The 41,690-nt window shown below is 54.9% G+C and carries 33 protein-coding genes; 11 read left to right on the plus strand and 22 right to left on the minus strand.

Translation table 11 applies throughout. The features are described from left to right. Positions 1 to 135 precede the first annotated feature (135 nt). From ACX1DY_RS30510 to ACX1DY_RS30530, 5 genes are all read right to left on the minus strand, one after another. On the minus strand, positions 136 to 867 hold the full coding sequence (locus ACX1DY_RS30510; protein WP_458967873.1) for a sugar phosphate nucleotidyltransferase: 732 nt from the start codon (positions 865 to 867) through the stop codon (positions 136 to 138). A 47-nt stretch (positions 868 to 914) separates the two neighbouring features. Then, entirely contained in the window at positions 915 to 1,652 is a 738-nt protein-coding gene (locus ACX1DY_RS30515; protein WP_458967874.1) for a glycosyltransferase family 2 protein, read from the minus strand. Further along, a complete protein-coding gene (locus ACX1DY_RS30520; protein WP_458967875.1) occupies positions 1,649 to 2,782 on the minus strand; it encodes a glycosyltransferase family 2 protein in 1,134 nt (377 codons plus the stop codon). The genes ACX1DY_RS30515 and ACX1DY_RS30520 overlap by 4 nt, the downstream gene beginning before the upstream one ends. Further along, the gene (locus tag ACX1DY_RS30525; protein WP_458967876.1) at positions 2,779 to 3,627 is read right to left on the minus strand and encodes a glycosyltransferase family 2 protein; all 849 of its coding nucleotides are present in this window, start codon (positions 3,625 to 3,627) and stop codon (positions 2,779 to 2,781) included. Before ACX1DY_RS30525 ends, ACX1DY_RS30520 begins: the two co-directional genes overlap by 4 nt. A 412-nt stretch (positions 3,628 to 4,039) precedes the next feature. Then, a complete protein-coding gene (locus ACX1DY_RS30530; protein WP_458967877.1) occupies positions 4,040 to 11,599 on the minus strand; it encodes a WIAG-tail domain in 7,560 nt (2,519 codons plus the stop codon). A gap of 246 nt (positions 11,600 to 11,845) precedes the next feature. Between ACX1DY_RS30530 and ACX1DY_RS30535 the strand changes: the two genes are divergently transcribed. Together ACX1DY_RS30535 and asd are read left to right on the plus strand one after the other, a co-directional pair. Next, complete coding sequence (locus ACX1DY_RS30535) at positions 11,846 to 12,940, plus strand: YheC/YheD family endospore coat-associated protein (protein ID WP_458967878.1); 1,095 nt, start codon at positions 11,846 to 11,848, stop codon at positions 12,938 to 12,940. Positions 12,941 to 13,030: 90 nt separating this feature from the next. Then, the gene (gene asd, locus ACX1DY_RS30540; RefSeq protein ID WP_458967879.1) at positions 13,031 to 13,822 is read left to right on the plus strand and encodes an archaetidylserine decarboxylase; all 792 of its coding nucleotides are present in this window, start codon (positions 13,031 to 13,033) and stop codon (positions 13,820 to 13,822) included. 171 nt (positions 13,823 to 13,993) lie between these two features. Here the strand turns inward: asd and gpmA are convergent, their stop codons facing one another. From gpmA to pdxR, 3 genes are all read right to left on the minus strand, one after another. Next, positions 13,994 to 14,743 (minus strand): 2,3-diphosphoglycerate-dependent phosphoglycerate mutase, encoded by a 750-nt coding sequence (gene gpmA, locus ACX1DY_RS30545; protein WP_458967880.1) that lies wholly within the window; start codon positions 14,741 to 14,743, stop codon positions 13,994 to 13,996. Between the two features lie 67 nt (positions 14,744 to 14,810). Further along, positions 14,811 to 15,596 (minus strand): helix-turn-helix domain-containing protein, encoded by a 786-nt coding sequence (locus ACX1DY_RS30550; protein WP_458967881.1) that lies wholly within the window; start codon positions 15,594 to 15,596, stop codon positions 14,811 to 14,813. A 452-nt stretch (positions 15,597 to 16,048) separates the two neighbouring features. Next, positions 16,049 to 17,605: a MocR-like pyridoxine biosynthesis transcription factor PdxR gene (gene pdxR, locus ACX1DY_RS30555; protein WP_458967882.1), complete on the minus strand. Its 1,557-nt coding sequence runs from the start codon at positions 17,603 to 17,605 to the stop codon at positions 16,049 to 16,051. 146 nt (positions 17,606 to 17,751) lie between these two features. Here pdxR and ACX1DY_RS30560 point away from each other — a divergent pair, with 146 nt between their 5' ends. The 4 genes from ACX1DY_RS30560 to ACX1DY_RS30575 all read left to right on the plus strand — a co-directional run bounded on the left by ACX1DY_RS30560 (position 17,752) and on the right by ACX1DY_RS30575 (position 20,654). Further along, positions 17,752 to 18,378 carry a pyridoxamine 5'-phosphate oxidase family protein gene (locus ACX1DY_RS30560; protein ID WP_458967883.1) on the plus strand — a complete coding sequence of 209 codons (627 nt, stop codon included), beginning with the start codon at positions 17,752 to 17,754 and terminating at the stop codon, positions 18,376 to 18,378. A 74-nt stretch (positions 18,379 to 18,452) separates the two neighbouring features. After that, positions 18,453 to 18,977 (plus strand): hypothetical protein, encoded by a 525-nt coding sequence (locus ACX1DY_RS30565; protein WP_458967884.1) that lies wholly within the window; start codon positions 18,453 to 18,455, stop codon positions 18,975 to 18,977. A 108-nt stretch (positions 18,978 to 19,085) separates the two neighbouring features. Further along, on the plus strand, positions 19,086 to 20,387 hold the full coding sequence (locus ACX1DY_RS30570; RefSeq protein ID WP_458967885.1) for an aminotransferase class I/II-fold pyridoxal phosphate-dependent enzyme: 1,302 nt from the start codon (positions 19,086 to 19,088) through the stop codon (positions 20,385 to 20,387). Positions 20,388 to 20,543: 156 nt separating this feature from the next. Continuing rightward, complete coding sequence (locus ACX1DY_RS30575; RefSeq protein ID WP_019908744.1) at positions 20,544 to 20,654, plus strand: hypothetical protein; 111 nt, start codon at positions 20,544 to 20,546, stop codon at positions 20,652 to 20,654. A gap of 187 nt (positions 20,655 to 20,841) precedes the next feature. On the opposite strand, the gene ACX1DY_RS30580 is transcribed toward ACX1DY_RS30575, so the two are convergent. The 5 genes from ACX1DY_RS30580 to ACX1DY_RS30600 form a co-directional block, all read right to left on the minus strand. Then, a complete protein-coding gene (locus ACX1DY_RS30580) occupies positions 20,842 to 22,059 on the minus strand; it encodes an ABC transporter permease (protein WP_458967886.1) in 1,218 nt (405 codons plus the stop codon). Between the two features lies 1 nt (position 22,060). Further along, positions 22,061 to 22,807 carry an ABC transporter ATP-binding protein gene (locus ACX1DY_RS30585; RefSeq protein WP_458967887.1) on the minus strand — a complete coding sequence of 249 codons (747 nt, stop codon included), beginning with the start codon at positions 22,805 to 22,807 and terminating at the stop codon, positions 22,061 to 22,063. Further along, positions 22,804 to 24,282, minus strand: a complete 1,479-nt coding sequence (locus ACX1DY_RS30590; RefSeq protein WP_458967888.1) for a DEAD/DEAH box helicase — start codon at positions 24,280 to 24,282, stop codon at positions 22,804 to 22,806. Before ACX1DY_RS30590 ends, ACX1DY_RS30585 begins: the two co-directional genes overlap by 4 nt. Before the next feature lie 98 nt (positions 24,283 to 24,380). Continuing rightward, on the minus strand, positions 24,381 to 25,157 hold the full coding sequence (locus ACX1DY_RS30595; RefSeq protein ID WP_458967889.1) for an SDR family NAD(P)-dependent oxidoreductase: 777 nt from the start codon (positions 25,155 to 25,157) through the stop codon (positions 24,381 to 24,383). A gap of 28 nt (positions 25,158 to 25,185) precedes the next feature. Further along, entirely contained in the window at positions 25,186 to 25,641 is a 456-nt protein-coding gene (locus tag ACX1DY_RS30600) for a chemotaxis protein CheX (protein WP_019908737.1), read from the minus strand. Between the two features lie 404 nt (positions 25,642 to 26,045). Here ACX1DY_RS30600 and ACX1DY_RS30605 point away from each other — a divergent pair, with 404 nt between their 5' ends. The 3 genes from ACX1DY_RS30605 to ACX1DY_RS30615 all read left to right on the plus strand — a co-directional run bounded on the left by ACX1DY_RS30605 (position 26,046) and on the right by ACX1DY_RS30615 (position 27,989). Continuing rightward, positions 26,046 to 26,948: a LysR family transcriptional regulator gene (locus ACX1DY_RS30605; protein ID WP_458967890.1), complete on the plus strand. Its 903-nt coding sequence runs from the start codon at positions 26,046 to 26,048 to the stop codon at positions 26,946 to 26,948. A gap of 64 nt (positions 26,949 to 27,012) precedes the next feature. Beyond that, positions 27,013 to 27,822: a histidinol-phosphatase gene (locus ACX1DY_RS30610; protein WP_458967891.1), complete on the plus strand. Its 810-nt coding sequence runs from the start codon at positions 27,013 to 27,015 to the stop codon at positions 27,820 to 27,822. Between the two features lie 71 nt (positions 27,823 to 27,893). After that, positions 27,894 to 27,989 carry a DUF2651 family protein gene (locus tag ACX1DY_RS30615; RefSeq protein WP_458967903.1) on the plus strand — a complete coding sequence of 32 codons (96 nt, stop codon included), beginning with the start codon at positions 27,894 to 27,896 and terminating at the stop codon, positions 27,987 to 27,989. Here the strand turns inward: ACX1DY_RS30615 and ACX1DY_RS30620 are convergent. From ACX1DY_RS30620 to ACX1DY_RS30650, 7 genes are all read right to left on the minus strand, one after another. Next, complete coding sequence (locus ACX1DY_RS30620; protein ID WP_458967892.1) at positions 27,983 to 28,735, minus strand: NADPH-dependent oxidoreductase; 753 nt, start codon at positions 28,733 to 28,735, stop codon at positions 27,983 to 27,985. The two genes, ACX1DY_RS30615 and ACX1DY_RS30620, sit on opposite strands and share 7 nt — an antisense overlap. A 267-nt stretch (positions 28,736 to 29,002) precedes the next feature. Next, positions 29,003 to 29,545, minus strand: a complete 543-nt coding sequence (locus ACX1DY_RS30625) for a GNAT family N-acetyltransferase (RefSeq protein ID WP_458967893.1) — start codon at positions 29,543 to 29,545, stop codon at positions 29,003 to 29,005. Between the two features lie 90 nt (positions 29,546 to 29,635). Then, positions 29,636 to 30,571, minus strand: coding sequence for a metallophosphoesterase (locus ACX1DY_RS30630; RefSeq protein WP_458967894.1), 936 nt, complete (start codon positions 30,569 to 30,571; stop codon positions 29,636 to 29,638). Positions 30,572 to 30,651: 80 nt separating this feature from the next. Further along, positions 30,652 to 31,437 (minus strand): DUF3891 family protein, encoded by a 786-nt coding sequence (locus ACX1DY_RS30635; protein ID WP_458967895.1) that lies wholly within the window; start codon positions 31,435 to 31,437, stop codon positions 30,652 to 30,654. Between the two features lie 507 nt (positions 31,438 to 31,944). After that, positions 31,945 to 32,709, minus strand: coding sequence for a succinate dehydrogenase iron-sulfur subunit (gene sdhB, locus ACX1DY_RS30640; RefSeq protein ID WP_458967896.1), 765 nt, complete (start codon positions 32,707 to 32,709; stop codon positions 31,945 to 31,947). Between the two features lie 655 nt (positions 32,710 to 33,364). Further along, positions 33,365 to 35,107 carry a succinate dehydrogenase flavoprotein subunit gene (gene sdhA / locus ACX1DY_RS30645; protein WP_458967897.1) on the minus strand — a complete coding sequence of 581 codons (1,743 nt, stop codon included), beginning with the start codon at positions 35,105 to 35,107 and terminating at the stop codon, positions 33,365 to 33,367. Between the two features lie 65 nt (positions 35,108 to 35,172). Beyond that, entirely contained in the window at positions 35,173 to 35,838 is a 666-nt protein-coding gene (locus tag ACX1DY_RS30650) for a succinate dehydrogenase cytochrome b558 subunit (RefSeq protein WP_458967898.1), read from the minus strand. Positions 35,839 to 36,270: 432 nt separating this feature from the next. Here ACX1DY_RS30650 and ACX1DY_RS30655 point away from each other — a divergent pair, with 432 nt between their 5' ends. Further along, positions 36,271 to 37,170: a LysR family transcriptional regulator gene (locus ACX1DY_RS30655; RefSeq protein WP_458967899.1), complete on the plus strand. Its 900-nt coding sequence runs from the start codon at positions 36,271 to 36,273 to the stop codon at positions 37,168 to 37,170. Between the two features lie 329 nt (positions 37,171 to 37,499). On the opposite strand, the gene ACX1DY_RS30660 is transcribed toward ACX1DY_RS30655, so the two are convergent. Both ACX1DY_RS30660 and ACX1DY_RS30665 read right to left on the minus strand, forming a co-directional pair. Beyond that, the gene (locus tag ACX1DY_RS30660) at positions 37,500 to 38,168 is read right to left on the minus strand and encodes a potassium channel family protein (protein WP_458967900.1); all 669 of its coding nucleotides are present in this window, start codon (positions 38,166 to 38,168) and stop codon (positions 37,500 to 37,502) included. Positions 38,169 to 38,183: 15 nt separating this feature from the next. Further along, positions 38,184 to 39,542 (minus strand): TrkH family potassium uptake protein, encoded by a 1,359-nt coding sequence (locus tag ACX1DY_RS30665; protein WP_458967901.1) that lies wholly within the window; start codon positions 39,540 to 39,542, stop codon positions 38,184 to 38,186. A gap of 186 nt (positions 39,543 to 39,728) precedes the next feature. On the opposite strand from ACX1DY_RS30665, the gene ACX1DY_RS30670 reads away from it, so the two are divergent. After that, positions 39,729 to 41,420 carry a CPBP family intramembrane glutamic endopeptidase gene (locus tag ACX1DY_RS30670; protein ID WP_458967902.1) on the plus strand — a complete coding sequence of 564 codons (1,692 nt, stop codon included), beginning with the start codon at positions 39,729 to 39,731 and terminating at the stop codon, positions 41,418 to 41,420. Positions 41,421 to 41,690: the final 270 nt, after the last annotated feature.

Genomic DNA, 41,690 nt, shown 5'->3' on the forward strand with positions numbered 1-41,690 from the left:
CCTGAACATCTCAATTTTATCGGAATGGTCTTGTTGGTCAAACCCTTGATCCCTCCACCCGCATAGCGGGTGGTTTTTTGTTTCGCGCGTTTCACGCACTCAACTGGCTAAAGCCTAAACAAAAAAACACGCGCCTTAAGGCAACGTGTCTTTCAGCTTTTCCCCCGCTTCGTACAGCGACTGGAACGTTCCGGCATCACTCCACCATTCCTGAAGCACATCGTAGCTGAGCTTGCGGTCGGCGGCGTAAAGGTTGTTCACATCGGTGATTTCCAGCTCTCCCCTCTTGGAAGGGGATACCCGCTGGATAATATCGAACACGGCTTCGTCATACATATAAATTCCGGTCACGCAATATCCCGTCTTCGGATGCTCCGGCTTCTCCTCAATATACGAGATCCATGCGGAATCCTGAGTGTCGAATACTGGAACTCCGTATCTCCGCGGATCATCCACCGGCTTCAGCAGCACCTTTGCCGTTCCTTGGGGCTGACGCAGATACTTCTCCACATAAGGCGTCAGATCATCCATAAAAAGATTGTCACCAAGCAGCACAACAAACCGTTCACCTGGAAGAATGAAGCCCTTCGCCAGATCCAGCGCTTCCGCAATGCCTCCGGCGGCTTCCTGGATTTTGTAAGTCAGCGAGACGCCGAACTCCACGCCGCTGCCCAAAAAATCCGTATACTGCCCTGCAGACTGCTTGCTGATGACCAGGAGAATATCGGTTATTCCTCCGCGGCGCAGTCGCTCTATACCGTAGCACACCATAGGATATTTGCCGACCGGAAGCAAATGTTTGTTCATAAGCCGGGTCAGCGGATAAAGTCTTGATCCTGTTCCGCCCGCCAGTATGACTCCTTTCACTTACTTTCCTCCTTCTTATCTGTGTCTTTGGCCTTCAGGTCAACATTTCAGATGAACTGTGCCGGGTCCACATGCCATTTATCCATAAAAATCTTGCGGTTGCGCAGCACCAGCTCCTGAATCTCGGAGGAGTATACCTCCTTGAAGCTGGCGCTTCCTTCATGATGCACCAGGCAATTCCCGGCAATCAGCAGCCTGTAGCCCCGCATCCGGGCGCGATAGCAGTAATCATCGTCCTCAAAATGACCGGGAGAATACCGCTCATCCAGGAGGCCGATGGCATCCATCAGCTCTCTTTTGAACAAAAAACACAGGCCCACCAGACGCCGGCTCTCCATCCATCCTGCAGAACCCTGTGCATGTACCGCCATCGCTTCGGCATGATAGCCCGAAATATCTGTATAGGCAGTCTCCACCCGCTGCCGGCCGCTGGCATAGTTCGTCACGGGACCCACGATGCCGATATCCGGAGCACTGTACAAGGCATTCTTCAGGTTATCGAGCCAGTTTTGCGAGACAATGACATCATTGTTCAGCAGCAGCAGCTCATCGCCCGAGGCGAGCTGGAGCCCCAGATTGCAGGCAACCGGGAACCCCCGGTTCTCGGGAAGCGAAATAAAAGTCAGCTTATTGTCGCGGCAGTACTCGTCCGTGCCGTCCTGTGAACCGTTGTCGACCACAATAATTTCATACGGCGTCCCGGTGTACGCCCTGATTGATTCGATGCAGGGCCGCAGCAGTCTGAGCCCATTGAAGGTCGGGATAATAATACTGGTCAGCGTCATATTCTGTTCCTCCACGCAGCCATTTGCCTCCGCTGCTCCAGCAGACTCTCTTCGGTCACAACCCCGCCTGCCTCCCGCTGCATAAGAACCTTGCGCAGCGCTTCCGCATGATCGCCGGCAATCAGTTGTTCCATGGCATTGCCGGCGCCTGTGTTCCCTTGACGAATCCGGTTATTTCGGATGACATTTACCGTTCCCGCCTTTTCCACCCGCAGCTTCTCCATAATCGAGATGGCCTGCGCTTTGGGCGGAACCATCAATTCACGATATCCGATCCTCTCCAGCGCATGGCGGGACAGCGCATGGGGAACAGCAGTCATAGAGCTGACGCCAAGATCACTCCGGCCCAGCACGGCATTGAGGTACATTTTGCAGCGGGTGACATCATCGCTTAATTCGAACGAAGGCAGCAATTCATCCAAATCATTTAACGCCACATCGACACCACCATCTACTGCGGCGGCAAAAGCGGCCAACTGCGATGCGGGAATGGTCATATCTCCGTCCAGAAACAGCAGGATATCCCCCCGGCTAAGCTTGGCTCCAAGCGCCCGCCCCACATCATGCCCGGCGGATTCCGGGCAATGTATGACCGTGGCCGTCTTGCACAGCCTGGAGTGCTGAAAGCTGTTGTCGGTGCAGCCGTTCAGCACTACAATGATCTCGGCCGGATTCAGGCGCATCACCTGCTTCAGCAGGGGCGGCAGCGTTTGTTCCTCGTTGCGCGCCGAGATAATCACCGACAGTGTCCCGCGCAGACTCGGCAGGCTCTTCTCCTCCCGGCGGCGAACGTGGGCATTGCCGGCGGCTGTTGCTCCGGCGGCTGCCCTGCGCCGCACGGCAGATTTGAGGGCGGCGGCTCCCGCGTTGGCCCGGCTGGCAGGACGGACAGCCGCAGCTTGCGCCGCCTTCCGCCAGCCGGCAGCCTTGCCGCCGGTACGGCTCCGTCGGGAGGGTGCCGCTCCCGCGGCCTTGTGCAGGACGGCCGATCCGCCTCCGCTGCTTCGGCGGGCGGACAGCACATCTGCGGTTCTCAGCGGATTGGCTCCGGCACGGCGGACAGGAGATTTGGCCGTCACAGCTGCCTTCGGCTGTGGGCCGGATGTTGCCTTGAGCGCAGCTGCCATCATCTCACCATCTCCCTCCGCCGGCTTCCGTCACTGAAGCCAGCTCTGTCTCCTTTGCGCTCAAGCAGCAGGCCGACAGCATCCGCATGGTCCCTGAGAATCACCTCCCGCAAGGGGTCGGTGCCTCCCCGCTTGCGGCGAACAGCGTTCAGTTTCCCGACAGGAACGTTGTGCACTGCCTTTACAAGCAGCCCGTCAAGCACGGCCTGGGCATAGGCCAGCGGTGGACGGGATAACAGAGAAGTTCCTAGTGTGTTAAGCGCCCTGCGGCTAAGCGCATGGGGGACCGCCGTCAGCGAGTAACCTTTTAAGTCCGGACGGCCAAGCATGATGTTCAGCGCATATTTGGAGAGTACGACCGGATGGGGGAACTTGCTGCGCACCGGTCCGGAATAATCATTTAGTGCCACGTCTACTCCCCGTTTGACTGCAGCCACGAACGGGCGCAACTGTGAAGCGGAAATGGGAAGATCTCCGTCCGTGAAGAGCAGGACTTCACCCTTTGCTTCCTCCGCCCCGAGACTGCGGCCGACATCGTGTCCAAGCGGCTGCTCGAAGCTGATGACGCGTGCTCCCAGGGACAATGCAATCTCTGCCGTATTATCAGCAGAGCCGTTAACAATCACAATAACCTCACAGCGGGGATGGACTCCCCTCGCCCCGGCAATCACCTTGGCAATCGTTCCCGCTTCATTCATTGCCGGAATAATTACCGACACATAAGGCTCGGGATGATTCCCCGCAGGGAGCGGCGCGGCTGGCCGCATCGGCCGGGAAGTCCGCCGTGTTGTTTGCGAAACCCGCCGCCCCATGCGGCGGGCAGATGTTCGTTTGTTCTTCAAGCTCATCCACCTTCCTTGCAGGGCATAGCCTCCGGGCTGAGGGTTACATCACAGTCTATGTAATCGGCTGGTCCGGGTAACGGCCAATGTCTCACTCCGTACAGAAATTTGGACAATTGCCTGTTCTTTGGAGAAGCACAGAAGGCTGGCCTTTAGCAGAAACATTTGTCCCCAACAATTAGTGTTGTACCGAAGGAGGAAAAAGAAGTAAATATCAAAATAGCGGGAAAATCACCCTCTATTCTGCGCAGAGACTGGCGTATCAGGCAGCTAGAGGGAAAGCCTCCTCTTATTCATATCAGCGCTTTATGCGCGCGGCATTTAATGTCTTTTGTGACAGCAAAAAAGAGCGCAGCCAATGGCTGCGCCGATGTTCTCAAAATAAGGCTTCTTCCAGCTCGATCTCTGCTCCATGCGCTTAGTCGAACGCCCGGTGATTCACGGCCGGCTTCACTAATGGGGAACCAAGAGCAATCCAAGATAATACGCCGTAGAAATGCACGGTCTCACGCAGCCGAACTACCTGAATTACCGCTTCTCCGGCCGATCTGCTCTTCAGTGAAGCATGGAAGAACGGCTGATTGGTCATGGCGACGAGCACATAGCCGGTATGGCCATAGCTCTCGTCAAAAGTAACCGCCACCTCTACACTCTCCTCGTCGCCGTTGAACATGAACGCCGTCATGCCGAACTGCTGCAGCACCTCCCGGTTTCCTGCACTCTGCACCGGGCTAAAGGAGAGATGCTCCGCATTCACCGAACCTTGGGCCAGATGATCCCCGGTCACCGCACCGGGAGCAATATGGTAGCTTTGCACGCTCTCTTCTTCCAGATGACGGGATTGAACGGCGAATGAAGCTATTTTGGAGGCTTCCACCGCTTCATCCTGAAGTTCTGCGCTTCCGACCGCTCCTTCCGCAAGCTTGCCGGTTCCGATACTGCCAATGGCCAGCTTATCACCGGTAATGCTGCCATCCGGCAGCTCAGAGGTCAACGTACCCTCGGCCAGATGCTCCAGCTTGATTATGCCGGGGCTTAAATGACGTTCCTCCAGCACTCCGTCCGTGAGATGTTCTCCATAGATACTCTGCTGCTGCAAATGCACCGAGTTTACCGAACCTATCGCCAGCTTATCGCTGTCAATGCTGCCGTCCGGCAGCTCGGAGTTCAGCACACCCTCGGCCAGATGCTCCAGCTTGATTATGCCGGGGCTTAAATGACGTTCCTCCAGCACTCCGTCCGTGAGATGTTCTCCATATATACTCTGCTGCTGCAAATGCACCGAGTTTACCGAGCCTATCGCCAGCTTATCGCTGTCAATGCTGCCGTCCGGCAGCTCGGAGTTCAGCACACCCTCGGCCAGATGCTCCAGCTTGATTATGCCGGGGCTTAAATGACGTTCCTCCAGCACTCCGTCCGTGAGATGTTCTCCGTAGATGCTCATCTGCTGCAAATGCACCGAGTTCACCGAGCCTATCGCCAGCTTATCGCTGTCGATGCTGCCGTCCGGCAGTTCGGAGTCCAGCACACCCTCGGCCAGATGCTCCAGCTTGATTATGCCGAGGCTTAAATGACGTTCCTCCAGCACTCCGTCCGTGAGATGTTCTCCGTAGATGCTCATCTGCTGCAAATGCACCGAGTTCACCGACCCTATCGCCAGCTTATCGCTGTCGATGCTGCCGTCCGGCAGCTCGGAGTCCAGCACACCCTCGGCCAGATGCTCCAGCTGAATGCTGCCGGGGCGAATATGGCGGCTGTCCACCGCTGCCGGGGTCAAATGGCCTCCATATATGCTGCCCGGGGCCAGATGGAAAGAGCTCACCGAACCAGGCGCAAGTTTGCTTCCGGCAATACTGCCATCCAGCAGCAGGTCCGCACTGCGAACCTCATCCGCCAGATGCTCAAGCTTAATCATGCCGGGATTCAAATGACGTTCCGTAAGCGCGCCATCCACGAGATGCTCGCCTTGGATGCTCTGTTGCTGCAAGTGCACCGAACTTACTGAGCCTTCCGCCAGCTTCTCGCTGCCGATGCTGCCGTCCGGCAGCTCGGAGGTCAACGCACCCTCGGCCAGATGCTCCAGATGAATGCTGCCGGGGCGAATATGGCGGCTGTCCACTGCTGCTGAAGTTAAATGGCCTCCATATATGCTGCCCGGGGCCAGATGGAATGAGCTCACTGAACCAGGCGCAAGTTTGCTTCCGGCAATACTGCCATCCAGCAGCAGGTCCGCACTGCGAACCTCATCCGCCAGATGCTCAAGCTTAATCATGCCGGGATTCAAATGACGTTCCGTAAGCGCGCCATCCACGAGATGCTCGCCTTGGATGCTCTGTTGCTGCAAGTGCACCGAACTTACTGAGCCTTCCGCCAGCTTTTCGCTGCCGATACTACCATCCGGTAGCAAATCCGCAGTGCAGGTCTCATCCGCCAGATGCTCCAGCTTGATTATGCCAGGGCTCAAATGACGTTCTTCCAGCACTCCGTCCGTGAGATGTTCGCCGTAGATGCTCATCTGCTGCAAATGTACCGAACTTACCGAGCCTTCCGCCAGCTTTTCGCTGCCGATGCTGCCATCCGGCAGCAAATCCGCAGTGCAGGTCTCATCTGCCAGATGCTCCAGCTTGATTATGCCAGGGCTCAAATGACGTTCTTCCAGCACTCCGTCCGTGAGATGTTCGCCGTAGATGCTCATCTGCTGCAAATGTACCGAACTTACCGAGTCTTCCGCCAGCTTTTCGCTGCCGATACTACCATCCGGTAGCAAATCCGCACTGCAGGTCTCATCCGCCAAATGTTCCAGCTTGATTATTCCGGGGCTTAAATGACGCTCTTCCAGCACTCCGTCCGCGAGATGTTCGCCTTGGATGCTCTGTTGCTGCAAGTGCACCGAACTTACTGAGCCTTCCGCCAGCTTCTCGCTTCCGATACTGCCATCCGGCAGCAGTTCGGAGGTCAACGTATCCTCAGCCAAATGTTCCAGCTTGATTATTCCAGGGCTCAAATGACGCTCCTTAAGCACTCCGTCCGCGAGATGCTCGCCTTGGATGCTCTGTTGCTGCAAGTGCACCGAACTTACTGAGCCTTCCGCCAGCTTCTCGCTTCCGATACTGCCATCCGGCAGCAGTTCGGAGGTCAACGTATCCTCAGCCAGATGCTCCAGCTTGATTATACCAGGGCTCAAATGACGCTCCTTAAGCACTCCGTCCGCGAGATGCTCGCCTTGGATGCTCTGTTGCTGCAAGTGCACCGAACTTACTGAGCCTTCCGCCAGCTTCTCGCTTCCGATACTGCCATCCGGCAGCAGTTCGGAGGTCAACGTATCCTCAGCCAGATGCTCAAGCTTGATTATGCCAGGGCTCAAATGACGCTCCGTAAGCACTCCGTCTGCGAGATGTTCGCCGTAGATGCTCTGTTGCCGCAAGTGCACCGAACTTACTGAGCCTTCCGCCAGCTTCTCGCTTCCGATACTGCCATCCGGCAGCAGTTCGGAGGTCAACGTATCCTCAGCCAGATGCTCCAGATGGATGCTGCCCGGGCGAATATGGCGGCTGTCCACCGCTGCCGGAGTCAAATGACCTCCATATATGCTGCCCATAGCCAGATGATAGGAGCCCACTGAGCCCGATGCCAGCTTAATGCCGCCAATACTGCCGTTCGGCAGCAGCTCCGCGCTGCGGACCTCATCCGAGAGATGCTCAAGCTTGATCATACTGGAGCTCAGATGCCGCTCTTTAAGCGCTCCATCCGCCAGATGCTCGCCTTGAATGCTCATCTGCTGCAAGTGCGCCGAACTTACCGAGCCTTCCGCCAGCTTATCACTGCCAATGCTGCCGTCCGGCAGTAGCTCCCCGCTGCGGACCTCATCCGCCAGATGTGCGAGCTTGATCACACCGGGGTTCAAATGCCGCTCCTCTAGCACACTATCCGCAAGATGCTCGCCTTGGATGCTCATCTGCTGCAAGTGCACCGAACTTACTGAGCCTTCCGCCAGCTTCTCACTGCCAATACTGCCGTCCGGCAGTAGCTCCCCGCTGCGGACCTCATCCGCCAGATGTGCGAGCTTGATCACACCGGGGTTCAAATGCCGCTCCTCTAGCACACTATCCGCAAGGTGCTCGCCTTGGATGCTCATCTGCTGCAAGTGCACCGAACTTACTGAGCCTTCCGCCAGCTTCTCGCTGCCAATGCTGCCGTTCGGCAGCAGCTCCGCGCTATGAACCTCATCCGCCAGATGTTCAAGCTTGATCACACCAGGGTTCAAATGCCGCTCCTCAAGCGCTCCATCCGCAAGATGTTCACCGTATATGCTCTGCCATTGCAAATGTACCGAGTTCACCGAGCCTACACCAAGTTTGCCGCTGCCAATACTGCCGTCCGGCAACAGCTCCGCGCTGCGGACCTCATTCGCCAGATGTTCAAGCTTGATCATGCCGGGGTTCAAATGCCGCTCCTCAAGCGCTCCATCCTCAAGATGCTCTCCTTGGATGCTATGCTGCTGCAGATGGGCCGAGCTTACTGAGCCTTCCGCCAGCTTATCGCTGCCAATACTACCGTCCGGCAACAGCTCCGCGCTGCGGACCTCATTCGCCAGATGTTCAAGCTTGATCATGCCGGGGTTCAAATGCCGCTCCTCTAGCGCTCCATCCTCAAGATGCTCTCCTTGGATGCTATGCTGCTGCAGATGGGCCGAGCTTACTGAGCCTTCCGCCAGCTTATCGCTGCCAATACTACCGTCCGGCAACAGCTCCGCGCTGCGGACCTCATTCGCCAGATGCTCAAGCTTGATCATGCCGGGGTTCAAATGCCGCTCCTCTAGCGCTCCATCCTCAAGATGCTCTCCTTGTATACTCTGCCACTGCAAGTGTGGCGAGCTCACCGAGCCGACCGCCAGCTTATCGCTGCCAATGCTGCCATCCGGCAGCAGCTCCGCGCTACGGACCTCATCCGCCAGATGTGCAAGCTTGATCACGCCGGATTTCAAATGCCGCTCTTCAAGTACACCGTCTGCAAGATGCTCGCCTTGGATGCTTTGCTGCTGCAGATGGGTCGAGCTTACAGAACCTTCCGCAAGTTTGCCGCTGCCAATGCTGCCATCCGGCAGCAGCTCCGCGCTGCGGACCTCATCCGCCAGATGTGCAAGCTTGATCACGCCTGGCCGCAAGTGCCGCTCCTGCAGTATTCCGTCTATAAGATGCTCCCCGTAAATGCTCTCCTGCTGCACATGCAGCGAATTTATCGCCCCCGCTGCCAGCTTCCCGCCGTCGATGCTGCCCTCCGGCAGCAGATCAGAGGTCAGCGTCTCCTTAGCCAGATGTGCAAGCTTGATGCTGCCGGAACGGATATGGCGGCTCTCTACTGCATCCTCAGCCAAGTGGTTTCCATTTACGCTGCCCGGGACCAGGTGCGATGTGCCCACCGCTCCTTCCGCCAGCTTGCTTCCACCGATGCTGCCATCCGGCAGCAGCTCCGCACTGCGGACCTCATCCGCCAGATGCTCAAGCTTGATTTCGCCTGTACGGATATGATGGCCCTCGACCGCTTCCTCCGCCAAGTGTTCTGTGTGTATACTTCCTTGAGCGATATGGAAGGATTGAATCGATCCATCCAGCAGCTTTTCCCCACCGATACTGCTGTCCGGCAATATGTCACTACTGCGGACCTCTCCGGCCAGATGGGCCAGCGTCACTTCGCCTTGCCCGATATGCCGTCCTTCAACCGAAGCCTCCGCTAAATGCTTGCTTTCAACGCTTCCGGGCGAGAGATGGCGGGAAGCGACAGCCCCCTCTGTCAGCTTCGAGCCAGTGATGCTGGCATCCTGTATTTGTATCGACGAGATAGAGCTCGGATTAATGTGTCCATTTCCGATAGACATTGGCCGAATATGCGTCCCGCTGACACTTCCCGGGGCAAGATGTCTGCCTTGCACCGCTGAGTCGCTGATCGAGCCCGGGCCGACCGCACCTGCTGACAAGTGCTCTGCCTGAACTGCCGCTCCCGCGAGCTTAGCGGCTTCTACGCTGTTGTCAGCCAGCTTGACAGCGGTAACCGATAAATCCCCCAGCTTATCGGTCGAAACACTTTCCGGCGATAGCTTCAGCGCAGTAACCGCATAATCAGCCAGATGATGCGGCTGCACCACACCGGCGGAGAGATGGATTTCCTTAACAGCACCGGTGGCCAGCTTCTCTCCAGATACCGCCCCATGCTGGAGCGCAGAAGAAGTTACACTGTTCTCGCTAAGATGTCTGCGCTCTACCGCCCCCGGTGCCAAATGCTCGGCATCCACCACTGCGCCCTGCAGCACCCGCCCGCTGACACTGGCATCGGCCAGATGCTTCTCCTCGACCGCACAATAAGCAACATGCTCTCCGCTAACCGCTTCCCTGGCCAGAGCAGCTCCATTAACTGAGCCCTGAGCCAGCTTGGCGGCAGTGATACTGCCATCTGCCAGCTTGGCGGAGGTCACGCTTTGCGGACGGAGATGCTCTGCCGCCACGGACTCAGACGCCAGTTGTTCTCCCGTAACCGCTCCACTCGCCAAATGGCTGGTAAGCACAGCCTCCTCCTGAAGCTGCACGGACCCAACCGATTCCGCCGCCAGATGGGAATGCTCTACAGACTCACGCTGCAAGTGGGCTGAGGCAATCGCCTGCATGGCGATCTGCGGGCCGCGCACAGCCGACTTGGCGATATGCCGTGTTGCCACCGATTCATCCGCCAGCTTATGTCCCAGAATACTCTGATCAGCGATTTTGGAGGAGGTGACCGCTTGCTCCACAAGCTGCGCCGTACCTACAGCGCCTTCCGCCAGCTTCACAAAAGAAATGCTCCGGTCCGCCAAATGACGGCTGCTGATTTCACCGTCGCCAATATGACTGCCGTTCACGCTTTCCGGACTCAGATGCTGTCCTCGAATGGCTTCCTTGCCGATCTGGCGCGAACCCACAGCTCCTTCAGCGATATGGCCGCTTTCAATGACGCCGCTCTGAAGCTGTTCCTTGCCAATGAGCCGGCTGGCTAACTGCTCCGGACCTATCGCCCCCTGGGCCAGATGCTTCGCTGTGATTGCGCCGTCACTTACATGGCGGCTCTCGATAACGGCATCGCCCAGCTTGGCGCCGCTGATTTCACTGTCGGCAATTTTGTCACCGGACACTGCACCATCAGCCAGCTTGGAATGGTCAATGCTTCCGTTCGCGAGATGGCGGCTGACTATGCTGCTGCTCATGATTTTCTCGCCGGTTACCGCCCCGTCCTCCAGCAGCTCCGAGGTGATGATACAATCGCTAAGATGGCGGCTGGTAATCGCCTGGTCAGCTATTTGCCCCCCTCCAATGATCCGGTCAGCCAGCTTTTCAGGGCCAATGCTGCCATTCTTCAGCTTCTCTCCGCCAATCGAATGATCCAGCAGCTTGCCTCCACTGACGCTTCCCTCCGCCAAATGCTCACCCGAAACCGACTCAGGGGCCAGCTTAGAAGACGTTATTGCCTTGTCCGCGATATTGATGCTCTGTACCGCATAATCCTGCAGCCAAGGAGTGCCGATAATGCCAAATTTCAGCTTGGAGCCGTCAATAGTCCGTGGAGCAATCTTCCGGCCGGTAACCGCAGCGTCGGATAAATCATCGGTATACACCGGATGCAGGCGTTCTTTTTCCGGTAAGGCTGGAGCCTCCTCCATGAGTAAAGGTGCTGCAGCCACCTCATGTTGGCCCGATATTTCTACTGCCGGTTCCTGAGGCACCTCCTGATCAGGCAAATCTGGCTGAGCTAAGTCCTCGGCTTCGAGCATATTTACCCCGCTTACCTGCAATAAATCAATTTCTGAATCCAGTACTTCAGTGTCGGCGGTGTACGAAAACTCCTGCACCCTGGGACTGCTATTCAGCATACTAAGTTCTCTTTTATTGGGATCATCCACAAAATATAGCCGTTTCTTCGAATTGCGGTGCTGATTCCTTCTGGAGCCCTTCACAAGCAGTCTCCTCCTTCCATCTGTCTTTTCTCCTAGGCATAATATGCAGCATGATGGGCGAATGACACCCATTGCCTGCAAGTCTGACAAATGTGCCTTAGCTTTGCTGGACCCCCGGACAACAGATTCTTGAAAAAAGGGCTTCCGCCGCCGCGCATTCGTCCATCCTAAAGGGCGGGTAACCACATACAATGACAGGAGGAAAGGGGATAGCCGAAAACACAGAAGATAACGGGAGGAACAAACATGGGGCAAAAGCTCGTTGGAATACTGCTAAATGCCGCTATGCACCGGGGCGTTCCCCGGTTAAAAACGGGACAGGAGTCGCTGGAGAGCTACGAGGAAGCCGCCGCCGCATACGGATTGATCCCTTGCTTTCTGAAGTTGTCGGACATTGATACGGAATCCGGCTATAGCATCGCCTATATTAAGGGTCCTCAGGGCTACCGGAGAACTGTCATTCCAACGCCGGGCGTGATTCACAACCGGGCCATCTACGACCCGGGCTACCGGGGAGTTGACAGGCTGCTTCGCAGCGGTGTCCTGGTGTACAATACATGCAACCGCTACGGCAAAGATCAAATTCATGGACTGCTTGAGCAAAATTCCGGGCTGCGCGGGCTGCTGCCGGATACTTCAGCCGGATTTTCCGGACTGAAGGAGATGATGGGCAGCTATCCGGATCTCATCCTCAAGCCATGCCGCGGGAGTATCGGCAAAGGCATCATGCGCCTATCCCGGAGCAACGCAAGCCGCTGGATCTTGAGTTATCTTCCGAACGGCGCAAGCCGCTGGGCCAGCGCAGAGGTGAATCCGGAGGCTCTGCCAAGAGCGCTGCAGGCGCGTTTTGCCGCGATACCGTATCTTGTGCAGGAGCGCATCCCGCTGGTCGAGATTGACCGGCGGCCGTTTGATCTGCGGGTTACCGTCCAGCGCGGCTGGGGCGGAGATTGGCAGGTAACCGGACTGTTCGCCAAACGGGCCGGCCCCGGCGGCTTCGTGTCCAACATCGCCCGGGGAGGCGAAGCGCTGAATGCTTCGTATGCGCTGGAGCAGGTATTCTCTAGCGAGATGGCGGCAGGAATCCGCATGTCCGTCGTGACGATCAGTCTCAGCATCGCCCGTGAGCTGGAGCGAAGCCTGCCTGGACTTGCCGACATCGGCCTGGATATCGGCATTACCGCAAATGGCCGGATCTATTTCATTGAATGCAACGGTCGCGACCAGCGCTACGGCTTCCGCAGAGCCGGGCTGACTGAAACCTGGAAGGACAGCTACCGGAAGCCAATGGAGTATGCGCGTTTCCTGCTTGACAATCCTTCGCGATATAACAGTTATTGATTTGTCTCCTATTCTATGTCAATATAATGCAGAGCGGAAACGGTCCCGGTCCCCGGGTCCGTACCGCTGCATGATGGAAGGGAGATGGGCATGGTAAAACAATTGCTGCGGCTGATGACCGAGCTGTCCTCACACAGATGGCTTTCCCGGTTAATGGGGACTTTTTCCCATAGCAGACTCAGCCGTTTTTTGATCCCGGCATTTATTCGGACTTATCATATTCCCGCAGCCGAAGCGGAGAAGCATTCCGGCGAGTACCGGACGCTGAATGAATTTTTCAGCCGCCGCCTGAAATCCGGCATGCGGCCTGTCACCGGCAGTGAGAACGCTGTAGCCAGCCCGGTGGATGCCCTGATTACAGCCATGGGCGAGATTCATTCCGGAACGATTATGAATGTTAAAGGACAGGATTATGAGCTGGAAGAGCTGCTGAACCACTCTCCGCATCTGGAGCTGTACAAAAAAGGATTTTTCTTCGTATTGTATCTGAGCCCTACCGATTACCACCGGATTCACTCGCCGATTACCGGACGCAAGGTGGAGAGCGAGCATATCCGCGGACGGGCCTACCCTGTCAATGAGTTTGGCATGAGACATATGAAGGGTGTGCTGAGCCGCAATGAAAGGCTCATTACTTATATCGCCGGAGCAAGCGGTGAAGCCGCTGTGGTGAAGGTTGGTGCGATGAACGTCAGCAGCATCCGTTATTCCAATGAAGAGGCTGACCATTGGCAGATTGGCGACGATCTGGCCTATTTCGAATTCGGCTCAACTGTGGTGCTGCTCCTGGAGAACGGCAGCTTTACGCCGCGCCCCGGACTCGTAAGCGAAACCAAGGTGAAGATGGGCGAGCTGCTGGGCACATTGCACCGTCCTACTTAAAGGCTTGACCCTGATAGACAAAGAAGAGATGCCTCAACAATCAAAGCCCCGTCCAAAGGCACGCAAGCGATGCCTTGACGGGGCTTTGATTTTTTTACGTTTACCGCACAAATGTATTGCTTACCCGCTCCGATTTTAGAAAATAAGTGACCCAAGTTACTGCGAGCCGGACTATTCCGTCACCTTGCTCTGATTTGCCACCTCACGGGCTTTGGCCTGAACCTCTTCCGGCTCTCCGAGATAGAAGCGGTTAATCGGCTTCACATCATCGTCCAGCTTGTAGACAAGAGGAACCCCGGTCGGGATATTCAGATCCAGCAGCGTCGGCTCATCGAGATCCTCCATGAATTTGATCAGCGCCCGCAGCGTGTTGCCATGCGCCGAGATCAGCACCCGCTCCTTCTTGCGGATCAGCGGCACAATGCGGTTGCCCCAGAAATCGCCGACACGGTGCACCGTATCCTCCAGGCTCTCGCCGCGCGGAATATCGCCGGGTCGGACCTCCTTGTAGCGGATGTCGTTTCGCGCATAACGCGGATCATCCGGGTCCAGCAAAGGCGGACGGACAGATAAGCTGCGCCGCCAGATATGGAGCTGCTCTTCGCCGTATTTTATCGCAGTTTCACTCTTGCTCAGCCCCTGCAGCGCACCGTAATGCCGCTCGTTCAGCTTCCAGGATTTCTGTACGGGAATCCACAGCAGGTCCAGCTCATCCAGCACATAGTTCAGTGTTTTGATCGAACGCTTCAGCACGGAAGCAAAGGCAAGATCGAACGTATAGCCCGCCTCCTTCAGCAGCTTGCCCGCCGCTTTGGCCTCCTCCACACCTTTTTCGGTCAAATCGGGGTCGCTCCAGCCTGTGAACAGATTCTGGCGGTTATACTCGCTTTCTCCATGACGTATCAATACGACTTCGTACATAACTTCTCCTCCTGCCTATAGTTGGATCGTGACTGCCGCTTGCGGCTTATATGATTTCTATCTAAAATCAGCGGATTTCCGACGGGCTTTTTCCGGTGTGCTGCTTGAATTGGCGGCTGAAAAAGAAAATATCGCGGTAGCCCAGCGCATCCGCCACCTCAGTTACATTCATTCCGGCATACAGCAGCAAATGCTGAGCCCGCTCGATTCGGGCGCGGATGACGTAGGACTGGACGGAAGAGCCGGTAATCTCCTTGAACTTGATCGAAAAATAACGCGGCGACAGCCCCGCCCGGGCCGCCAGATCCTCTACCCGGTGTGAGGCCCCGGGATGCTGGCTTACATAGTTGGCTACCTCGTGGATGACCTCTGCCAGTTGGTTGCTGATATGCCGCTCCACCGGCATCACCTGATCTTCCCGCAGCAGATGGATCATCAGCTGCTTCAAGATAAGCTGCCCCTCCTCTTCGGCGGCGAACGTCTTCACCAGGAACAAGCGAACATACCGGGCAAGCAGATGCTCAAATTCCACCGTTTCCGTCATCTCGCGATAAGAGTCTGGAACCTCCCGCACCACTTCGGTGATATCAAAGTGAATATATGTAAGCACAAGCGGTTTTTGCGGATTATGGGTAGCGCTCGTATGATCTCCCGGGCGGAATAGAAAGCAGCTTCCTTTGCCCACCTGAAACGGCACACCATTCTGCACAACTGTGCCTTCTCCGCTCCAGACATAAAATAAATCGTAATTTTGCAGCGGCTTCTCTCTTTTTTGCCACTTCCAGCCCGGCTCGCAGACGATTTTCGCCAAGGCCGGCAGGATGACAAAAGAGGTCGGCGATGCATGCAGCATAATGTTCCCTCCTAAAAGTTTTGTTAGCGTTACTTCCTGCGCATACTTCGTACAAAACTCGCTTCGGAAGCATCCGCTTAAGTTTTGTTAGCGTTACTACAATGAATTATCTTCGTACAAAACTCACTTCGGAAGCATAACCTTGAGTTTTGCGGAAATTTTGCTTCTTCGATATTACTTTGTAGCAAAACTCTTTGCTCATCTATTTGCGGACTATCCTTGCGCAAGCTTCTACTGCACTTTGTACAATAGAATAGCGGAATGAGCGCAGAGTTTTCAATTCTGCTGCACTTTGTACAATCAAAAAGCTCAAATCCGCCGATTCTCTGCAGACAAGCGCAAATCTGTTGCACAGAATGCAGCAGAACTCATTTTCGGAGCACGATCAGGCAATTTGGCTGTATCAAATACAACAGAATTGGTTTCAACATTCATTCAGCTTACGTTCCTAATCATCCCTTACTTCTCATAATACCTTGTCCCGCTCCATTTTGCACATCGCTCCAGGCCAGCAGCAGGCGGTTGACCCCTTCCTCCAGCCCGGCAGCATCTAAATGAGAAAAAGAAAAGCAGGCCGCCGGCTCGCCCGGCGCGACCCTGTACAGCGCCGCGTCCCGGAAGTCCGTGCCGCGCCGGACCGCCGCCGCACGGAAGGCGGCGAATTCCGCTGCGCCGCGCAGCCAGCGCGCATAAATATGCAAGCCCGCATCGCCGGGCAGCGGCTCAAACAGCAGCCCAAGCCGCTCCGCCAGCAGCGAGCGGAACAGGCGGGCACGCTCGCCGTAGATGCGCGTCATCCGCCGCAGATGGCGGCTGTAGGCGCCGGTCTGCATGAAGCGGGCTAACGCCCGCTGCTCCAGCCGGCCTCCCGGAAGCGGCTCATACAGCGCTTTGGCGGCGGTCACAGGCTGTACCAGCGAGGGAGGAAGCACCGCATAGCCCAGCCGCAGCCCGGAGAACATGCTGTTCGTGAAGGAGCCGACATACACGACCCGCTCCTCACGGTCGAGCGCTTTCAGCGGCTCTATGGGCCGGCCGGCCCAGCGGAACTCGCTGTCGTAATCATCCTCCACAATCACCGCAGCCTGCCGCCGCGCCCATTCCAGCAAATGCCGCCTCCGGTCAAGCGGCAGTACCGCACCGGTCGGAAATTGGCGGCTTGGCGTAACGAACAGCAGCCGGGCCGACCACTCCTGCGGCACAAGTCCGCTTCCATCCACCTTGCCAGGCAGCAGCCTCCCGCCGCAAATTTCCACGGCCCTGCGGACACCGTGAAATCCGGGGTCCTCCACAACGGCGGGGCTGCCGGGCGTAAGCAGCAGTTGTGTCAGAATGACAATGCCCTGCATGGAGCCGCTGAACAGCACAATATGCTCCGCTTCCGCACGGATTCCACGGGTCACCCGCAGATGAGAAGCGATGGCCCGGCGCAGGCTTTCTTCCCCTTGGGGCGGGCAGTAGCCTTCCAGCCGTCCGCCGCTTTTGCCTCCGGCATAATTCAGCGCACTCCGCCATTCGGCGTAAGGAAAATGCTCCATCAGCATTCCCTGGCTGCGGAAGCTAACAACTCCTTCCCTCACCTGCTCGTAGATGGATACGTGATGCTCCATAAGCCGCTCCCCCCAACTGGAGAGCGGGATCGCAGCGGACGCGCCGGATATGGCTTCGGCTGATGCAGCCCCCGCCTGCACATCAGCAGCAGCGGCTGCATCACCTTCGGCATCGCCTTCACCCCTCCCCGCAGGAAGGCCGGCGAAGCTCCCATCCGCGACAAAAGTGCCCCGGCCCGTCTCTGCCTTAATGTAGCCGTCGGCCAGCAGCATGTCATAGACCTGCGCCGCCGAACCACGTGACACCTGGTACAGCTCCGCCAGCTTCCGGGTTGACGGCAGTCTTGTCCCTCCCGGCAGCGTACCGTCGAGAATGGCCGCGCGGAGCGCGTGGTACAGGGCCAAATATTTATAGCGATGAATAGCCAAATACTGGTCATAAGGCAGTGTGAAATTCATTTTCCCATCCTCCCCGCTCCAAAGTGGACTATTAAAATTAATGTAAATCGGTCCTTTTTTATTGTCAATTCTTCCGCTATGCTAATTAAACCGCTTGACCCTGGAGCATGAGGCTCCGCCACTAATTCAGAAGAGGAAGTGCAGCAATGCGCAGAAAAGAATTTCAAGTAGAGCAGGAAGAGGAACTAACCGAATTTCTGAACGGGATGAGCTTTGGTTTTCTCGGCACCAGCGATGGAGAGGGGCAACCGAGAGTTACGCCGGTGAATTTTGTGTATAGCGAAGGCAACATCTATTTCCACGGCAGCCATGCCGGAGGCAAAATGAAAAGCATCCTCCAGAATCCGCAGGTCTGCTTCACCGTTGCCGACGAATATGCGCTGATTCCCTCGTATTTCAGTGATCCCGAGCTTGCTTGCCCCGCCACCGCTTTTTTTAAAAGCGTAACCGCCTATGGACAGGCTGAGCCGGTAGAGGACCTTGCCGAAAAAGCAGCCGTACTCACCCTTTTTATGCAAAAGCTCCAGCCGGAGGGCGGCTATGCTCCAATTGATGCCGAAGACCCCAAATACCGTCCACGGCTCAAAGGTGTCGCAGTCGTGCGAATCGTTCCCCGGGAGCTGACCGCCAAATTCAAATTCGGCCAAAATCTGAAGGAGGAGGCGCGGGCTTCAGTCACCGGGGGCCTTACGGACAGAAACGGGCCGCGCGATGCCGAAACCATAGCGATGATGGAAAAATACTGCCCTTATCACAACAACAACAACAATTGAAGCTGAACAGGACACAATTCTCATAGAAGTGCTACAATATAGCCTATAAAAGCTATAGATCGGCGGGACGTGCGATGGAATATTTATACCACTACTATGATGAATCCACCGGGCCTTTTCAGAATTTATCCGATTTGTCGCCAGAGGAAGCGGAGAGTGTTCTTGAGGGCATACGCCAGATCAGCAAGGGATTTGCGAGCAAGCGTCCAGCGGATTATCTTGGCATTCGCCGCGGACTGGAGCAGAAAGCCCGGAATGCTTTTATCTCCAAAGGAGGCCGTCCGGTCCGCCAGCACCCCCATTATATGACCTTCGGAAGCTGTCCTTGGCTGCTGGAATGGTATCCGCGCGGCGCTGAACTGCGGATTCCGGTTGCAAGCTTTTCCCCCACATGCATCAGCTTTACGTATGGCGATTTGTTCCCGACGATGAGGGTTATGGACGGCAAGATTTACCGGGGGCAGGTGTATACACTGGAGGAGATTCGGGAGGTCATTTCGCAATTCGGCTGGCCGCAGGAATGGAACCCAAGGGGCGATCAAGGCCCGGAACGCTACATTGAAGTGCAGGTCTGGGAGAACCCTCCGCTAATAATCTAAAAGTATTTTAAAAATACGTCTTTCGCCAGTGACGGCTGGGAATCACGGTGATATAATGTTAGGCAATGTTAACGTATATCCCAGATGAATACCGGAAGGATGAAACTGATGAATCCACTGGCTGGACAATTGAATGACAGCATCAAATCAGGCAATGAACATGTGTACGAGATGCTCTCCGATCTTGGCAAGGCGATCTATTTTCCCAAAGAGGGTATTCTGAGCCAATCCGCTGAAGCAACCGCTCACGCTAAAAAATACAATGCGACCATCGGGATTGCCACCGAAAAAGGCATGCCTATGCACCTTGGCGTTATTCAGGATAAGCTCTCCGCCTACAGTCCCAAGGATTTGTACGGCTATGCTCCGCCAGCAGGCAAACCGGAGCTGCGCACCGTATGGCGGGAAAAGATGCTGCGCGAGAATCCGTCGCTTGAAGGCAAGTCCTTCGGCAACCCTATCGCTACAAATGCCCTGACTCATGGGATCAGCATCGTTGCCGACCTGTTCGCAGACCCAGGCGACGCCGTCATCTATCCGGACAAAAACTGGGAGAATTACGAGCTGACCTTCGGCATCCGCCGTCTCAGCAACATCGTTAACTTTCCGCTGTTTACTGAAGACATGGGCTTTAACAGCGAAGGACTGCTGGCCGCTCTGCTAGCCCAGAAAGAACGCGGCAAAGCGATTGTGCTGCTCAACTTCCCAAACAACCCTACGGGCTACACGCCGGGTCTTAAGGAAGGTGAAGCCATCGTAGCCGCTATTCTGCGTGCCGCCGAGGAAGGCATCAATGTCGTGGTGGTCAGCGACGACGCTTATTTCGGGCTCTTTTTCGAGGACTCACTTAAGGAATCACTGTTCGGCCGTCTGGCCAATCTGCATCCGCGCGTACTCGCCGTGAAGGTGGACGGAGCGACCAAAGAGGAGTTCGTCTGGGGCTTCCGTGTCGGCTTCATCACCTACGCTTCCGAGAGCAAGGAGCTGCTGAATGCTCTGGAGCAAAAGACAATGGGCATTATCCGGGCCACCATCTCCAGCGGATCGCATCCGTCGCAGACCTTTGTGCTGGACGCGCTCAAGTCGCCGGAATTCCCCGCCCAGAAGGAAGAGAAGTTCCAGATCATGAAAGGCCGTGCCAACAAAGTGAAGGCACTACTGGACAGCGGTAAATACGGCAATGACGTATGGACCTATTACCCGTTCAATTCCGGTTACTTCATGTGCCTGAAGCTGCACACCGTTTCTGCTGAAGAGCTGCGGGTTCATCTGATCCATAACTACGGCCTGGGCACGATTGCCCTGGGCGAGACCGATCTGCGCATTGCTTTCTCATGTATTGAGGAAGAGCAGCTTGAGGATCTGTTCGACCTGGTCTACGCGGGTATCCGCGATTTGGAAAAAGCCTGATTCTTTCGGCTAGTTCAATAGATGTGTCAGCCTCGGCCCAGCCGGGGTTGTTTTTTTTGCCGTATATTATGGCATTGGCCTATACAAGTTCTTCCCACCGCACATACAATACGATGTACTCAAGTACAACAATTCAAACGCGAAAGGGGAATGAACATGAGCGAAGAAGTTAGAGGCGGATATGGACACCAAATGTTTACAAGTACTGGTGCAATTCTGGTTCTCTTTATCCTGCTGGTTATCATCAGCCGTTCACTCTTTGTCTAACCGGGAATGATCATCCCGGGAGGGGGCCCTGGCTCTCTCCCACCTTGCCTGCGTTTTTTATCATTCCCCGTTCCAAGCTGAAGCTATGACGAACCTAACATAACCAGCATCAGTACAAACAAAGCTTATTCCAAGTGGTAAAAAAAACGCCTTGATCGGAGATCCGCTCCATCAAGGCGTTTATTTTTTAGATATCCTCTTCCTGACGAGCTTCCTTGCGGATGGAGGAGCGCTGGAACAGATAGGCCAGCAAACCTCCGGCCAGGAAGGTGCCGATTACAGGCAGGGGCCGGTCAGTGACCGTCGCCAGGAAAGGCAGGCCGGTCAGCACAGCCAGCAGCAAATGCGCGCGGAAGATGAACTGGATGGTGCTGCTTCCCTTGCTGCCCTCAGGCAGCGGGTAGACTGTCAGCCAGAATGACTCGCTGTGCAGCTTCCGCAGCGCAGACAACTGCACGCCCATAATCAGAAGGAAGAACAGATAAATACCGCTGCCGATGTAGCTGCCCCGGTTCCACCAGACCAGGAACAGCGCCAGAATCGCTATCCTGCTAACAATACCGAAGACATCTCCCCGGGCGAAGCTTTTGGTCAGCAGAAAGCGGTAAGCGGTATTCCGCCGCCAGGCGAGGCCGCTGCCCCACTTGGACAGGTAGCGCCGGACATAGACCCGCTGTTCCCGTCCCGGCACATCCACGAACCAGCCTAGAATCATCAGCGCTATCGCTCCCTGATTCTTCTCGATGGCTATAAGCCTTTCCCAGGGAACAGAATGACGTCCGGGAACGGTCAGCGCTGCCAGATAGGCTGCCGCCAGAATCGCCATGAAGAGAAGTGCCCGGAGAGAAGGCTGCCAGAGCCATGCGGCAATCATCAAGCCGCCAACTGACCAGCGCAGCAGAGCGTAGCTAAACGCAGCCGGACGCGACAGCATGGCGATCTCCCGCCACAGGCCAAAGCTTGCCAGCAGCTTCACCAGAATCAGCACGATAAGTGTTGCAAACAGCATTTTATGAGAATCATCCGTCCGTATGTACAGAGGCCAGAGAGTTATCAATACGAAAGCCAGACGGACAATCTTCCACACATTCCCGGACACCCAGGCCGGGGCAAAATATTCCTTCATCCGGTGGCCCTGTGGCAGCAGAAAGATCGTATCCGGGCTCTGCAGGTACGTCCGGAAGCTGCTGTGCACCGCTGCTGGAAGCAGCACTGCAAGCATAATCCAGCGGATCGGAACGCCTTCCGGGATATTGCGGAGCAGCGAAGTGTACCAGGCCGAGAAGAGGATCAGCACCAGCAGTAACAGCATAGCTACGCCGCTCTGAATGATATAACCCACATATGGAATCATGCTTCGCGCGAACCGGCTGCGCCGCTGCCGGCGCAGCTCCTTCAAATCCATATCATTTCCCTCCCTGAACCAGCTCGTAGAACAGCTGCTCCAAATTCAGACCCTGCAGTCCGGCGGCTGCGGTCATTTCAGCAAGCGTGCCTTCCGCAATGACCTTGCCGCGATGCAGCACAATGAACCGGTCGCAGTAATTCTCAATAGTCGAGAGAATGTGGGAGCTTAACAGAATCGAAGCTCCGGTTTTCTTCAAATCGAGCATAAAATCGAGCAAAGAGCGAATACCCAGCGGGTCAAGCCCCAAAAAAGGCTCGTCGATAACATACAGAGCCGGACGCGCCACAAAAGCGCACATAATCATGACCTTCTGCTTCATGCCCTTGGATAAATGCGAGGACAGAGTATCCATCTTGTCCTCCATATTAAAAAGTGCGGCCAGCTCGCGGCTGCGGGCTTCATAATCACTGCGCTCCACACCGTAAGCTCTGGCGGTAAATTCCACATGCTCGCGAACCGTCATTTCCTCATAGAGCAGCGGGGATTCCGGCACAAATGACAATGCGCTGTGATATGCTTCCGGGTCGGTGCTCCGCGTCTTGCCCTGGACGGCAATCTCGCCTTTATGCGGTGACATCAGGCCCAGAATATGCTTCATTGTCGTGCTTTTGCCTGCTCCGTTTAGTCCGATCAGACCAACCATTTCTCCGGGCTTCACCTGAAGGCCGATATCATGAAGCACCGGCTTGTTCAGGCTGTAACCTCCGCTTAAGCCCGTAATTTGCAATACGGGGGCAGTATTCATTGACCGTCACCTCTCGTGGTTTTGTCTTTCAACCATCTTGGCGCTCCCTTGTTCTTGCGGTTCTTCTCGCGTTCCGCACTGCTGCGCCCCTTGCCCGCGGGAGCCGCTCCGCCGCTTGTCCCTGCGGCGGGACCCGGACTGCGGCGCTGCTGCCCGCGCCGCTCTTCTGCAGCCGCTCCCGGCGGGTGCGGCGCTAGAGTGCCGGCGGCGTCTGAGCCTGCCGCCGCCGAAGTCCGCACCTGCGGCTTGCCGCTGTGTGGCGCAGAGCCGCCCGCGCGTGGGCCGCTGCCTTCGCGGCGGCCGGAACCGGAACTGCTGCGTTGCTGGCCCCGGGCTTCACCCTCAGCCAGCACCTTTCCGCCCACCATTTCCCGCTCTGTCAGCTGGATATCCAGCTCCTTGGCAAATTTGCGCATGATAAACGTCTGCTGCTCCGTGACGATGGTCACGGACAAGCCGCGCCGTCCCATGCGGCCCGTGCGTCCGGCCCGGTGGACGTAGTGCTCGGAATCGAATGCGGGATCGTAGCTTACGACCAGCGGCAGATTCTCAATGTCGAGGCCCCGGGCGGCCACATCGCTGGCTACCAGCACACGGAACTTGCCGTCGCGGAAGCGGGCAAGCACATTGCTGCGCGTGACCTTGTCGGCGTCGCCGTACAGTGCCGCTGCCGTGAGCCCCAGGTAGTTCAGCTTGGCCGTGACTTCGGCGATATCCTCAGTCGCATTAACAAATACGATGGCCCGCTCCGGGTTGTAATGGCGGATGACCCGGCGGAGCATATCCATCTTGTTCCGCTCCTCTGACACCACATAATAGTGCTCCAAGGTCTGGGCCGTCATTACACCCGGCTCGATGCCAACTTCAGCCGGGTTCTTCATCTCCCGTGCGGCAAGCGCCTTCGTCTCCGGTCCGATGGTCGCCGACAGCATGACCAATTGCCGTGTACGCAGGGCGCTGCTGACGACCTTGGCTACCTCGCCTGCGCCGCTGAGCTGGAACATCTGGTCAGCCTCGTCAATGACTATCGTACTGACCTCATGCATCTTCAGCTTGCGCAGCCCGATCAGCTCCCGGATGCGTCCGGGAGTACCAACAACAAGCTGCGGATGCTCGCGCAGCTTATCAATCTGGCGCTTAATGGCCGCGCCGCCGATCAGTCCCATCACCTTGATGCCGCGGTGAGCTCCGTAACGCTCTGCCTCGCGGAGAATCTGCATCGCCAGCTCCTGGGTAGGTGCCAGCACGAGCTTCTGCACCACCCGCTGCTCCGGGTTGATTCCTTGAAGCAGCGGCAGCAGGTATGCCAGCGTTTTGCCGGTGCCTGTCTGGGATGCGGCAAGCACGTCCCTTCCCGCAAGCAGCAGCGGAATCGTCTGCTCCTGTACGGGAGACGGGGCCTGAATGCCGAATTCCGACAATCGGGTAACGAGGTCCTCCTGGATGCCGATGGCCGCAAAAGAAGCTTTATTCATAGTAGGTATTCATCCTTTTCGCTTGAGATAATATGTTCATTATATGCCAAAAAGGCCTCTCCACCAAATGGGAGGCCGCTTAATCCATTCGAAAAAGTCTATTTCCGGTTCAGCATGTTATAGGTGATCCTGTCTGCAAGCCGGGGGAACAGACCATAGAACCGCATGCCAACCGCCGCGAAGCCGGGAAGATCAATTTCCTCCTTGCCCTTCTCTATCAGCTTAACGATCTTCATGGACACATGCTCCGGCGTCATCATAATCCTTGCGACGCTTTTCTCATAGTTGCCGGAAGGATCGGCTGTCTGGAAGAACTCAGTGGCAATCGGCCCCGGATTCACCGCCGAGACGGTAATCCCGCTCTTGCGCAGCTCCTGGCGGAGCGCATTCGTGAAGCCCAGAACAGCATGTTTGGTTGCCGTATAGGCAACGGACCGTGCCGTGCCGATTTTGCCAGCGATGGAGGCCACATTGACAATCTGCCCGCCGCCCCGTTCCAGCATATGCGGAACTACTATCTTCGTGCACCGGACAATCCCCATATAGTTTACATTCATCATATCATCAAATTCCTGGGGCTCCATCTCGGTAAAAGCAGCAAATTTGCCGTATCCTGCGTTATTAAGCAATACATCAATTTTTCCATATGTAGCGAGTATTTCCGCAAAGGTCCGCTCGACTTCCGCCTCATTTGTAACGTCACAGGTGTACAATCCAAAAACGCCCGGTATACCGGCCGCCGTTTCCTTGAGCTTGCTTTCCGAACGGGCCAGCAGAATGGGAATCGCCCCACGCTTGCTGAGCATCTGCGCCGTAATTTTTCCGATCCCGCTCGAAGCTCCGGTTATTACAACCACTTTATCCTGTAGTCTCATGGAATAAATATCAGCTCCCGATTATCGACTAAGAGATCATTACCTGTATATCAAGCTCTCCGATCCCATCCATCAAAAGCGGAATACTCAGCGCTTTGCGCGGCAATACCGACATGGTCTCCGTCTTCATAAGCTTCGGCGGGGTGATATCCACGGTTACTCCCTGATTGGAGAGAATGGTGCTTGCGTTGCCGCTGATCATATTGCCCAGCTCCGAAATCGCGCTCTGACCCATCTCGTCCATCTCCGTAATTGCATAGCCGCCCATCATGGCCGACACAATCTTCAGCGCTACCTGCTCCGCGATTCCAAAAATAATATCTCCGCTCAATTGACCAGTCATCCCCACTTGAATCCATATATGATTATCAATCAGCTCAATATCCTTTACCCCGAGATTACCGGTGGATGGCGAGACTTGTACCACCTGCTCAATTACAATTCGTGCAGACTCTAAGAATGGATTGATTACTTCCGCTTTCATAAAAGTGCTGTCCCCCCTCTACCAGGCTTTAGTCATATACCAAAAGTCCCAAGCAATGATGATTTATTATACTTCATATATCGGTATTATTCACCAAAAATTAATGGTCTCTTCGAAGGAATTCTTAAGATAGTTTTGGCACAACATTGCCCTGCCGGGTGTTATCTCCTATAATCTAATCAAATGCCAACATCCGGCGTAAGATATATACATCAGAAACGGCTTTGCCGTCCATAACCAAAGACAGTATCGTCCCGGCGGGAAAATAAAGCTGTCAGCCCACAAAGTTCGCCCTACCTCCGATGCCCATTCCAGATACTTTGCGGAACCAGAGACACACATACAACCTTGATTATCAGACATAAATGGCGGCGGCATTCAGCAGGCCAAAAGGGGGTACGTCCATGAACATCAGCCAGCTTGAGACGCTGATTACAATCTCCAAAACCATGAGCTTTCGCAAGGCGGGCGAGCTGCTCAACCTGACTCAGCCGGCTGTGTCGGCACAGATCAAAAGTCTGGAGGAAGAGTTCAAAACCCAGCTCGTTGACCGGAACCAGCCGGTTACACTAACGGACAGAGGTAAAGTATTTCTGACGCATGCTGAGCAAATTGTGGGTATCGTCGATGAGCTTAAGCAGCGTCTTGCGGATCTCGAGGAGAATCCGCAGGGGCATATTATACTTGGCACGACCACCTCCATTGCGATTCAGATTTTGCCGCGTGTCCTTTCGTATTTCCAGAACCAGTTCCCGCATATCAAAACTTCGATTTCCTCGATGTCCTCGTCACAGATTTATCAGCATGTCGAAAACGGTCTGGTCGATGTCGGCATCGGCTATTTAATCGGGCGCAGCCCGGGCATGACGACCTCCGTGCTGTATTATGACACCTTCGAGCTGGTGGTTTCGCCCCGCCATCCCCTCGCGCAGGTCAAAGCCGCAGGAATCGAAGCGCTCGCCACAATCCCGCTCATCCTGCTCTCGCCGGATACCGTCGGCCGCAGATTCGCCGATGAGGTATTCGCCAAGCATGGCATACAGCCGCAGGTGATTATGGAGCTGACCAGCAGCGAGGAGGTCAAGCGGATGGTGGAGCTGGATCTCGGCGCAGCGGTGATCTCCAAGCAGTCGGTGGCCTCCGAAGTGAGGAGCGGAACGCTCCGAATCGTCCCGATTATCGAGCTTGAGGTCACCCATCCTGTAGGCGTCATCACCAAGTCAGGCAAATATGTCAACTCGGCCATGCGGCAGTTTCTGAGCGATCTCAAGGGCATGCCCGAGACCCAATTCATCGGCTCCGAGTAACATGAATACTTTGCGGATACCCCGGGAACATTGTGAAAAACTGGCCTAAGGAGATGTTCTACCCATGAAATTCGACCTGCACACCCACCATTTCCGCTGCGGCCACGCTGACGGAACGATCAGGGATTATATCGAAGCCGGCATCGCCGCCGGCCTGGATGCGATCGGTATCTCCGATCATTCGCCTTACTTCGGAAGCCCTTCCGAGCAGGCTTTTCCCCATATTGCCATGGCCAAATCCGAGCTTGCCCGCTATGTCGATGAAGTGCTCTCCCTGCAAAAAGAATACGCCGGTAAAATTGACGTCCTGCTCGGCATCGAATCAGACTATTTCCCCGAGCATGCGGAGCTGTACCGCAAAACATTGTCGGCATATCCTTTTGACTACATCATCGGCTCAGTGCATAGCGTGGGTGGTGTCAGCATCTTCAATAAAAGACGCTGGAAGGGGCTTGGTCCCCAAGAGAAGCTCGCCAGCAAAGTCGAATACTACCGGCTGATCACCGAATCCGCCCGCAGCGGCATGTTCCAGATTCTCGGCCACATTGATGCCATGAAGGGCAACTATCCGCAGTTCTCGGAAATTTCTGCCCCGGCAGAAATTGATGAGTGTCTGCGCGTCATCGCCGAATGCGGCGTAGCCATCGAGATTAACACCTCCGGCAGCACCAAGCTGAGCGGCGGCTGGTATCCTTCAGATGATATTTTAGAGCGGGCGCTGCATTACGGCGTAGAGGTCACCTTCGGCTCCGATGCCCATCTCACTTCACGGGTCGCCGATCAGCATGAGGCTGTGGTGGCCAGGCTTAAGGAAATCGGGTTCACGCAGTGGGTGTACTTCAAGCAAAAAGAGAAAAAAACAGTAAAGCTATAAGTTCAACATTACAAAAAACCTCAATCTGCAGTTTAGGGACTGTGGATTGAGGTTTTTGCTGTTTTCGGGATATTACTGTTTTCAATGAATCTTTCTTTATTTGGGTAATAGTCTATACGATACTATCAATAATCATCGGTTTGTTTACGAAAACAAGCCGTCAATAGACGGTCGTCAGATTAGCGCAAGTGAAGCCCTGCTGCTTCAAGGTAATCTGCGCATCTCCATACTGCGGGTTGATCGTATAGAAGTGGGCTATCGTGCTGCTCCAATCTCTTTCCGTCAGGCCTTGAGCCTTCAGATATTCACGAAAGGCCGCATTGTATTCTTTAATCCAGCCCTCCACCTCGGGATTGTACTGCTCCTCATGAAGAACCGCCTGCACCGGAAGCCTTGGCTTCTTCGGTAGCTCCTCGGCAGGATATCCGACGCACAGACCCACAACCGGGAAGACATATTCCGGCAATTGCAGCAGCTCGATGACCTTTGCCGTATTGCGGCGCACTCCCCCTATCGGAATAATACCCAGCCCCAGCGACTCAGCGGCAGCTACGGCATTCGACAAGGCGATTCCCACATCTGTAGCACCAACCAGCAGCGCGTCCACATCCTTCGCCGCCTCGAAAGGCTGGCCTTCCAGTTCACTTGCAGCTTTAGCCCGGTAAAAATCCATACAAAATACCAAAAACACAGGTGCGGCAGCCACATGCTTCTGGTTCCCGCAGAGGACCGAAAGCTGCTGTCTGCGTTCTTCACTCCGTACGGCAATGATGGACACCTGCTGTCCGTTTACCCATGACGGCGCTGCCTGGGCGGCTTCGATTATCGTCCGCAGCTTCTCCGGCTCCACGGGCTGCTCCAGATACTGCCGGTAGGAGCGGTGATTGGTTAATGTTCTGACTACTTCATTCAAAGGGTGATGACCTCCTCGCTTTTTGCGGCTATGTATTGTTCTGCATTACAACCATCATATCCCACTCACCAGGGAAACCGCCAGTCTTGGACAGTACTTGGTCTTCTCGCCCGGAAGCATAAGCACAGTCAGGTGCTTTAGATTATCCCCCGCAGCAGCAAAAAAAATGGACCCGAAGCATCGGGTCCCAGCAGCAGTTATATTTTCAAAAGGGGGTCATGTACTTAGTTTAACCGGACACTGTTAGAGTTTCATAACGGGTTTATTTCATTTGTGTAACAATGTGAAGACTTTCATTACATCGCCCGAGCTGCCCGGCATAGGCTGGATGCGTTCCAGGGTCAGCCCGTTCTTCAGCATAACGCGCTCGGACCTGAGATTGTCGCCGCGGCAGCGGCCCTCAACCTTCCTAAGTCCCAGCTCCAGAAGTCCGTAATCAAGCAGCAGTCCTACGGCTTCGGTTGCCAGCCCCCTCCCCCACCATAACGGATTCAGCAAATATCCAAGCACAGCTTTTCCCTCATGGCGGTTCCAGTTCTGCAGCGAGGCGGTCCCGATCAGTTCATGCTGCCCTCTAAGAAAAATTCCCGCATGCAATGCGCAAGGATCGGAGGTGTGCAGCATCCGGGGCACCATTTTATCCAAATAGCCATGCAGTGATCCGGTTCCCTGACGCAGCAGTATATGCGGCTGCACTTCCGGATGGGAGAGCAGCGCTTTCAGCGCCATGGACTCCCCGGAATGCATCGTCCTCAGCTCAACCGCCGCTCCTTGCCGCTTCATGCATAATACCGTATCGTACGTGCGCATACGCTTCTCCTTTTCCCTTGCGACCTGGTTTGGAAACTGTAGACGCTATCGTTAGCTATTCAGCTACTTGCTGTAGATTAACGCCGTCCGTTATGCCCGGCGCAGGGTCATGATCGTAAGCTCTGGTCTGCATAAGAAGCGGAAAGGCATAACGGTCTCGCCAAATCCTCTGTTGACGTACACCGGCATCGCCTTTTTCTCTGTGTAGTACAAGCCGCTTATGTACTTTTCCGAACCGTATGGAGTGTAAGCCGCACCTACAAAGGGCAGACGGATTTGTCCGCCGTGGCTGTGCCCCGATAACTGAAGATGGAAGGGATAGGCTTCCGCGATGTCGGCATAATCCGGCTCATGCATCATGAGCAGCGTGAATGTACCCTCAGGGACGCCTTGGAGCGCCGCCTGCGGATCAGGCTTCCCGTGCAGCAGGTCGTCAAGTCCAGCTACCGCGAGGGTTGCGCCCCCTTGCTTGATCAAATAAGACTGATTGCGCAGCACGCGGAAGCCGGCGGAAGTCAGCAGGCGGGTGAGCAGCTCCGTGTTCTTGTAATCGTGGTTGCCAAGTATCGCATATTTGCCAAGCGGCGCACTCAGCTCCGCTAATATGGCTACGGAGTCCTCCAGATCCTCGGCGAAGCTGTCCACAATATCTCCGGTGAAGCAGATAATGTCCGGCTTGGCCTCCTTGATATGGGCCACCAGCCGCGAGAGATCCTTGGCATCCTTGTTAAAGCCGAGATGCACATCGCTGAAGTGGACCAACCGGCTGCCGGCAAATGCGGAGGGCAAATCCTTAAACGCGAGCTCCATCCGGGTAATATCCAGCCAGTTCGGCTCTCCCTGCCAGGCGTAGCCGCTTGTAAGCAGACCTGCGCTAAATACGGCAGCAGCTCCCCGGGTCAGGAATTGGCGGCGGGTGAGCTTGCGGCCGCCGCCATTAGTCTCAGGCGGGACGCTGGGTCCGCCGCCGTTCTCTGCCCTAGCTAACGCGGTTTCGGGAGAAGCCCCGGAGGATTTTTTATTCATAGGGAGATTCTCCTTCCTTGCTTAGCTTGATTGCTTATTATAACACTTTATTCTTAGACTGCCTTTATGTACACAGCTTATTACGGCCGGCTGGCCACGGTAATCCGGTTTTCTTCCTCAGGGGTCTCGCGGTATGCGCGGACGATGCCTTTGCGCTGTGCTTCGGCTTTTGGGAACCGGCGTTGCTTGAATGCTACCTCGACATTCCGGGTGAACGGAAAAGGGTCGAGCAGCAAGGTAGATTTATCCTGCCATTCCGCCGTGATCACACGCCCGGAGGTGAAGCTGAAATCCCCGCTTCCCGAGAACCCTTGGCGAAACCAGGGATGCTCTTCCGATTTTGGGGTTCCCGGCTCACTTAGCGCAAGATACAGCGAGAGATCATCGCAGAATTGCAGCAGTCTAGCATCATGATGCAGCTCGCCTTCAGCGAGCGGCTGGCTTGCTTCCAGCCCGCGAAGTATACGGGACCGGCGTTCCTCTTCAGCCTTCAGATAGGCAGTCAGCTCGGCACACGCCTCTCCCGATATCTTGATCAGCCGTTCAAAATGCAAACTGCACAGCAGCGCACCATACGGAGTTTCCGCTTCAATCTCATCCAATCCGCGTCTATAGAACGTAAGCTTCGGCACTAGCGGAAAATCAATAAAGGTGTATGGCGAACCCGCCGCATCATTCCAGAAAGGCGTCTCGTCAAGATCAATCCAGCCCCGATCATGATTGCTAACCGCCCACAGCACCCCCGTCCGGCGTCCTTCCCCCGGCATATGCTCATCCTTAAAATGCTCAGCAAAGCTGCCGGCCAGCAGCCCGTGCTCATGCTGCTTAACCATTACCAAATCCCCGTCCTGTTCACGACAAATCAATGTCATTCCTCCCCTGACTATCCCCTGCCCTGAATGTTGCATCGACTATGGAGATTATAACATAACCACCTATATTTGTTTGAGTTCAGACGGCTATGACCCTTTCAAGCTATCTGACCATTATATACTAGATCAGCATCAGTTCTAAATCTGCGGCTTAGGACGGAGCCTTTGTGGTTCGGGGAGAGAGGGATTCGTTGTATCCATCCTACTATTCCTTACGGACCGTAACGCGCTTATTGCCTCTTCGGCAGGTATATTTGGGATGAAAGCCCGCACTTAAAGGCTCTGGAGTCCGTTCACTTGCGGAAAAATGACTGCCAGTAGAAATAAGAGCTGCGCAGTCCGTTACAAACGGGCAGACTCTTCCGATCAGGAAATGATTCTGTTCGTGGTCCTGCAACCAAGCAAAATGCTGAAGGAGAAGCCAGAAAAAAGGGAGTGTCCAGACAGCCATTCGGCTTCTGAGACACTCCCTTCGGTATGATGTGAGATAAAGGCAGCCGGCTACACGCCCAGCCAGCGCTTGAACATATGCTTGGTGGTCTGCTTGTTAATCTCAGCGATGGAGGTGGTGAGCGGAATGCCTTTCGGGCAGGCGCGCACGCAGTTCTGCGAGTTGCCGCAGCCCTCGATGCCCCCATCCTGCATCAGCGCCTCCAGCCGCTCATCAGCGTTCATCTCGCCCGTAGGATGCGCATTGAACAGACGCACCTGCGAAATCGCTGCAGGACCGATGAAGTCGGTCTTCTCATTGACATTCGGGCAGGCCTCCAGACAAACGCCACAGGTCATGCACTTGGAGAGCTCATACGCCCATTGGCGTTTCTTCTCCGCCATCCGCGGTCCCGGACCTAGATCATAGGTGCCGTCAATTGGAATCCACGCTTTGACCCGCTTGAGGGCATTGAACATCCGGCTGCGGTCGATCACCAGATCGCGCACCACAGGGAACGTCTTCATCGGCTCAATGCGCACCGGCTGCTCCAGATTATCAATCAGCGCCGCGCAGGCCTGGCGCGGCTTCCCGTTGATCACCATCGAGCAGGCGCCGCACACTTCCTCCAGACAGTTGGATTCCCAGCAGACCGGGACCGTACTGTCGCCCTTGGCGTTGACCGGGTTGCGCTGAATTTCCATCAAAGCGCTGATCACGTTCATCCCCGGACGGTACGCAAGCTCGAACTCCTCCGTATAAGGAGCCGTTTCCGGCTCATCCTGGCGGGTAATGATAAACTTTACGTTTTTGGGAGCTGCAGCAGTTTCCGCCATATCAGTTACCTCCTATAAGTTTTGTGAGCATCGCTTCCTGAATCCGCTTCGTACCACACTCGCTTCGGAAGCATCTGCTTAAGTTTGCGGGAAATATTAATCCGCCTTGCACATTCGCATGGTGGCGACGTTATCTATATAAGTTGAACTATAGATTTTCATATTGGGTCTGGTCGTAACTGCGGAGAATGTTTGGACTTCCGGCCACTGTTGTCTAGAGATTTCTTGATTTATACCGCTTGGGCGGATGAAATCCGTAGACAAAGGCGGACGCTACCGCTCCGTAAGTATCCAAACTTCCCCTCCGTCACTTCTGCCCTTTTTATGTTTCTTTAGTTCAACTTATATAGCATATTTATCAGTTTTCTTATCAGCTTACCAGACAGTTAGTTGCACTTTGTACAGCTAAAATAGCTGGTTTCTGCTCATTTCGGCATATAATTGCACTTTCTGCAGTTATACTTCAGGGAAAGCCCGCCAAGCGGGCTATTCCTCAGAAAATTATTGCACAAAATACAGCTAAACCGCCTTAAGCGCGTTTACAGACACGATTAATTGTATGAAATACAATTAACACCAAACATCAGCAGCCCGCTTAATGAGCCAAGTTTCAAGGGTGCTCATCAGTGGCTCATCTAACGCACGCCCCATGCGTTCAATCCTTCGAGTAATCCCGTACCCGTGGAGGAATCAGCGAAACATCCACCGCTTCGTAGGAGATTTGCGGGCCGTCCGGTGTCCAGCTTGCCTTGGTGGTCTTCAGGAACTCCTCGTCGTTGCGATGCGGGAATTCCGGTTTATAGTGCGCGCCCCGGCTCTCATTACGCAGCAGCGCGCCGAGGGTCATCGCCTCGGACAGCTCCAGCATGTTCCAAAGCTGGCGGGTAAAGGCCACGCCCTGGTTGTTCCAGCGCGAAGTATCGTTCATGTTGATGCTGCGGTAACGCTCCTTGAGCTCTTTGATTTTGCCGATGGTGGCTGTAAGCTTGCCGTTGTCGCGCACCACCGTCATATTAGCGGTCATCCATTCGCCCAGCTCCTTATGGATGGCATAGGCGTTCTCCGTACCGGACATAGCCAGCAAAGACTCATATTTATCCGTCTGTGTCTTGTGGAAGCTGTCGAACACGGTGGAGGAAATGTCCTGTACCGATTTCTTCAGCCCTTTAATATATTCAACAGCCTTCGGTCCCGAGACCATGCCGCCGTAGATCGCCGACACAAGTGAGTTCGCGCCGAGCCGATTCGCGCCGTGATATTGGTATTCACACTCCCCAGCTGCGAACAGCCCGGGAATATTGGTCATTTGGTTATAATCGACCCACATGCCGCCCATAGAGTAATGCACAGCCGGGAAGATTTTCATCGGGATTTTGCGGGGATCATCGCCCATGAACTTCTCATAGATTTCAATGATTCCGCCCAGCTTGACGTCCAGCTCCTTCGGGTCCTTGTGGGACAGATCCAGATACACCATGTTCTCGCCATTAATACCCAGCCCCTGATCCACACACACGCTAAAAATCTCCCGGGTAGCAATATCGCGCGGCACCAGGTTTCCATAAGAAGGATATTTTTCCTCCAGGAAGTACCACGGCTTGCCGTCCTTGTAGGTCCAGATGCGCCCGCCTTCGCCGCGCGCCGATTCCGACATCAGCCGCAGCTTGTCGTCGCCGGGAATAGCGGTCGGATGAATCTGAATAAATTCCCCGTTGGCATAATGTACACCCTGCTGGTATACGGCGCTCGCGGCCGTTCCGGTGTTGATGACCGAGTTCGTTGTTTTGCCGAAAATAATCCCGGGACCGCCGCTCGCCAGAATCACCGCATCCGCCGGGAAGGTCTGAATCTCCATTGTCTTGAGATTCTGGGCGCTGATGCCGCGGCATACACGCTCGTCGTCAAGGATCACCGAGAGGAACTCCCAGTTCTCGCTTTTGGTGACCAAACCTTCGGACTCCCAGCGGCGCACCTGCTCATCGAGCGCATACAGCAGCTGCTGACCGGTTGTCGCCCCGGCAAAAGCCGTCCGGTGGCGCTTCGTGCCGCCGAACCGGCGGAAATCAAGCAGCCCCTCCGGGGTGCGGTTGAACATCACGCCCATCCGGTCCATCAGATGGATGATCCCCGGCGCTGCTTCGCACATCGCCTTGACCGGAGGCTGGTTGGCGAGGAAGTCGCCCCCGTATACCGTGTCGTCAAAATGCTCCCAGGGCGAGTCGCCCTCGCCTTTGGTGTTCACTGCGCCGTTAATGCCGCCTTGCGCGCAGACCGAATGCGATCTTTTGACAGGAACAAGGGAGAATAAATGTACATGCGCGCCGGATTCCGCCGCCTTGATGGTAGCCATCAGGCCGGCCAGCCCTCCGCCCACGATAATGATATCGGCTGCTGCCATGATTGTTCCCTCCTAGACTTTTTTAATATAGATTAGCCCGAAATTGGACACGCTTTCTCAAATTCTTAGACGAAGCTCCGCAAGGACTGCACAGCCGCAGATGTTGCCTGGAATTCATTGTCGCGGAAGGTGACCAGCGAGAGCAGGAACATGAAGCTGACAATAACGAAAAGACCCAGACAGATAACTGAGGATACTCTTTGGGAACGCGGCCCAACGGTAACGCCCCAACTGATCAGGAACGACCAGAGACCGTTCGAGAAGTGGAAGCAGGCCGCCAGAATGCCGATTACATATACTGTCAGCAAAAGCGGCTGAGTCACGATGTTATGCATAACACCGCCCAGCTCTTCATGCTTCACATTACCGACCGCCACCTGGAACCGGGTTTCGTACAGATGCCAGATGATGAAGATAAAGGTGATAATTCCGCTGATCCGCTGCAGCGTATACCGCCAGTTTCTTTCCACATTGAAGCGGTTCAGGTTTGGCTTAGACTGATAGGCGATGTATAGCCCATAGACCCCGTGATACAGCAGCGGTAGCCATATGCCGAACAATTCCAGGAAGAAGACGAGCGGCAGGCTATTCAGCCACAGCACACTGTCATTGAAACCGGAAGCGCCACCCTCCACTGCCGAGAAATTCGTCAGCATATGCTCAAGGAAGAAGAACCCGAGCGGGATAACGCCGAGCAAGGAATGAATCTTTCTGGAATAAAATCCTCTCATGCAAAGTGTCCCCTTTCCGATTAAAACAGCGTTTTCATTAATGAGTGCCACTGCCGGGAATACTGCTGAAACAGAAGAGCGGGAGCTCCTTCAGACCGGTAAAGGTCTACTTTGACCGCTATTCATTGTTTGCCCGGACTATGCTCTAATATTCACAATATGTGAATATCTTGTGTCACTTTTCATGTTACTCTTTTTTCTCTTATAAGGGAATTGCAATCTAATTATTAATCGTTATACAATAAACGCATAAGAATATTTTCAATATGATAATCATTCTCATTTAGAAAGCAATAAATATATATGTTGTACTGAATCCCTTATTAACAAAGGGTATATCATATTAACCGCTATGCCATTTGTCACTTTCATTATGACCTACTCGAAATGGGAATACTGTGACCATAGATTGAATAAAAGGAGAATGGCCCTATGTTTGATGACTTGGACATTTTTGCCGCCGTTGTGGAGCACTCCAGCCTGAACCGGGCCTCACGCCAGCTCAACCTCTCCCAGCCCGCACTCTCCCGCAAAATCTCCAAGCTGGAGGAGCGGCTTGGCGTTCCCCTGTTCAACCGCTTCGGCAAGCGGCTGGAGCTGACGGAGGTCGGACGGCTGACCTACACCTATGCGCTGGAGCAGCGGCAGCAGCGCTCCAAATTTCTGGAAGCGTTGTCCAAGTTCAAGGAAGGCGAGCCGCAGCTTGTCACCCTGGGAGCCAGCCTCACCACACTGCAGACAACCCTGCCGCCGCTCGTTAACGCCTACATGGAGAAGTATCCGGCTGCCGAGCTGAAGCTGATCACCGGGAAGACGCATGAGATTGTCTCCTCGGTCAGCGAAGGCAAATCCGATGTCGGCATCATCGCCTCCGCCACCCAGGAGCCGGGCCTGCGCTGCATTCCGCTGTTCGAGGATCAGCTCCGGCTGGTCGTCTCCGAGCAGCATCCGCTGGCCCTGTCAGCGAAGCTGAGCATGAGCGATCTCTCCCGGCTGCCCATGATCCTCTTCTCCAAAGGCACCTGGTACCGCCGCATGACCGACGAGCTGTTCCAGCGCAGCGGCATTGATCCCGATGTGCGGATGGAGATCGACTCCTTCGAGGCCATCGTCCGGCTGCTGCCGACCATTAAAGCCGCGGCGCTGCTGCCTAAGTCCTACCTGCGCCCCGAGCTGCTGAACGGCGGCGGGCTGGTCTCGCTGCATATCAAGGAGCTGGAGCAGACCCAGCGGACCACCTGCCTGATCTATCAGAGCAGCGGCGGGCTAAGCACAGCGGCACGCTGCCTGGTGCAAGTGACGGAGGAGGTGTTCCTGCCGGGGAGGGAATAGACCCCTTCCACAAGAACTGCAGGCATCCTTTTTCTTCATCGAACCAAAGAAATCATATGTACCTTTTGTTCATGAGGACCTGTCTTATGAGGAAGTGCCTGATATGTCTCCAGACATATATGCCACAGGCTATTATCATTCTGGCGGTAAAGGGCAGTATTGGGGGTACGGACTGTACAATGACCAAGTAAATCCATCCAACGTTAAAGATGCCTATTCACGGATATTTAAAACTATTGCCTCGCTTCCAAAATAGCAGCGAGCGCCCGGATAATTATCCGGGCGTTGTTCAATCCGTTTATTTTTTAAGCCGATGGGCCCAATAGCACCTACTCCACATTCAACGCCTTACTCTCAAACTCCACAATGCTCTCATTGGAGCCGATGACAACCATAATGTCCCCTTGACGCACATAGTCATGCGCCGTTGGGGCAACAATAATCCCCTCTTCACGGTTCAGGGCAATAATGCTGCAGCCGTATTTGGCCCGCGTGTTCAGTTCGGAGAGGCTTTTGCCGTCCATGCAGGAGGGCACGGTCAGCTCAACCACCATGTAATCCTTGGAGAGCTCGATATAATCCAGCAGGTTGGGCGTGGTCAGCTGATGAGCTACACGAATGCCCATATCCCGTTCCGGGAAAATCACCCGGTCCACCCCCAGCTTGGAGAGCGCCCGCCCGTGAAGGATCGAAAGCGCCTTGGCTACCACTTGCTTAACTCCCAGCTCCTTCAGGAGAATGGCCGCCAGGATGCTTCGCTCCATGTTATCGCCAATCGCCACAATGCCGCAATCGAAATTGCGTACGCCCAGCGAACGCATAATGCTCTCATCCGTAGCATCCGCCATCACCGCATGCGTAAGCTGGCTGCTCATTTCCTCTACCCGTTCCTCAATGTGGTCAATGCCAAGCACTTCATAGCCCATAGCCATTAGCTCCAGCGCAAGGCTTGACCCGAAGCGGCCGAGACCGATTACGACAAATTGCTGATCTTTCATATAATTCGCAGCTCCTTACCCTATTATCATTTTGCCCTCAGGGAACCTGTACAATTGCTTGCCCTTCTTCGGACCAATCGCATACGCCAGCGTCAGCAGTCCAAGCCTGCCTGCGAACATCGTCAGACAGATCAGGATTTTGCCGACCGGGGTCAGCTCCGGTGTCAGCCCCATGCTTAAGCCAACGGTGGCAAAGGCGGAGGTGGTCTCGAACAGAATCATCAGAAAAGGACGGTCTTCTGTCGTGGACAGAATCATCGACACCGAAACAACGAGCAGCAGCGCCAGCAGAGTAATCGTCAGTGCCTTGAACACGCGCTCCTGCGCCAGACGATAGCGGAACAGCACAATATCCTCGCGGCCGCGCAGCATGGAAATCACCGCACCGACCATCAGGGTGAAGGTGGTTGTCTTGATCCCTCCGCCGGTAGACCCGGGTGAAGCACCGATAAACATCAGAATGACTATAAAAAATTGCGTGGCCTGTCGAAGCCCGGCAATATCCACTGTATTCGCCCCGGCGGTACGCGGCGAGACCGATTGAAAGAATGCAGCCCATGCTTTTCCGCCAAAGCTGAGCGGACTCAGCGTCCGGGAATTGCTGAATTCAAAGATAAAAATGACCAAGGCTCCAAGTAAAATAAGCGCAGCAGTCATCGACAGGACCACCTTGCTGTGCAGCGACAGCCTGCGAGTGCGGCGGTATTCCACGAGGTCCGACAAAACTACGAACCCGATGCCGCCGGAAACGATGAGGAACATAACCACGATATTTACCACGGGATCACTGGCATAACCGGTCAGGCTGCGGTATTCGCCAAAGATATCAAACCCGGCATTGTTGAACATAGACACCGCATGGAAAATTCCGAAGTAGAGCGCACGGCCAAAGGGCATATCAAACGCCCAGCGAATCGCAAGCACCGCAGCCGAGGCCGCCTCTATGACGAGTGAATAAATCAGGACCTTGCGGATCAGGCGCACAATCCCTTCCATCGAGCCTTGATTCATCGCTTCCTGAAGGATCAGCCGGTCGCGGAGCGAAATTTTGCGTTTGAAGACAAGTGCGAATAGGGTAGCCATCGTCATAAAGCCCAGGCCGCCAACTTGAATAAGCAGGATAATAACAACTTGTCCGAACGTGCTGAAATACGTTCCTGTGTCCACCACAACAAGCCCGGTCACACAGGTCGCTGAGGTTGCCGTGAACAGCGCATCAATAAATCTTAGCGAATGTCCCGAGGCACTCGATACGGGAAGCATCAGCAGCAGGGTTCCGGTCAGAATGACGGCGGCAAAGCCGAGAACCAGAATCTGCGGTGGAGCCAGCTTCAGAAATTGAAATCTAGTACTCTTGGGAATTGGTGAAGCCAAACCTCTCATCCTCTCGCATGCTGCATTATAAACATACAGATTATAATCGTTATTACCCGAACAAAACAAGCATAAGCCCGGCCCGATTGACGTAAAAGGATAATACGGAAATTTTTTGTATCTGCAAGGCCAGTAATACTATAATGGAAAATAACAGGTTTATTTCATCACACAAGGAGGCGTTTCATGAATTCCGTCGGCCAGCCCCTACAGCAGCGGCCCCTTTCCACCAGGCTCATTCTTGCAGGTATTATCGGTCTTATTGTGTTCATCCTGTTCCAGATCGCTCCCCAGCTCGTCTCAGGTGGAGATACTACAGCCATCAGCAAGAGCGAGGCCCGTGAGAAAGCCGCCGCATTCGCAGCTCAGCAGCTTGGCCATCAAGAGACCGCTCAGGAGGAGTGGTCCGTCACTTACCGGTCGGATTCCTCTTTCTATGGCTATATGTCCCGGGAGAAGCTTCTGGATCAATACTCCAAAAAAAAGCTGGATCAGCGTTATCCGTTTGATGTCTTTCATGCCGTGCTTTATACTTCCGGAGAAGCGATCCCGATCCTGTCGGTTGATCTCAACATGTACACCGGCAAGGTCGTGGGCTTTGGACGTGGAGTAGACTCAAGCTTCAGCGCAGAAGCTAAGAAGAACACTGCCAGTCTGTCCGCTGTATCCGGTGCCGCCAGCACAGCGAGCGAGCCCGGGCTGTCGCTGGAGCAGAAGGAGAATCTCGCCCGTCCGTGGCTGCAATTATGGGGAGCGAATCCTGCCAAGCTGCAAATCCAGGCGGACAACGGGGATTATGGACTGGTCTATACCGACAGTTCGGTGAAGGTTGGAGAATCGCTGCTGCAATATCATTTCAAATTTCAGCAGGATGATGTCTCATATTTCCGGGCGGGCTTCACCGCCCCAGCCTGGCATGTCAGCTATGTTGAAGATCAGACCCTACTTGCCACATGGCTGACCGGACTCGGCTATGGTCTGCCAACGCTGGCGCTTGGTATCCTGGCGCTGATCTATAGTATTCTGCGCAGAGGACATACCTCCTTTAAGCGGGGGATTTTCCTCAGCTCCGCACACTTCGTAATCATGATGGTCAGCTCCTACAATGTGATTTCGGAAACCGGCGGAGACAGCCTGGAGAGCCGCATCACCAGCATGGTAATGCTTATCTTCTACTTCATCTATAGTCTGCTGATGTCTTCAATGCTCTACTTCTCGCTGGTTGGAGGCAACGGCCTCTGGCGCAAAGAGGAAGGGCTCAACCCTTGGCCGCGTGCCAAGGAACCGGGATACGGCAAATATGTTATGGACAGCATGCGTGCCGGCTATATCTGGGCCTTTATTCTGCTTGGCGTGCAGACGCTCATGTTCATCATTCTGTCCTATACACTGCATAACTGGTCTACCACGGACGCAAGCCAATCTCCCTATAACATGAGATATGCCTGGCTGCTGCCTATTGTCGCCTGGCTTGCCGGCTTGTCCGAGGAGGCCGTTTACCGCCTGTTCGGTATCCGTATGGTCAAAAAAATGGTGCGCAGCACCTTCCTGGCTTCCCTGATCACCACGCTGATCTGGGCCTTCGGCCATACGCTGTATCCGATCTACCCGATCAGCTCGCGTCCGATTGAGCTGACGGTGATCGGCCTTTTGTTCAGTTATATTTTCCTGCGCTACGGCTTTATCGCCGCCATGTTCAGCCACGTCGTATTTGACAGCATCCTGATGGGCGCTACGCTGATCTTCATGAAGGAACCAATCAATATCGGTGCTGGTATCGTGACCATCGTCCTGCCGTTTGTGGTTGGCTATATCGTGTACCTGTTCAATCCTCCGCGCAAGCCAGAGCCGGCAGAACCGGTCAGTCCCATAATCTAATCTGCAATGTAAAAAACGGCTGAGCCTCCCTCCTCAGGGAAAGCTCAGCCGTTTCTGTGTTGGTATAGGACAGGGAAAATGAATATCAACGCTTAATAACTGGAATTTCTCAGACTGTTGAGAAACCCAATAATTCAATACGACATCGCATTCATTTGGTATAATATAGGTAACTTTGTAAGAAAGTGCGGTGTCTCATGTTAAACGAGAAGGATCAAGGGAATAGCGGGAAATATCAAATGGAGCTTGTCTGTTTGGATCAGTTGGTTC

This window comes from Paenibacillus sp. BAC0078 (assembly GCF_054483875.1).

What these genes read in the sequence shown, in the direction of transcription:
- ACX1DY_RS30515 (WP_458967874.1), bottom strand. Translation starts at nt 1,652, where the DNA reads ATGACGCTGACCAGTATTATTATCCCGACCTTCAATGGGCTCAGACTG.
- ACX1DY_RS30520 (WP_458967875.1), bottom strand. Translation starts at nt 2,782, where the DNA reads ATGATGGCAGCTGCGCTCAAGGCAACATCCGGCCCACAGCCGAAGGCA.
- ACX1DY_RS30525 (WP_458967876.1), bottom strand. Translation starts at nt 3,627, where the DNA reads ATGAGCTTGAAGAACAAACGAACATCTGCCCGCCGCATGGGGCGGCGG.
- ACX1DY_RS30535 (WP_458967878.1), top strand. Translation starts at nt 11,846, where the DNA reads ATGGGGCAAAAGCTCGTTGGAATACTGCTAAATGCCGCTATGCACCGG.
- asd (WP_458967879.1), top strand. Translation starts at nt 13,031, where the DNA reads ATGGTAAAACAATTGCTGCGGCTGATGACCGAGCTGTCCTCACACAGA.
- gpmA (WP_458967880.1), bottom strand. Translation starts at nt 14,743, where the DNA reads ATGTACGAAGTCGTATTGATACGTCATGGAGAAAGCGAGTATAACCGC.
- ACX1DY_RS30550 (WP_458967881.1), bottom strand. Translation starts at nt 15,596, where the DNA reads ATGCTGCATGCATCGCCGACCTCTTTTGTCATCCTGCCGGCCTTGGCG.
- pdxR (WP_458967882.1), bottom strand. Translation starts at nt 17,605, where the DNA reads ATGAATTTCACACTGCCTTATGACCAGTATTTGGCTATTCATCGCTAT.
- ACX1DY_RS30560 (WP_458967883.1), top strand. Translation starts at nt 17,752, where the DNA reads ATGCGCAGAAAAGAATTTCAAGTAGAGCAGGAAGAGGAACTAACCGAA.
- ACX1DY_RS30565 (WP_458967884.1), top strand. Translation starts at nt 18,453, where the DNA reads ATGGAATATTTATACCACTACTATGATGAATCCACCGGGCCTTTTCAG.
- ACX1DY_RS30570 (WP_458967885.1), top strand. Translation starts at nt 19,086, where the DNA reads ATGAATCCACTGGCTGGACAATTGAATGACAGCATCAAATCAGGCAAT.
- ACX1DY_RS30575 (WP_019908744.1), top strand. Translation starts at nt 20,544, where the DNA reads ATGAGCGAAGAAGTTAGAGGCGGATATGGACACCAAATGTTTACAAGT.
- ACX1DY_RS30580 (WP_458967886.1), bottom strand. Translation starts at nt 22,059, where the DNA reads ATGGATTTGAAGGAGCTGCGCCGGCAGCGGCGCAGCCGGTTCGCGCGA.
- ACX1DY_RS30585 (WP_458967887.1), bottom strand. Translation starts at nt 22,807, where the DNA reads ATGAATACTGCCCCCGTATTGCAAATTACGGGCTTAAGCGGAGGTTAC.
- ACX1DY_RS30590 (WP_458967888.1), bottom strand. Translation starts at nt 24,282, where the DNA reads ATGAATAAAGCTTCTTTTGCGGCCATCGGCATCCAGGAGGACCTCGTT.
- ACX1DY_RS30595 (WP_458967889.1), bottom strand. Translation starts at nt 25,157, where the DNA reads ATGAGACTACAGGATAAAGTGGTTGTAATAACCGGAGCTTCGAGCGGG.
- ACX1DY_RS30600 (WP_019908737.1), bottom strand. Translation starts at nt 25,641, where the DNA reads ATGAAAGCGGAAGTAATCAATCCATTCTTAGAGTCTGCACGAATTGTA.
- ACX1DY_RS30605 (WP_458967890.1), top strand. Translation starts at nt 26,046, where the DNA reads ATGAACATCAGCCAGCTTGAGACGCTGATTACAATCTCCAAAACCATG.
- ACX1DY_RS30610 (WP_458967891.1), top strand. Translation starts at nt 27,013, where the DNA reads ATGAAATTCGACCTGCACACCCACCATTTCCGCTGCGGCCACGCTGAC.
- ACX1DY_RS30625 (WP_458967893.1), bottom strand. Translation starts at nt 29,545, where the DNA reads ATGCGCACGTACGATACGGTATTATGCATGAAGCGGCAAGGAGCGGCG.
- ACX1DY_RS30630 (WP_458967894.1), bottom strand. Translation starts at nt 30,571, where the DNA reads ATGAATAAAAAATCCTCCGGGGCTTCTCCCGAAACCGCGTTAGCTAGG.
- sdhB (WP_458967896.1), bottom strand. Translation starts at nt 32,709, where the DNA reads ATGGCGGAAACTGCTGCAGCTCCCAAAAACGTAAAGTTTATCATTACC.
- sdhA (WP_458967897.1), bottom strand. Translation starts at nt 35,107, where the DNA reads ATGGCAGCAGCCGATATCATTATCGTGGGCGGAGGGCTGGCCGGCCTG.
- ACX1DY_RS30650 (WP_458967898.1), bottom strand. Translation starts at nt 35,838, where the DNA reads ATGAGAGGATTTTATTCCAGAAAGATTCATTCCTTGCTCGGCGTTATC.
- ACX1DY_RS30655 (WP_458967899.1), top strand. Translation starts at nt 36,271, where the DNA reads ATGTTTGATGACTTGGACATTTTTGCCGCCGTTGTGGAGCACTCCAGC.
- ACX1DY_RS30660 (WP_458967900.1), bottom strand. Translation starts at nt 38,168, where the DNA reads ATGAAAGATCAGCAATTTGTCGTAATCGGTCTCGGCCGCTTCGGGTCA.
- ACX1DY_RS30670 (WP_458967902.1), top strand. Translation starts at nt 39,729, where the DNA reads ATGAATTCCGTCGGCCAGCCCCTACAGCAGCGGCCCCTTTCCACCAGG.